Source organism: Phyllobacterium sp. CL33Tsu (assembly GCF_900113985.1).
Lineage (GTDB): Bacteria > Pseudomonadota > Alphaproteobacteria > Rhizobiales > Rhizobiaceae > Phyllobacterium > Phyllobacterium pellucidum.
Genome location: NZ_FORJ01000007.1, coordinates 1 through 57,671, shown reverse-complemented (window position 1 = coordinate 57,671; position 57,671 = coordinate 1). Strand labels below are relative to the sequence as shown.

The 57,671-nt window shown below is 59.2% G+C and carries 51 protein-coding genes, 1 tRNA gene, 1 rRNA gene and 1 riboswitch (1 of these 54 running past the window's edge); of the genes, 12 read left to right on the top strand and 41 right to left on the bottom strand.

The annotated features are described in order from the left end of the window. The 11 genes from repA to efeU all read right to left on the bottom strand — a co-directional run. A protein-coding gene (repA, locus tag BM074_RS19985) for a plasmid partitioning protein RepA (protein ID WP_091924599.1) crosses the window boundary here: on the bottom strand, positions 1-726 show its 5' portion. The gene continues 474 nt to the left of window position 1, outside the view; 726 of the gene's 1,200 nt are visible here — the first part of the coding sequence; it begins with the start codon at positions 724-726; the stop codon falls past the left edge of the window. 267 nt (positions 727-993) lie between these two features. Then, positions 994-1,119, bottom strand: a complete 126-nt coding sequence (cydX, locus tag BM074_RS19980; RefSeq protein ID WP_091924596.1) for a cytochrome bd-I oxidase subunit CydX — start codon at positions 1,117-1,119, stop codon at positions 994-996. A 16-nt stretch (positions 1,120-1,135) separates the two neighbouring features. Next, positions 1,136-2,290 (bottom strand): cytochrome d ubiquinol oxidase subunit II, encoded by a 1,155-nt coding sequence (cydB, locus tag BM074_RS19975; RefSeq protein WP_091924593.1) that lies wholly within the window; start codon positions 2,288-2,290, stop codon positions 1,136-1,138. A 6-nt stretch (positions 2,291-2,296) separates the two neighbouring features. After that, positions 2,297-3,874 carry a cytochrome ubiquinol oxidase subunit I gene (locus BM074_RS19970; protein ID WP_091924589.1) on the bottom strand — a complete coding sequence of 526 codons (1,578 nt, stop codon included), beginning with the start codon at positions 3,872-3,874 and terminating at the stop codon, positions 2,297-2,299. A gap of 79 nt (positions 3,875-3,953) precedes the next feature. After that, complete coding sequence (gene cydC, locus BM074_RS19965; RefSeq protein ID WP_091924587.1) at positions 3,954-5,642, bottom strand: thiol reductant ABC exporter subunit CydC; 1,689 nt, start codon at positions 5,640-5,642, stop codon at positions 3,954-3,956. After that, positions 5,642-7,402 carry a thiol reductant ABC exporter subunit CydD gene (cydD, locus tag BM074_RS19960; protein ID WP_091924584.1) on the bottom strand — a complete coding sequence of 587 codons (1,761 nt, stop codon included), beginning with the start codon at positions 7,400-7,402 and terminating at the stop codon, positions 5,642-5,644. Before cydD ends, cydC begins: the two co-directional genes overlap by 1 nt. 4 nt (positions 7,403-7,406) lie before the next feature. Further along, positions 7,407-7,979 carry a GbsR/MarR family transcriptional regulator gene (locus tag BM074_RS19955; protein ID WP_027232955.1) on the bottom strand — a complete coding sequence of 191 codons (573 nt, stop codon included), beginning with the start codon at positions 7,977-7,979 and terminating at the stop codon, positions 7,407-7,409. Positions 7,980-8,154: 175 nt separating this feature from the next. Beyond that, positions 8,155-8,982, bottom strand: coding sequence for an iron uptake system protein EfeO (efeO, locus tag BM074_RS19950; protein ID WP_091924581.1), 828 nt, complete (start codon positions 8,980-8,982; stop codon positions 8,155-8,157). Positions 8,983-8,993: 11 nt separating this feature from the next. After that, positions 8,994-10,301, bottom strand: a complete 1,308-nt coding sequence (gene efeB, locus BM074_RS19945) for an iron uptake transporter deferrochelatase/peroxidase subunit (protein WP_091924577.1) — start codon at positions 10,299-10,301, stop codon at positions 8,994-8,996. A 5-nt stretch (positions 10,302-10,306) separates the two neighbouring features. Then, complete coding sequence (gene efeO / locus BM074_RS19940; protein WP_091924575.1) at positions 10,307-11,497, bottom strand: iron uptake system protein EfeO; 1,191 nt, start codon at positions 11,495-11,497, stop codon at positions 10,307-10,309. A 14-nt stretch (positions 11,498-11,511) separates the two neighbouring features. After that, on the bottom strand, positions 11,512-12,354 hold the full coding sequence (gene efeU / locus BM074_RS19935; protein WP_091924573.1) for an iron uptake transporter permease EfeU: 843 nt from the start codon (positions 12,352-12,354) through the stop codon (positions 11,512-11,514). 324 nt (positions 12,355-12,678) lie between these two features. Here efeU and BM074_RS19930 point away from each other — a divergent pair, with 324 nt between their 5' ends. The 5 genes from BM074_RS19930 to BM074_RS19910 are packed head-to-tail and all read left to right on the top strand — an operon-like array spanning position 12,679 to position 16,505. After that, on the top strand, positions 12,679-13,350 hold the full coding sequence (locus BM074_RS19930) for an amino acid ABC transporter permease (protein ID WP_091924570.1): 672 nt from the start codon (positions 12,679-12,681) through the stop codon (positions 13,348-13,350). Then, on the top strand, positions 13,350-14,021 hold the full coding sequence (locus tag BM074_RS19925; protein ID WP_091924567.1) for an amino acid ABC transporter permease: 672 nt from the start codon (positions 13,350-13,352) through the stop codon (positions 14,019-14,021). The genes BM074_RS19930 and BM074_RS19925 overlap by 1 nt, the downstream gene beginning before the upstream one ends. A 1-nt stretch (position 14,022) precedes the next feature. Beyond that, on the top strand, positions 14,023-14,757 hold the full coding sequence (locus tag BM074_RS19920) for an amino acid ABC transporter ATP-binding protein (protein WP_091924565.1): 735 nt from the start codon (positions 14,023-14,025) through the stop codon (positions 14,755-14,757). A gap of 3 nt (positions 14,758-14,760) precedes the next feature. Then, on the top strand, positions 14,761-15,711 hold the full coding sequence (locus BM074_RS19915) for an isoaspartyl peptidase/L-asparaginase (RefSeq protein WP_091924562.1): 951 nt from the start codon (positions 14,761-14,763) through the stop codon (positions 15,709-15,711). Further along, positions 15,708-16,505 (top strand): transporter substrate-binding domain-containing protein, encoded by a 798-nt coding sequence (locus tag BM074_RS19910; protein WP_091924559.1) that lies wholly within the window; start codon positions 15,708-15,710, stop codon positions 16,503-16,505. The genes BM074_RS19915 and BM074_RS19910 overlap by 4 nt, the downstream gene beginning before the upstream one ends. A gap of 40 nt (positions 16,506-16,545) precedes the next feature. Here the strand turns inward: BM074_RS19910 and BM074_RS19905 are convergent, their stop codons facing one another. The 13 genes from BM074_RS19905 to BM074_RS19845 form a co-directional block, all read right to left on the bottom strand. Next, positions 16,546-17,544: a LacI family DNA-binding transcriptional regulator gene (locus BM074_RS19905; RefSeq protein WP_027232964.1), complete on the bottom strand. Its 999-nt coding sequence runs from the start codon at positions 17,542-17,544 to the stop codon at positions 16,546-16,548. Between the two features lie 150 nt (positions 17,545-17,694). Continuing rightward, the gene (gene galE, locus BM074_RS19900) at positions 17,695-18,714 is read right to left on the bottom strand and encodes a UDP-glucose 4-epimerase GalE (RefSeq protein ID WP_091924556.1); all 1,020 of its coding nucleotides are present in this window, start codon (positions 18,712-18,714) and stop codon (positions 17,695-17,697) included. 57 nt (positions 18,715-18,771) lie between these two features. Then, entirely contained in the window at positions 18,772-19,989 is a 1,218-nt protein-coding gene (locus BM074_RS19895) for a hypothetical protein (RefSeq protein WP_091924553.1), read from the bottom strand. Beyond that, on the bottom strand, positions 19,989-21,176 hold the full coding sequence (locus tag BM074_RS19890; protein ID WP_091924550.1) for a polysaccharide pyruvyl transferase family protein: 1,188 nt from the start codon (positions 21,174-21,176) through the stop codon (positions 19,989-19,991). The genes BM074_RS19895 and BM074_RS19890 overlap by 1 nt, the downstream gene beginning before the upstream one ends. A gap of 45 nt (positions 21,177-21,221) precedes the next feature. Then, entirely contained in the window at positions 21,222-22,550 is a 1,329-nt protein-coding gene (locus tag BM074_RS19885) for a glycosyltransferase family 4 protein (RefSeq protein WP_091924546.1), read from the bottom strand. Beyond that, complete coding sequence (locus BM074_RS19880) at positions 22,551-24,788, bottom strand: glycosyltransferase family 2 protein (RefSeq protein WP_091924543.1); 2,238 nt, start codon at positions 24,786-24,788, stop codon at positions 22,551-22,553. It lies immediately after the preceding gene. 16 nt (positions 24,789-24,804) lie between these two features. Further along, positions 24,805-25,581 (bottom strand): hypothetical protein, encoded by a 777-nt coding sequence (locus BM074_RS19875; protein ID WP_027232969.1) that lies wholly within the window; start codon positions 25,579-25,581, stop codon positions 24,805-24,807. A gap of 11 nt (positions 25,582-25,592) precedes the next feature. Further along, positions 25,593-26,849 carry a glycosyltransferase family 4 protein gene (locus tag BM074_RS19870; RefSeq protein WP_036815049.1) on the bottom strand — a complete coding sequence of 419 codons (1,257 nt, stop codon included), beginning with the start codon at positions 26,847-26,849 and terminating at the stop codon, positions 25,593-25,595. Further along, entirely contained in the window at positions 26,846-27,616 is a 771-nt protein-coding gene (locus tag BM074_RS19865; protein ID WP_244533010.1) for a class I SAM-dependent methyltransferase, read from the bottom strand. The genes BM074_RS19870 and BM074_RS19865 overlap by 4 nt, the downstream gene beginning before the upstream one ends. A gap of 71 nt (positions 27,617-27,687) precedes the next feature. Further along, a complete protein-coding gene (locus tag BM074_RS19860) occupies positions 27,688-29,949 on the bottom strand; it encodes a glycosyltransferase family 2 protein (protein ID WP_091924540.1) in 2,262 nt (753 codons plus the stop codon). A 72-nt stretch (positions 29,950-30,021) separates the two neighbouring features. Continuing rightward, a complete protein-coding gene (locus BM074_RS19855; RefSeq protein ID WP_027232973.1) occupies positions 30,022-30,681 on the bottom strand; it encodes a calcium-binding protein in 660 nt (219 codons plus the stop codon). Positions 30,682-30,973: 292 nt separating this feature from the next. Beyond that, positions 30,974-32,389, bottom strand: coding sequence for an HlyD family type I secretion periplasmic adaptor subunit (locus BM074_RS19850; protein WP_027232974.1), 1,416 nt, complete (start codon positions 32,387-32,389; stop codon positions 30,974-30,976). Beyond that, positions 32,389-34,158: a type I secretion system permease/ATPase gene (locus BM074_RS19845; RefSeq protein WP_091924537.1), complete on the bottom strand. Its 1,770-nt coding sequence runs from the start codon at positions 34,156-34,158 to the stop codon at positions 32,389-32,391. Before BM074_RS19845 ends, BM074_RS19850 begins: the two co-directional genes overlap by 1 nt. Before the next feature lie 198 nt (positions 34,159-34,356). Between BM074_RS19845 and BM074_RS19840 the strand changes: the two genes are divergently transcribed. Together BM074_RS19840 and BM074_RS19835 are read left to right on the top strand one after the other, a co-directional pair. After that, positions 34,357-34,926 (top strand): MarR family transcriptional regulator, encoded by a 570-nt coding sequence (locus tag BM074_RS19840; protein ID WP_162737162.1) that lies wholly within the window; start codon positions 34,357-34,359, stop codon positions 34,924-34,926. Between the two features lie 71 nt (positions 34,927-34,997). Then, positions 34,998-36,218 carry a glycosyltransferase family 4 protein gene (locus tag BM074_RS19835; protein ID WP_091924531.1) on the top strand — a complete coding sequence of 407 codons (1,221 nt, stop codon included), beginning with the start codon at positions 34,998-35,000 and terminating at the stop codon, positions 36,216-36,218. Positions 36,219-36,223: 5 nt separating this feature from the next. On the opposite strand, the gene BM074_RS19830 is transcribed toward BM074_RS19835, so the two are convergent. The 9 genes from BM074_RS19830 to BM074_RS19790 form a co-directional block, all read right to left on the bottom strand. Beyond that, the gene (locus tag BM074_RS19830; protein WP_091924528.1) at positions 36,224-37,387 is read right to left on the bottom strand and encodes a TrbL/VirB6 family protein; all 1,164 of its coding nucleotides are present in this window, start codon (positions 37,385-37,387) and stop codon (positions 36,224-36,226) included. A 198-nt stretch (positions 37,388-37,585) separates the two neighbouring features. Next, positions 37,586-40,012 (bottom strand): VirB4 family type IV secretion/conjugal transfer ATPase, encoded by a 2,427-nt coding sequence (locus BM074_RS19825; RefSeq protein ID WP_175499084.1) that lies wholly within the window; start codon positions 40,010-40,012, stop codon positions 37,586-37,588. Continuing rightward, positions 40,012-40,311, bottom strand: a complete 300-nt coding sequence (locus BM074_RS19820) for a VirB3 family type IV secretion system protein (protein WP_027232980.1) — start codon at positions 40,309-40,311, stop codon at positions 40,012-40,014. The genes BM074_RS19825 and BM074_RS19820 overlap by 1 nt, the downstream gene beginning before the upstream one ends. A gap of 149 nt (positions 40,312-40,460) precedes the next feature. Then, complete coding sequence (locus BM074_RS19815) at positions 40,461-40,760, bottom strand: TrbC/VirB2 family type IV secretion system protein (protein ID WP_027232981.1); 300 nt, start codon at positions 40,758-40,760, stop codon at positions 40,461-40,463. A 5-nt stretch (positions 40,761-40,765) separates the two neighbouring features. Further along, entirely contained in the window at positions 40,766-41,437 is a 672-nt protein-coding gene (locus tag BM074_RS19810) for a lytic transglycosylase domain-containing protein (RefSeq protein WP_091924522.1), read from the bottom strand. Further along, positions 41,434-42,531 (bottom strand): P-type DNA transfer ATPase VirB11, encoded by a 1,098-nt coding sequence (virB11, locus tag BM074_RS19805; RefSeq protein WP_091924519.1) that lies wholly within the window; start codon positions 42,529-42,531, stop codon positions 41,434-41,436. Before virB11 ends, BM074_RS19810 begins: the two co-directional genes overlap by 4 nt. A 33-nt stretch (positions 42,532-42,564) precedes the next feature. Continuing rightward, positions 42,565-43,899, bottom strand: a complete 1,335-nt coding sequence (locus tag BM074_RS19800; RefSeq protein ID WP_091924517.1) for a TrbI/VirB10 family protein — start codon at positions 43,897-43,899, stop codon at positions 42,565-42,567. A gap of 4 nt (positions 43,900-43,903) precedes the next feature. Beyond that, positions 43,904-44,710: a P-type conjugative transfer protein VirB9 gene (virB9, locus tag BM074_RS19795; RefSeq protein ID WP_091924514.1), complete on the bottom strand. Its 807-nt coding sequence runs from the start codon at positions 44,708-44,710 to the stop codon at positions 43,904-43,906. Beyond that, complete coding sequence (locus BM074_RS19790; RefSeq protein ID WP_091924512.1) at positions 44,710-45,432, bottom strand: VirB8 family type IV secretion system protein; 723 nt, start codon at positions 45,430-45,432, stop codon at positions 44,710-44,712. The genes virB9 and BM074_RS19790 overlap by 1 nt, the downstream gene beginning before the upstream one ends. 440 nt (positions 45,433-45,872) lie before the next feature. Between BM074_RS19790 and BM074_RS19785 the strand changes: the two genes are divergently transcribed. The 3 genes from BM074_RS19785 to BM074_RS19770 all read left to right on the top strand — a co-directional run bounded on the left by BM074_RS19785 (position 45,873) and on the right by BM074_RS19770 (position 48,268). Beyond that, positions 45,873-47,108, top strand: coding sequence for an adenylate/guanylate cyclase domain-containing protein (locus tag BM074_RS19785; protein ID WP_091924879.1), 1,236 nt, complete (start codon positions 45,873-45,875; stop codon positions 47,106-47,108). A gap of 44 nt (positions 47,109-47,152) precedes the next feature. Next, positions 47,153-47,470 (top strand): barstar family protein, encoded by a 318-nt coding sequence (locus BM074_RS19780; RefSeq protein ID WP_091924510.1) that lies wholly within the window; start codon positions 47,153-47,155, stop codon positions 47,468-47,470. Positions 47,471-47,965: 495 nt separating this feature from the next. After that, positions 47,966-48,268: a hypothetical protein gene (locus BM074_RS19770; RefSeq protein ID WP_091924481.1), complete on the top strand. Its 303-nt coding sequence runs from the start codon at positions 47,966-47,968 to the stop codon at positions 48,266-48,268. Positions 48,269-48,366: 98 nt separating this feature from the next. Here the strand turns inward: BM074_RS19770 and BM074_RS23520 are convergent, their stop codons facing one another. Beyond that, positions 48,367-48,516 carry a hypothetical protein gene (locus BM074_RS23520; protein ID WP_175499079.1) on the bottom strand — a complete coding sequence of 50 codons (150 nt, stop codon included), beginning with the start codon at positions 48,514-48,516 and terminating at the stop codon, positions 48,367-48,369. A gap of 72 nt (positions 48,517-48,588) precedes the next feature. Next, positions 48,589-48,744 carry a helix-turn-helix domain-containing protein gene (locus BM074_RS23515; RefSeq protein WP_175499078.1) on the bottom strand — a complete coding sequence of 52 codons (156 nt, stop codon included), beginning with the start codon at positions 48,742-48,744 and terminating at the stop codon, positions 48,589-48,591. A 416-nt stretch (positions 48,745-49,160) separates the two neighbouring features. On the opposite strand from BM074_RS23515, the gene BM074_RS19760 reads away from it, so the two are divergent. Beyond that, positions 49,161-50,216: a GSU2403 family nucleotidyltransferase fold protein gene (locus BM074_RS19760; protein ID WP_091924479.1), complete on the top strand. Its 1,056-nt coding sequence runs from the start codon at positions 49,161-49,163 to the stop codon at positions 50,214-50,216. A gap of 53 nt (positions 50,217-50,269) precedes the next feature. Here the strand turns inward: BM074_RS19760 and gcvP are convergent, their stop codons facing one another. The 4 genes from gcvP to BM074_RS19740 form a co-directional block, all read right to left on the bottom strand. Then, complete coding sequence (gcvP, locus tag BM074_RS19755; protein WP_091924478.1) at positions 50,270-53,071, bottom strand: aminomethyl-transferring glycine dehydrogenase; 2,802 nt, start codon at positions 53,069-53,071, stop codon at positions 50,270-50,272. Between the two features lie 5 nt (positions 53,072-53,076). After that, positions 53,077-53,445, bottom strand: a complete 369-nt coding sequence (gene gcvH, locus BM074_RS19750) for a glycine cleavage system protein GcvH (protein ID WP_027232989.1) — start codon at positions 53,443-53,445, stop codon at positions 53,077-53,079. A 5-nt stretch (positions 53,446-53,450) separates the two neighbouring features. Continuing rightward, the gene (gene gcvT, locus BM074_RS19745; RefSeq protein ID WP_091924476.1) at positions 53,451-54,569 is read right to left on the bottom strand and encodes a glycine cleavage system aminomethyltransferase GcvT; all 1,119 of its coding nucleotides are present in this window, start codon (positions 54,567-54,569) and stop codon (positions 53,451-53,453) included. A 154-nt stretch (positions 54,570-54,723) separates the two neighbouring features. Further along, positions 54,724-54,821: riboswitch (glycine riboswitch) on the bottom strand. Between the two features lie 396 nt (positions 54,822-55,217). Continuing rightward, positions 55,218-56,264 (bottom strand): adenylate/guanylate cyclase domain-containing protein, encoded by a 1,047-nt coding sequence (locus tag BM074_RS19740; protein WP_175499077.1) that lies wholly within the window; start codon positions 56,262-56,264, stop codon positions 55,218-55,220. Positions 56,265-56,357: 93 nt separating this feature from the next. Here BM074_RS19740 and BM074_RS19735 point away from each other — a divergent pair, with 93 nt between their 5' ends. Continuing rightward, entirely contained in the window at positions 56,358-57,296 is a 939-nt protein-coding gene (locus tag BM074_RS19735) for a threonine/serine dehydratase (RefSeq protein WP_091924474.1), read from the top strand. Between the two features lie 69 nt (positions 57,297-57,365). Here the strand turns inward: BM074_RS19735 and BM074_RS19730 are convergent. Both BM074_RS19730 and rrf read right to left on the bottom strand, forming a co-directional pair. After that, positions 57,366-57,442: transfer RNA gene (locus BM074_RS19730), tRNA-Met, on the bottom strand. 137 nt (positions 57,443-57,579) lie between these two features. After that, positions 57,580-57,671, bottom strand: a 5S ribosomal RNA gene (rrf, locus tag BM074_RS19725); the annotation flags it as partial.

Sequence of the window (57,671 nt, the reverse complement as noted above, 5' to 3'; positions counted from 1 at the left end):
TTCTTCGAGGGCCTTGCCGATCCGAGTGAAGAACTGACGACCTTCAAACGAGGAGCGATCCTGCATAGCCAGCGGGGTGTCGTATTCATATTCCTGCAGTTCGAGATTTGCCGGGATTATGTCGAGCCCGGGAAAGTTGGTCGGCAGGATGACCTCGGAGATCGGCTTGCGCTCATCGTCGTAACGAATGGATTCGTAGAGCGACAAATTGCGGTCGAGTTCGGGTTGAAAGCCGTGCAGAGCCGACAATGAGGCTTGCGGATCAAGATCGATCGCAAGAACGCGGTGTCCGGTCAGGGCGAGGTATTGGGCAAGATGCGCAGCCGTCGTCGTCTTGCCGGATCCGCCCTTGAAATTGACAACGGCTATAACTTGCAGCTTGTCGCCCGGTTTGCGGTGCGGCACGTACTTCTTCACTTCGGTGCGGCCGTTGCGATCGAGATAGTGCCGCAATTCCATCATCTGCTCGGCCGTATAGGAACGGCGACCGGACGCTGCCTGTGCGGGTACGGGGCCCTTGCCTTCGAGGTGCAGGCGCTTCAGATTGTTCTGGGTGACGCCGAGATAATGGGCGACCTCGGCCATTGAAAAGGAGCGCAATGTCTTCTTCGCATTCGGAGGAAACTTTTCCATCCGAAGTTGGTCCAGCCGGCGGGAGATCTCCGCCCCTTGATCGAGAATCTTGTCGTCGAACTCGAACTTGGGCAGAGGCATTGCGATATTCATCTGAATCGAAACCTCTAATAGCGCTTTTTCAAAGCAAACGCTTTACGAAGCGCCATTAAGCTCCGATTCGTCTGATCCGGCAAGAATTTTTGGGTTAACAAAAGGTTAACAGGATTTCGCCTGTGGAAGAGCCGGCAAATCCGTGAAGGCGTCAGCCGCTTTAAACGACATTTGCCATCACATGGATGCCGGCTCTAGGTGATTGATTCAACGCAAGAAATCAATCCAGTTTACCGCAGTAAACTCACGTGTAGAACAAAGCTGTGATCATTTGCGCTGATCGGTGCCGTCCTTGCGTGTCGCATCGTCCTCTACGAGTTCGTACCACATCGCATTAAGGACGGCGAAGGCCGCGGCGAATGGTAATCCGAGAAGCCAGGAGAAATACCACATGATTCTATCCTTTCAATCAGTAGGCGTGGCCGCTTTTGTCATCGACTGAATTGGCATCTACCTTGCCCCAGAGCACGTGATAGACCCAGCTTGTGTAGGCGACGATCAGCGGGATGAAGATCGCGGTCACGACCAGCATGATGAACAGTGTGAGATGGCTCGAAGATGCATCCCAAACCGTCAGGCTCGACCGTGGATCCAGCGAGGAGGGGAGGATGAACGGGAACATCGACACGCCGACGCTTGCGATCATTCCGAAGATCGACAGAGCGCTCACGAGAAGCGTCGCTATTTCCGCCCTCGCGCGAAAGCCGTAAAAGGCCAGGGCAGCGCCGGCAAGTCCCAGTATCGGGGCGATGAGCAGCACGGGATAGGCGCCATAGTTGCTAAACCAGCCAGCCGGCGCCTCCGCCACCGTTTTCATGAGTGGGTTTGACGGGCCGTGAGGATCTATCGCGCTCGTGATGACGTAGCCATCAATGCCCAGCCAAAGAATGATACCGGCAAGAGCGTAAAGTACGAGCGTCACGAGTGCCGCGAGCGCGCCATAGCTGCGGGCGCGTTCGGCGATCGGGCCTTCGGTCTTCAGCATCAGATAGGCGCTCCCATGCATGATGAGCATCACGACCGAAAGCACGCCGCACAGCAAGGCGAACGGATTGAGCAGGCCGAAGAACGTACCCTCGTAAAAGACGCGAAGGTCGTTGTTGAAGCGGAACGGAACGCCCTGGAGGACATTGCCCACCGCAACACCGAAGATAAGCGACGGCACAAACCCGCCGATGAAAAGAGCAATATCCCAGCCGCTGCGCCAGCGGTCGCTATCGCGCTTCGAACGGTATTTGAAGGCAACCGGCCGCAAGATCAATGCCGCGAGGATTGCGAACATCGCGAGATAGAAGCCCGAGAAGGAAACCGCGTAAAGCGGCGGCCATGCGGCGAAGATAGCGCCGCCGCCAAGAATGAGCCAGACCTGGTTGCCTTCCCAGGTGGGGCCGATGACATTTATCGCAATGCGCCGCTCTGTCTCGGTCTTGGTGACGAAGGGCAGGAGCGTGCCAATCCCGAGGTCGAAGCCGTCGGTAATGGCGAAGCCGATGAGAAGAACACCCAGCAGGACCCACCAGATAAGGCGCAGGAGCTCATAGTCGATGAATTGGTGCAGTATCATGTTTGCTTACTCCGCTGGCACGATGTGCGGGGAAATGAGTTCGGCTTCCGGCTCGGTGTCAGGGTCGGGGCCTTTTTGGATAGCGCGCAGCATCAGGCCCATCTCGATGAAGATCAGAACCGTATAGATCAGCACGAAACCGCAAATGGTGAGGAGCACCGTCGATGCACCGAGGCTGGAGACCGCCGCGGCTGTCGGAAGAACGCCTTCGATGATCCAGGGCTGACGACCGGATTCGGCGACCACCCAGCCGAGTTCGGCGGCGATCCAGGGGAGGGGGATCGCAAACACGGCGACCCGCAACAGCCAGGGATAGGCGTCGATCTTGCGGCGAACGGACAGAATGAAGAAGGTCGTCGTCAGGATAATGAAGAAGATACCGAGCCCAACCATGATGCGGAACGACCAGAACAGTCTCGGGACGTTCGGAACCGTATCCCAGGCCGCCTTGTCGATCTGCTCGGGTGTGGCGAGGCGCGGATCATCCACATAGCGCTTCAGCAGCAGGGCGTAGCCGAGATCGGCGCCATTCGCCTCGAAAGCATCGCGCACCTCGGCGGAAACAGCCGTCGTGCTGCCGACCTCTCTTATTTTCTGCAAGGCGTCATAGGCGATGATGCCTTCCTTAATACGCAAACGGGCGTGTTCGACAAGTTCCTCAATGCCGGGGATTGGCGTCGTCAGCGACCTCGTACCGATCAATCCCATAACCCACGGGACGCGCACTGCAAAATGCGTTTCCCGCGATTCCTGATCGGGGAAGCCGAAAACGGTGAAAGCGGCGGGGGCAGGTTCCGTCTCCCACATCGCTTCGATCGAGGCGAGTTTCATCTTCTGGTGCTCAGTCGACAGATATCCGCTCTCGTCACCGAGAACGACGACCGATAAGGCGGATGCGAGGCCGAACGAGGCGGCGACGGTCATCGAACGCTTGGCGAGCGCAATGTGACGCCCCTTCAACGCATACCACGCCGACACGCCGAGAACGAAAAGCGATGCAGTGACATAGCCAGCCGAAACGGTGTGAACGAACTTCGCCTGCGCGACAGGATTGAACAAAACTGCATAGAAATCAGATACTTCCATGCGCATTGTCTGCGGATTGAAGGTCGCGCCTACGGGATTCTGCATCCATCCATTGGCGATGAGTATCCAGAGCGCCGAAAAGTTGGAACCGGCGGCAACACACCAGGTCGCGACGAGGTGGCCGACCTTCGACAGCTTGTCCCATCCGAAGAAGAACAGGCCGACGAATGTCGCTTCGAGGAAGAATGCCATCAGCCCCTCGATCGCGAGCGGCGCGCCGAAAATATCGCCGACATAGTGGCTGTAATAACTCCAGTTCATACCGAACTGGAATTCCATCACGATGCCGGTCGCGACGCCGATGGCGAAATTGATACCGAATAGGGTACCCCAGAATTTGGTCATCTGGCGCCATATGACGCGGCCGGTCATGACGTAGACCGTTTCCATGATCGCCAGGAGTATTGAAAGCCCCAGCGTCAGCGGGACGAAGAGAAAGTGATATAACGCCGTTATCGCAAATTGCAGGCGCGAAAGCGCCACGATATCGAGTTCCATTGCATCTAGTCGGGCCTACCCCGACCCCCCCTGTTGACCGGCAGCACATTTGCGTGCCGCCGAATGAAGTTGCTGGCCCTCAGTCCGGCCGTAGCGCGGCGAGGGCGGTATCGAAAACCTTCTCCCCACGGCGCGGCGCAGCGACGATCCGCCCGTGTTCGAGAATGATGATCCTGTCAGCGAGTTCGGCCTCGCGGCGAATATGCGTCGCGATCACGACCGCATGGCCCGGCATGGCACTGCGGAGCTGTTGCAGCACGTCACGGGCGGTGGCGCCGTCGAGGCCTTCGGTCGGCTCGTCAAGCAGCCAGAGCGGCGCATCGCGCAAAAGCAGTCGCGCAAGAGCAAGGCGCCGCGATTGTCCGCCGGAGAGGCCGAGCCCGCCTTCGCCAAGATTGGTGCCGAGACCCATCGGAAGCGATGCAACAAGCTCGTTGAGCCCCGCCTGATCAAGCGCGCGATGCAGTTGCGCGTCATCCGCCTCCGGCGCTGCCAGCCGCAGATTGTCACGCAGCGTGTCCTGAAAAAGTTCGGTGCTCTGCGTCAGCAGAGCAGATTTTGCGGTTGCGACTTCGCCGCGATCGGCGCCAAGTTCACCGGCAATGAGCGCCAGCAGGGTCGACTTGCCGGCACCGCTCGGCCCGATCAGTGCAACACGCTCGCCGTCGGCAACTGTGAAGTTTAATGCGTGGAGGGCGGGGAGGGGGGCGCCGTCATGGGTGACCCTAGCATTCGCAGTACGAACCGCTTCGCCGTTCAGCGCCGCTGTTCGTGGCACGGGAGGGGAGGGGGGTGCAAGGCTTGGTCCAATTCTCCGTGCGGCGAGTAAGGTGCGGCCAAGCTCCACGGCGCCCCGGCGCAATGCTGCAAAGGGTTCGAGCGCTGCGAGGGCCACAAGAACGCCAAGCGCCGCAACGGGACCATTGATCGCGCCCGCGCTGGCAAGGGCCGCCATGGCCATGAGCGTCCCGCCAAGCAGGAGCGCCGAGGCGACCCCAAGCCCTGCGCCGGCGAAAACCTCGATCCAGTTCAGACGGCTATCGGCGGCAGCCGCCCGGCGGTCGGCGGCCGCCACCCCTTCAACTTGCGCCGCAAGCCGACCGGTCATCAATAGATCTGTCTGTCCGGCAACGAGATCGATGCTGCGGGAGCGGAGCGCCTCAAGCGCGTGAGCGCGGCGTATCGACGAGGCACCCGCGAACCTTGCGGCGATGAGCGGCACGCCAAGCCCTATGAGAAGCAGGAATGTCCCTGCGCCAAGACCGACAAGCGGATGCATCATCCCAAGAGTTACGGCAACGGCGAGCGCTGTCACGATCGCAACTGCTGCCGGTACGAGCACGCGCAGATATAGCGAATCGAGCGCGTCGATATCGGCGGTAAGACGGAACAGCAGGCGCGACGGCCGCTGAACGAGCAACCTTGCGGATTGCGGGCGTGACCAGTAGCGAAACAATTGTTCGCGCAAACCAGCGAGCACGCCGAGCGTTGCATCATGCGTTGTCAGGCGCTCGCCATAACGCGCTGCCGTTCGCGCGAGAGCCAGAAATCGGATGGCAGCCGCCGGTGCGAATACGTCGAATGCAAATGCTGTTGCAGATGAGAGTCCGGCAATGGCCGTCGCGGTGATGAACCAGCCTGAGAGGCCAAGCAGCATGATGCCGGTAAGAACCGTGGCCGCTGCGAGCAATGCACCAGCAAGGAGCATGCTGCGGCGCTCCCTGTAAAATAGCGCAATGATCGGCCGGAAAGTCTGGAGGATGCCCATCACGCAGCCTCCTGCGCGATCTGAGGCGATAGCCTGACGATGCGATCCATGCGGGCGGCGAGTATGGGATCGTGCGTTGCAACGATCAGCGTCTTGCCCCTGGCGATTTCGAGGAGGCCTTCGGTGATTTCGCGAGCGGTGATCGTGTCCAGATGCGCCGTCGGCTCATCGGCGAGGATAAGGCTCTTTCCTGAGCCAGCAGCAGCACGCGCGAGCGCCAACCTCAGTATCTCGCCGCCCGAAAGGCCGGAACCGCCCTCACCCAATTGAAAACTGCCGTGGGCTTCGGCGACGTGTTCGAGGGCGGCAACAGCCAGTGCACTGTCCGCGCGTGCCTTGTCTACATCCGGACGCCCGAGCGCGATATTCTCATATAGTGAGCCGGCAAATATATGCGGCCTTTGGCCGATCCAAATCATTCGATTGCGCAACTGATCTGCAGTCGCGCTTGTAAGATGCGTGCCGCCGATGACGATCCTGCCATTTTCAAGGGGAGCCAGTCCTGCGATCAGCGCAAGCAGGGTAGACTTGCCCGACCCACTCGGGCCCAGTATCGCGACACGCTCGCCGGGCTTTACCTCAAGGTCGAAGTCTTCCAGTACATCGCGATCACGCGCCGCGTGAGAATAGCCAAGCGCTTCGATCGAGACTGATGCGGCCTTATCATCGTCGTCCTGATCATTGCCGCCAAACCCGCCCACAATGGCGATGCCCTGATCGCTGAGCTCGGCAAGTGCGGCCAGCGCCGCTTCACCGGCAGCACGGTCGTGCCATACGGATGAAAGTTCCCGCAGCGGTTCGAAGAAGGCCGGCGCAAGCAGGAGGATGAACAAGCCCTCGCTCAGATCGAGCCGCCCACCCCAGGCACCGAATGGCAACTGTCCAAGATAGTGGAAACCGATATAGACGGCGACCATGGCTACGCCGAGGGCGGCAAAGAGTTCGAGAACGGCCGAAGAGAGAAAGGCAACCCGCAGTACGGCCATCGTACGCGAGCGCAGGGATTCGGCGTTGGCGCGCAACCGGTCGGCCGTCAGGTCAACTGCATCGAAAACGCGTATGGTCGTCATTCCACGCAGGCGATCAAGAAGAAAGCCGTTCATGCTGCCCATCTCGACCAGTTGCTTCTCACTGGCAGCCTTGGCGCGCCAGCCAATCAGCGCCATGAATAGCGGTATCAACGGCGCCGCCATGAGCAGCACCAGAGCCGGCACCCAGGAGAACGGGACAATAGAGGCAAGGATGGCAAGGGGAACATATGTCGCCTTGAGCCGCGCCGGTTGGAAGCGGGCCAGATAGGGCAGGATAGCCTCGGTCTGCTCGGTTATCGCGCTTGCTGCAAGCCCGGAGGCGGGACGCGTCATGTCGAGAGGCGAGCGCCGCGCCAGGGAGGCGATAGCGGTTTGGCGCAGTTCGGAAAGTGACTTGCGGGCGGAAAGGAACGCAACCCGCGTACCCGCCGCGTCAAGAGCAGACCGCAGGACGCCGAGGGCGACAACCCCAACGGCGAGCCAGACAATATTGCGCCAATCGGTGCCCGCGATAATCTGGCCAACCGCCATTGCCAGCAACCATGCCTGCGGAAGCCAGAGGAGGGCCGCCGCTAGTTGCAACCACGCTGCCGCCTTGGCGCGAGCGGGCTTTTGCTTGTCAATCGGCAGACTGGAAGACGGCTTATGAGTCGATTCCCGCACAGTGCATGCATCTGCCGGGCTCACCTCTGAGCGAAGCGCCAATGATGCATCTGCTGCGGGTTTCATGCCATCAACCCTTTTCAGTAGTGCGCTTCGATCTGCCGAGCGAGACGATCTTATCCTTCGCCTCCAGCAGTTTCGTGACTTTGGCGCCCAGCGTCAACAGGGTTGCCAGCCGGTCGGTCTCAAGTTGCTTGACATCCTCATACCAGGTCGTCAGCCGCTCGATGAGCCCATGCATTTCACTCATCCGCTCCTGCGCATGCCGTTCCGCCTCGCTCGCAGGCTGCTGCATCAGAATCTCTCGCAGGACCGACAGTGTAGGATCGACTTCACGCTTCTTGCGCTCTTCTGCGAGCGTCCGCAGGATCTGCCAGACGTCGTCGGGCGTCGTGAAGAAATCGCGACGATCATCGGGCAGGTGTTTCAAAAGAACCAGATTCCAGGCCTGCAATTCGCGTAAGCTCATGGAAACGTTCGAGCGCGAGATGCCGAGAGCATCAACGATCTGATCCGCGTTAAGCGGATCCGGCGAGACATAGAGCAGCGCATAGATCTGGCCAACCGTCCGGTTGATGCCCCAGCGGCTTCCCATTTCGCCAAAATGCAAAACGAAGGACTGTACGAGCGGCGGGAGATTCATGGTGCTCTTTCGCTTTATCTGTTATTTCAGAAATTACTGAAATGACAGTAGCAAAGAAAGCGAGCGGGTCAAGAATGGGTACGGAGCGGGGCGAAAATGCCGCATGCCGAGCGGGCAAACAAAAAGGCCCGGTCGCGATGACCGGGCCTCTTGCACCTCTCGATTCTCAGGCTTGTCAGTTCAGGCCGAGCTTTCCGCGCAAGGTCGAAAGGTCTTCGGCGAGCGTGTTGACGGCAGCGGCAAGGACCTTGCGGTCGTCTTCGCTCAGCTTGTCGTATAGCTCGTAGCCATCGGCGGTCTTGTACTTCGCCAGGGTCGTATCGACCGCGTCGAAATTGGCCGAAACCTTGGTCACGAAGGCGGCCTCATCCTTTTCGATCAGGGGACGAACAAGATCGAAGATCTTGCGCGAACCATCGAAGTTGGCCTTGAAGTCCCAAAGGTCGGTATGGCTGTAGCGATCTTCCTCGCCGGAGATCTTTGTGGCAGCCACTTCTTCCATCAGAACGGCAGCGCCGCCGACGACCTTCTCCGGCGGCAGGGTGAGGTCGGTAATGCGCTTGTTGAGCTCGGTTACGTCAGCCATGAGCTGGTCGGCAACCGGACCAAGACCCTCGGTGCTGTTCTGAGCGAAAAGGCCATACTCAATCCGATGGAAGCCCGTGAACCCAGGGTCCTTTTCAGCAAGCTCATGATCGTCGGCACGCGAGTCGATCGAGCCGTCAAGATCGCTGAAGAGTTCTGCGATCGGTTCGATCGCCTCATAGCTCATGCGGGTCGCGCCAAAGAGCGACTTCGCCTTTTCGACATCACCGGCCTTGATGGCGTCAGTGAATGCCTTGGTATCAGCCACGAGCTTCTCGGAGTTTTCCGACACATAAATCTTGTAGTCGGCGATCGGCTGCACGAGATCGAGTGGCGATACCTCGGCCACCGCCACACCAGGAAGGATGGCCGAGGAAAGGGCGAACAGGCTGGCAGAGAGTGTAAGTTTAAGCTTCATCGATTATCCCCTTAAGATCTGACGCGAGTCACGGCGTGACCCGCTGCTTCGAGTAGTGTCCGGCCCAGGAAGTCGGTTTCATCAAGTGGGCCGGGTAGTGTGAAGAAGAAGCCGCCGCCGATCGGCTTGATGTATTCTTCCAGCGGTTCACCATCCAGCTGGCGCTGCACAGTGATGAACCCTTTTTCAAGATCGGCCTGGTAACAGATGAACAGCAGTCCCTGTTCGAGCTGACCGGACTTGCTGACACCATTCGAATAGTTGAACGGACGGCGCAGGATGAGATTGGCCTCGGATTCCGGCGTGCGCAGATTGGCGAGCCTGATATGGGCATCGAGCGGCGTCACCTTGCCCTCTGGATCCTTCGCATAATCCGGTAGGTCATGTTCGGTTTCGCCAGAAAACGGAGCGCCGGTTGCTTTCTTGCGCCCGATGATGCGCTCCTGTTCGCCAAGCGGCGTCCGGTCCCAGCGTTCGACGAAGTTGCGGATGATGCGCACCACCTGGTAGGAGCCCCGACGCGCCCATTCGGGCTCATCGCTGTTCTCCGTCAGCCAGACAATGCGGTCCATCAGTTCGGTATTATTGGCGTCCGGATTGGCCGAGCCATCGCGGAAGCCGAGGAAGTTGCGCGCGCTCTCATGACTACCGTCTGGCTTTGGTGGCAACACAGGGACAGAGCCCTCCTGCTTCCAGCGCAAAACCAGAAGGTCCGGCATGGTCTTGATGATATCGCGCAGCGCGTGAATGTTGGTATCGGGCGTGTTGGACGATATCTGCAACGCCAGATCGCCGTGGCAAAGGTCGCCATCAAGCGCGTCATTGCGAAACGCCTTCATTCGCGACAACCGCTTCGGCTTGTGTGCCCCGAGCCAATCGCGCTTGGCAAAGAACGACGAGCCGAGCGAGACCGTCATGGTCAAATTATCTGGTGGGACGACGGGCCCGAGAATGCCCGAATCCGACGGCGGCAATCTGTCGTCGAAAACAGGGGGCTTGCCGCCCTGCATCAGAAAAGCGATGCGTTCCGACAAGGTGCGGAACAGCCGCTCGACGTCTTCAGGGGTCGAGGCGAGAACGTCAAAGGCTGCGATCATTCCGGCAGCCGGGCGGGGCGTGATGATACCGGCCTGATGCACGCCGTAGAAGGGCTGGCGCTCCTGCGTCTTGTCACTGACGGGAGCGTCGGTGACCTGTTCCTCCTGCTTCGCGGCCGCGCTTGCGCTGCCAAGCCCTGTGGCGAGGACACCGCCAGCCGCGCCGACGCCAAACAGTAAATTTCGGCGCGTGGTGACGAGGCCCTTGTCGTTCGCCGCCATCGTCGTTACTCCAATCCCACAGCGGCGTTGAGCTTGCCGATCGCATCCGCCAGCGCCTGCATCTTCTGCGAAAGGACCTTCCGGGTATCGGCATTGACGCCGTCATAGGAAGGATAGCCATCCGGCCCGCGAAGGGCTTTCAGCTCGGTGCTCACATCAGTCAAACGCAACTCAATATCCCCGACAACCTGCGGGGCTGCGGTCACCGCGACGGGCTTCAGCAGCGCCATCATCCGCGATACGCCCGCGACGTTTGCCTCGAAGTCGGAAAGATCGGTCTGCGCGTAGTGGTCGACACCCGCAGCCACCTTCGTCTCTGCCGTGGACGCCATGAGGCGCTGCGCACCCTTGGCGATCTGCTCTGGGGAAATTCGCAAACCGCGAATGCGGTCTTTCAGTGCTGTCACGTCGGCCAGCAATTTGGTCGAATAGTTTTCGAGCCCCGCCGTGCTTTTCTGTGTGTAGAGGCCGTATTCGATGCGATGGAAGCCGGTGAACGCCGGATCCTGCTCACGCTTCTCGAGATAATCGGCGACAGGATCGATGGCATTGTGAAGGTCCGCGAATTGATCTGCCATCGGCTCGATCTGCTTGTAGGGAACGCGCGCGCTTTGGTAGGCTGCCTTGGCCTTTTCGAGATCGCCCGCCTTGATGGCGGCATCGAGGGACTGGCTCGCCTTGACGAGGCTGTTTCCCTGGGTAACGAGAAACACCTGGAATTCGGCGAGCGGCCCAAGATAGGCGCGAAGTGCCGGCCGCGCCGCCTCGGCGTCGGATACGGCGGACGGTGTCACATGCAAAGTTCCGCGCGGATTGTTGAGGAGCCCACAGGTGATCTCATAGTCGCCGGGCTTCAATTTCGCCTGCAGCGTCTGGCTGATTCCCGGCGCGATATTCTCCCGCTCCTCGATCACCATGACGCCGTCGAGAATTTCCCACTCGAGCGCGCGATCCGATTGGTTGACGATCGTAAATGTAGAGGGACCGGCGGCCACGGTAATCGCATTGGGATCGCAGGCGCCGTTCTTGATTGTTACCGTGATGGCATCGCCCGCTGCCGCTGGCTTTACATTCTTCGATGCATAATAGAACGCGGCGCCGCCGGCGACGACGAGGGCCGCCGCCCCGACGACGGCCAATTGCATCAATTTCTGTGATGCGGGGCGAGGGGAGGCGGAGCCGGTGGATTGCGACATGAAGAATCGTCCGATCAGTTCGAGGGCTTGGTCGCTGGCGCGTTTGCGGCAGCCGAAACGTAAGGTCGCAAGAAAAAGTAGAGGCTGATCGCAAGGAACGAGAAGTAGACGATGACTTCGCCCAGCGTCGGCATATCCTGATAGCCGAACATGCCCGACAAGATGGTCCCGAGCGGGCTGCTTACCGGCAGGATTCCGCTCAAATCGACGACCACTGTCTGCAGGCTGTTCCAGACACCTGCCTCGTGGAAATGGCGCAGCGTGCCCGCCAGAATGCCGGCGGCAACAACGAGAATGAACAGGCCCGTCCAGAAGAAGAACCGGCGGAGATTCATCCTCACACCGCCGAAATAGATGCCGTAACCGAGCGCAATCGAAACCAGAATGCCAAGGACGGCCCCAAGTGGTGCTTCGCTCGATGGGCTCTGCTGGAAGATGGCGAGCAGAAAGAACACCGATTCAAGCCCTTCGCGCGCCACTGCGAAGAACACCATGGCGATCAGTGCCGTTGCTTGCCCGGACGTATGGGCGAGGGCCTCGTCGATATGGGTATGCAACTCTGATTTGATCGAGCGCGCGGCCTTGCGCATCCAGAAAACCATGGACGAAAGCACGATGACCGCTATCAGGCCGACGATCGCCTCGAAGAACTCCTGTGCCTTCTGCGGAAACTGGGCGCTGACCAGTTGCAGTGCAGCGCCGACAAAGAGCGACAAGGCGACTGCAAGGAGAACGCCCACCCATACGGCAGGCATCCATTCACCGCGTCCCGTCTGCTTGAGATAGCTCGCGACGATACCCACGATAAGTGCTGCCTCGATACCCTCGCGCAGCATTATCAGAAACGGAACAAGCATGAATTCGAACCCCAGCGCAGGCTTTACCGTGCGAATGACACGGCCTATACGCGGGCCAAGTCATAAACTTTCGCTAAAAACGAAGCAATAACAATATATTAGAAGTGTTCTAATCTATATCTGGACTGAATTCCTCAATTATTTCCGTATCTTGAGTACGCTTGTCCACTATAGCGCTTATCCGCTCTAAGCGCCGAGATGAAGAGCTGCCGCATTATTGCCACAATTCTGAACGGCGCTTGATGGAACCTTGTCTATCCGACTTGACACTCGGTCTGCGTTCGGCAAATGTGAAACCGGTTTCACTCGCTTCGGGATAGCCGTTTGAAATTTGACCTGATGATACTGGCGCCGCACGTGCCATTCTTGCTGAAGGGCGCGCTTCTGACGGCCGAGGCCTGCGCACTGGCTTTGTTCGGCAGCCTTGTCATCGGACTTCTCGTCGCGGCCCTGCGCACGTCATCTTCGCCGCTCCTGTCGCGCGCCGCTTTCATATATGTGGATCTGTTCCGCAATATCCCGTTCATCGTGCAACTGTTCTTCTTTTTCTACGGGCTTCCGGAAATCGGCATTTATATCGATGCCTTCACGACCGGGGTTCTCGCGCTTTCGATTGCGGGAGGTGCGTTCAGTTCCGACGTCATTCGCTCGGGAATTCTCGCCATCGATACAGGCATCCTTGAGGCTGCCGAGGTAAGCGGGCTGTCGAAACCGACTATATTTCGCAAGATCGTGATGCCGATTGCCCTGCGCACATCGATAAGGCCGCTCGGTTCAGTCTTCATCAATCTGGTGCTGACCTCGTCGATCCTTTCGACCATCACCCTCAATGAATTGACCGGTTCGGCGAAAATCGTGGCCTCCGATACGTTTCGCCCGTTCGAGGTCTATGCTGTGCTCCTGATCGTCTATGCAAGCTTGACCTATCTTATCTCGCTCGCGATAGGGGCGCTGCATCGGCGCCTCAATCGCGACCGCATGCCGGACGTCGCCTGATGCGGTATACGAGCTTCACCTCCTATGACCTGATATTGCTGGCGCAGGGTCTCGGCGTATCGGTGGCGCTCTTTCTTGTAACGACGCTCATCGGATTCCTGATCGGCACGATATGGGCGGTCATACGCTTTTATCGCGTTCCTCTGCTTACGCCGCTCATTACCTTTCTCGCGGAGCTTCTTAAAAACTCGCCGGTTCTGGTCCAGCTGTTTCTTGTATTTTTCGGCCTGCCGGCACTGTTGAAGATCAACGTTACGCCAGTCGAGGCCGCTGTCATCACGCTATCGGGCAACACGGCCGCGTTCATTTACGTGATAGCCGTTGCGGCGATCGAATCTATCGGCCGCGACCAGATCGAATCCGCGCGGGTTTTCGGCCTGTCGCGCTGGCAAATATTGCGCCACGTCGTTGCGCCGCAGGCGATGGCCTTTGCCATCGGGCCCCTGACGGGACTCCTCGTGAACCAGCTCCAGGTGACATCGTTGATCTCCGTCATCGGCGTCGTCGATCTCACCAAGATCGGCAACATTCTCAATCTGCGTACATTGAAGCCATTCATCGTCTGGACCGTTGTCGGCGGTCTCTACTACATCGCCGCCAAGCTCATCGCTCTTGGGGGCGCAGGGTTGGAGCGGCGCCTGCGCGCGCACACTGCATGGAAAGGTCTGTGAGATGATCCGCGCCCGCGGCGTACAAAAATCCTTCGGCTCCGCCGTGGTCCTCGACGGAATCGATCTTGACGTCAACGTTGGCGAGGTCGTCTCTATTCTCGGCTCCAGCGGGTCGGGAAAGTCCACGCTGATCCGCTGCATGAACGGGCTCGAACGGCTGGACGGCGGGCTCATCACCATCGACGATTTCGATGTTTCGAACCCGAAAGACCTTGCCGAGGCGCGCAAGCGCTCGGCAACCGTGTTCCAGCTCCTCAACCTTTACCCGCATATGACCGCGGTCGAAAACGTCACGCTTGCCCCGATCCAGGTGCTCAGGATTCCTCGCGCGCAGGCCGAGTCCGAGGCCCGCGCCTTGCTTGATTCTGTTGGCCTTGGGGCACGCGCTGACGCCTATCCGGCCCAGCTTTCTGGGGGGCAGCGACAGCGTGTCGGAATTTGTCGCGCTCTGGCGATGAAGCCTCGCTACCTGCTGCTGGACGAAATCACCAGTGCGCTCGACCCCGAGATGACCGCCGAGGTGCTCAATATTCTCGCGCAGCTTGCGCGTACGGGCACGACAATGGTGTTCGTCACCCACGAGATCGAATTCGCGCGGACGATTTCCTCGCGCATCGTCTTTCTCGACAAGGGCCGCCTCGTGGTCGACCTGCCGACCGACCGTTTTTTTGCCGGCGATGGCGGGATGGCCAATTCTCGCATCGCCCAGTTCCTCTCCAAAATGCGCAAAGAATAGAACATGATCCTCATCGCAAATTCCGAGGCCTGGCCCGGTTTCGAAAAATCTGTCGAGCTCTTGCAGCAGAATGCCCACGGCATCGATGCAATGGTCACCGGCATCACCGAGGTGGAGCGCGAGGTCAAGGTGCGCAGCGTTGGCTATGGCGGCTGGCCGAACATGCTCGGCAAGATGGAGCTTGACGCAGGCGTCATGGACGGAACGACGCGCGATGTCGGCGCGGTAGGTGCCGTGCCGGATACATTGGCCGTGGCCGCGCTCGCCCGCGAAGTCATGCGGCGGCTGCCGCACGTGATGCTGACCGGCGACGGCGCCCGACGCTTTGCAACCGAGATCGGATTTCCGCTCGACGACGTTCTTTTCGACGACAGCAAGCGTGTCTGGTGGCAAAGGCTCGAAAAGGAGCTCTCCTCAGAACAGTTGTCGGCGTTCCCCGACATAGCGCTCGCCCCCCTCAGCCGCGCCATCACCGACCCCGAACGGGTGCGCGACACCACTGTGTTCCTGTCGAAGGATATGGCGGGTGGCATCCATGCCGCCACCTCGACTTCGGGTTGGGCCTGGAAATATCCGGGCCGCCTCGGCGATTCGCCAATTGCCGGCGCAGGGTTCTATGCCGATAGCCGCTATGGCGCGGCCGCCTGCACCCACACGGGCGAAATGACGATACGCTGCGGCACTGCGCGCAGCATCGTGCTTGCCCTTCGCTTCGGCTACTCATTGCGAGAAGCGGTCGATATGGCGATCGACGATCTTGCCGAACTTGGCACCGGTTTTCTGGCCGGGGTCGTCGTTCATGCAATCGATGCGGCGGGCAATCATGACGTCGCAAGTTTCCGCTGCCCGGGAGAGATCAAATATTGGTTCTGGGAGCCACAATTATCGAAACCTGAGCTGCGGATTGCGAGGCAATACGATCCACGGCCCACAACACAAAGGGGAAATGCATGAAAACCATGATTGCAAGGATTGCCGCCGTTGCTATGACCGCGGCAGTGGCATTTACCGGCGCCGCGCAGGCCAGCAAGCTCGAAGAGATTCGCGACCGCGGCACGGTGCGCATCGGCGTTTCGCTCGGCGGCGAGCCGATCGGCTTCCGCGACGACAAGAACAATCCAGTCGGATATGACGTCGATGTTGCGACGCAACTCGCGGCCAAGCTTGGCGTGCCGGTCGAATTCACCGACGTCTCCGGCGATGCGCGCATTTCCATGCTCGTGTCCGGTCAGCTCGACATCGTTGTCGCCAATACGTCCGCGACGCTTGAGCGGGCAAAGACGGTCAACTTTTCCATTCCCTATAACCGCGCCGGCCTGCGCGTGATCGTCCAGAAGGATGCTGGCATTGCTTCGCTTAAGGACCTTGCCGGAAAGAAGGTCGTCGTCGGCCGCGGAACGACCGGCGAAAGCTTCCTGAAAAAAGCGGTTCCGGATGCTGAGCTGGTCTATACTGATAATTTCTCGCCGGATGGCGTCCTTCTGCTCCAGCAGAAGCGTGCCGATGCAGCGATTGAGGATTCTTCGCTCCTCGATTACCTCGCGACCAAAAACGACAACCTCATTACCCTTCCGGGCCTCTTTTCCAACGACCCGATCGGCATTGCCGTCGCCAAGGGCGACCCGGAATTTGTACGCTGGCTCGACATGTTCGTTTCGGACTACATCCAGTCCGGCGCATATGAGGCCAACTACAAGAAATGGTGGGGCGAAAAGGCCAATCCGCCGACGCTGAATCCGCTCTGGTAAATACAGGTATGGGCCGGCTTGCCGGCCCAATTCTTTTCGTTCAGGAACTGTCGCGCGCAACGAAATAGGTCGGAACCCGCACCAGAGTTCCGCCCGACCGAAACTCCTTCGGGTGCGTGAGGAACCGCAGAATCTCCTTGATATAGATCGACTTGTCATAGCCTATGGATGAAATCGGATAGGCCTCATACTCGGCCAAAGTCACGTCGTCGAAGCCATAGAGCCGAAAGGCTTTGGGACGCGTCTGCAGGACCCCGTCTCTGTGAACATCGAGCACGCCCATGGCCATAGCATCCGAAGTGCAGAATACCGCGTCCACCTCCTTCCAGTCGGGTGACACCGCAAGGCGTCGGCCGCTCTGGTAGGAATAGTCCCCGCGCAACTCGCCGGCGAGCGCGATGTCATTGCGTTGAAGTTCCGACCTGTAGTGTGCGACCCGTGCCTGCTCGACGGCCGATGCCGCACGCCCTGTCACGAGAAGAGCGGTGCGAACACCTTTGCCGGCAGCATCCGCAACTGCGGCCGTGATTCCGGTCAATTCGTCGGGAATAATGGCGGGCGCGGCGGCGTCGCGCATGCCGTTCAGCATCAGCACGCTGTCATTGCGAAACATCTTGCGCACGGTGGCGGCGTCGGCAAAGTCGGAGAAAACCAGCGCAGCGTCGACGTGATAGGCAATCCCGTTGCGCAGGAACTCCTCGATCCCTTGCGAGGACCCGACTCGAACGAAGATCACCTGCTTGCCGATGGACTGAATCTCGCTGATCAGGAGATCGAACAGGTCGAGATCCGAAAGGTCGTGGATATGATTGACCACCACGGCAACGAGATTGACCGTCTTCGTCGTCAGGCTTCGTGCGAGGAGGTTCGGCTTGTAGCCGAGCGTCTGGGCCGCCTTCAGCACACGTTCGCGCTTGTCGGCCGAGACCGGCCTCGGCTCGCTCGAAAGCGCGCGCGATGCGATTGCACGCGAAACGCCTGCGAGTTCGGCGACGTCGGCAATCGTCGGCTGTCCAGTCCCCTTGCGCGGCTCAATCATGCAACACAGCCCCCCTTTACGGTCCGGCTGCTCCCCATGGCGATCGGTGCGGGGTGGCGTCAGACCACCCTCCTGCTTAACCGGTTCGCCGCATGGGGTTCAATGATAAAAGCGTGATCGTCAGCCGCCCAGGCCTCGATGGACACTCGTCTAGACGTTGGCGAGGGTCTTTTCACGCTGTTTGGCTTCCCGCGCCTGCAGTTGCCGTTCCCATGCAAGCGCGTCGCCGACGATCAAATCGAGATCGTCGCGTTTTGGGGCGAAGCCGAGCAGGCTGCGCATCCGCTCGTTGCCCGCCACCAGGATTGCCGGATCGCCCGCTCGGCGCGCCGCGAGTTTGACCGCAAAATCCACGCCGGAAACGCGCTTCACCGCATCGATGATCTCGAGCACTGAGTAGCCATAGCCGTAACCGCAATTGGCGGCCGTGCTGCGCCCGCCATCCTCGAGATAGTTGAGGGCGCATAGATGAGCCTGTGCGAGATCGCTGACATGGATATAGTCGCGTACACAAGTCCCATCCGGGGTCGGATAATCCGTTCCGTAGACTTCCATATGCGAGCGTTCGCCCGTTGCGGCCTGGCTCGCGATTTTGATGAGGTGCGTGGCCCGCGGAAACGATTGACCGGACCGCAATTGCGGATCAGCCCCGGCAACATTGAAATAGCGCAGGGCGACATAGTTGAAATCAGGATAAGCGGCCGCCGCATCGCGCAACATCCATTCGGTCATCAGCTTGGACGTGCCATAGGGCGAGATCGGCTGGTGCGGCATATCTTCCGTAATCGGCGTCGTCTCGGGCTCGCCATATACCGCAGCTGTGGAAGAGAAGATGAAGTTCTTGATCCCTTCACCTATGGCGGTCTCGATCAGGTTTCGGGACTGGACCGTGTTGTTGCGATAGTAGAAGAGCGGATCACGCACCGAATCGGGCACGACGATCGACCCGGCAAAATGCAGGATCGCTGTGATTCCATAGCTGCGAATGACATCGCGGACCAGTGCCTGATCGCCGATATCGCCGCGCACCAGCGGTACGTCGCTTGGCACGAGCCATGGAAAACCGCAGCTGAGATCGTCGAGAACCACAACAGAACGGCCGGCATCCTTGAGCGCCAGCGTCATGTGGCTGCCGATGTAGCCTGCGCCACCGGTAACAAGAACAGTCATGGGAAGTACTCCTGAAGGATTGAGAAAGGTTTGGGGATAGACACGTCTGCCAATCGATTACTGCGCCGTTCCTCCTCCCTGTCCCTTCGCTGTTCCTCCCATTGAAATCGTGACCGGCACGCGCACGAGGTCCCTGTCCCAGGTGACTTTGCATCCGGTCAACCGATAGCGTGTGAAATAGATGAAGGCATTGTCCCCGGTATCCTGGAAAGACGATGCGTTTGCGTTGGGGTCGAGCAAGGCAGGGTAGAACACCCTGCCATCGGCCCCGCAACTCTTCTCCCACAGCAGCGGCGCTTCAAAAATGAGCCTTGGCTCCGACCAGTTCACCAGATCCTTTGAGGTCGATGCATAGATTCCGGAGGCGGTCTTGCCGTCCTCGGTGCGCCGGTCGCCGAAGACGGCAATGACTTCACCGCTGCCGCGATGTTCGGATATCGAGCCGATCATGCGGCCGATTTTATTTGTAGATACAGGCGCACAGACATGATCCTTCGCGTTTGCCGTCTGCTGGCGGAACGGATCGATGAATTGAACCGAGAATTCCTTGCCGTCCCAGGCGCGCCAAGAAGACGGATCGCCAAGGTCGCGCGTGCGCAACACGCAGTTGCCGCGCTTCTGGTCGCGATAGCCATCCGCGAAGACCATGGCGTAATACCAGCCGTCGCGCTGCATTATATTCGTCGGATTGGCATAGCCGACGCGTGCGTTGCGATCGTTCGGGAAAGGGTAGGGGAGGTTCGCAACCATCGGGCCGGCACCTGAGCCAGTTTCCGGTGCAAAGTTCTTGCCGCCATCGCGCGACACCAGGGCGGTGACCGTATTCAACAGGCAGGAACTATAGGATTTGTTGCTGCAAAGACCAGGGGCGCGATTGCCGCGCAGTTCCATATGGGCCAGCGCATAGACGGTCTTGCCATCGCCGGTCCACACACCGCTGATCCAGCCCATATCGTCATACTGGCCGAGGACATTGGATTTCTTCGCCTGGTAGATGACCGCACATTCGGGCTGCAAGTGATTGAGATCTGGGCCGCTGAAGCGGCGATTGTCATTGTGGCTGGCGATCAGGTGGACGTTGCCGTCAGAGTCGCGAAAGGCACGTGCCGGCGCATCGGGCACGTGCGACTTGACGCAGGCCTGCTTTGCCCAATCGAATACCATTTCCTCCGGGCCGGAAACGGCGAGCGTGGCGCTCGGCGTCTCCTGGCCAAGAGCAGGCCCAGCCACCGCCAGCACGAGTGCGGCGGCAGCTATGGCGAAGCAATTGCGCATCAGGCAACCTTGCGGACAGGTTCTTTAATGCGCTTGCTCGTGTCGGTCATCTTGTGGTCGACACCGTTTTCGGTGAGGAAGCGATGCATTTCACCATAGGTCTGGTACCAGGCGCGATTGTACTTGTCGAAGAGCGACTGATCCCAATAGTCCTCGAGCTTGAATTCCTTGTTGCTGAAGACGTCGAAGCTTGGAATCTGGTACGTCTCGGCGAACTCAACCGTACGGCTGTCATAGGTGAAGTAGATCGACGGGGTGCCGTTCGACAAGGCCATCAGGTTGCCGTGCAGGCGGTAGCCAAGGACGAGATCCTTCGACTGAACGAGATCCTCGTAGTCGGCAACAACGTCCGAATAGAACATGCGCTCGCGATAGAGCTTCTCGACAGTCTCGTCGAGGAACCAGTCAGAGACCCACTTGTTGGCCTTCAACGCTGCGATGGCTTCCTCTTTCTGCTCTTCCGTGCCGAAGACGAGCTTCTTTTCCTCGACTTCGCCTTGCGACATCAGCACGGCGTCGAAGCGTCCGGCAAGTTCTTTGACGAGGTCGCGATGGAACGTCAGGTAGCGCTTGATATCCTGCGCATAGGTCGGCGAGACTTCGCGTCGCATGGTGATGCCGATGTTCTGGACATCATCGAGCGCCGGCAACTTGATGCGCATTTCGGGATCGTTGCGGCGGAACGCCGTCGGGCAGCCGACGATGCGCACATTGCGGATACCGATGTCCCAGAGCACCTGCGCCGAATAGGCGCCGCGCACGCCGATAGACGCGGTTGAATCGGCCATCATGTGGAGGACGGTCTTGGTTTCCTCGGAAAGCTCGAGCTTGCCCTTGACCGGAGCCTGCGCGCCGATGCCGAAGGCAATGACCGGCAGGCCGAGACGCTTCAGAACCGGGATGGTCTGGCTCCAGCCCATCGACTGATGAACGTAGTTGGAGCCGCGCAGGAAGACGTAGTCATATTCCTCCCGAAGGCGGTCGATGTCTTCCATCTTGGGCTCAGCAATCGGCAGTACGCCGAGCTTGTCGTAATTCATCAGCTTAAGCGACGAGTCGAATACGAAAGCATCGCCAATATTGTGATAGTGGTTGATGCTGCGCTGAACATCCTTGTAGTTATACCAGCGAACACTGTCGTGATCGTACACTTCGCCTGAGGGGATCATTACGAGTACGCGTGCCATAGAAATTACCTCCGTTTGGCTTTCGGACTTTACGGTGTTTCAGCGTCAACTCGCTTGCGAGAGAACGATGTCCGCATTTGTCGTGACATTTATCGGTTGGTTGCGTGTCGATTTCAGTAGTCGTTCATAGAGTTCCAGGTGCGCCTCGGCACACTCGATGTGGTTGGTCGGTTGGCGGATAGTTTGGTGCAGGCGCTCCCAGATCGTCTGGTCGCTGAGAACCTCGGTGAAGCGGTCGGCAAGGTCTTCGGCGCTGCGGACGCGGAAATGCAGACCATCCTCGCCGTCGCGGACCTTTTCGGCCATGCCGCCGATATTGGAGCAGATAATCGGCCGCCGATGATGGAGCGCCTCCTGAATGACGATGGGGGAATTTTCCCACCACACGGAAGGCATGACCACCCAGTCGACCGACTGCATCAGGCGCGGCATTTCTGAATTCTGGTAGGCACCGTAGAAACGCACGCGCGATCCAGCGTCCTCGATGAGCTTTTCCATGCGATCCTGGAAATCGCGCGGCTGCTTTTCAAGATTGCCGCCGAAAATCATCAGGCGCGAATCCTCGCCCCAGACATCTTCGGGAACACGCGAGACCGCGTCGATCAGCACGTCGACGCCCTTGAATGGCGTCATCTGGCCGAAATAGGCAAAGCGGCCGCGTCGCGGCTTCGGTCCGGTCAGTTCGCGTGGCGGCGTCACACCATCAATGAAGATGCCGTTTTCGATCACGCTGAGTTTTTCGGGATCAAGGCCCCATTCGGCATATTTGCGCGCAAGGAACATGCTTGGGGAAACGAACCCGTCGGCGAGTTCGAGCATGCCGCGGACGAAGCGCTCACGCTTGAGGAAGCGCGCCGGCGGAATGTCGGGGAAGCAGCCGTGGCAATCAATGGGGGAGGCCTCGTTGCAAAGCTTGGCCGATCCCGCCTTCACCATCTGCCCGTGATTGTGGCAGATCGACAGGAACTCATGGAACGTGACGAGGATCGCCGTATCGGGCAGCGCCTCGCGAATTGCGTAAAGCGCCTCAAGTCCAAGACCAAGGACATGGTGGAAGTGCACCACATGGGGATTGAGGTCACCAACGAAGCGCAGGAGATCGCGGCGGATCTCGTCTGTATTGTTGTTGGAGAGATAGAAGTGATCGTATTCATCGGCGTGAAACAGGATCTCGTCGCTGCTGCGCCTAAGGCTCATCAAGGCCGTCGTTCCATGGCGCGGGATCGGATGGCCGGCGCGCGCGAGATAGACGGACTGGACGCCCGGAAGCGTATTCAGACCCTTGTGAAGATTATAGGAGGCGATTTCTGCGCCGCCCAGGGAAATGCTCGGGTGGGCGTGAGAGACCACGAGTACCCGAAGTTGTTCAGTCATCTATTTGACCTCCGATGGCATGCCATCTTTCGTTAAAATCTTAGCCCAGCGGGAATCGAATACCTGGCGGTCGATGCGCTCGATCAAGGCAATCGTCGAAGCCTTGTCGGAGACCGATATGTCGTCCGTTCCGAGCATCTGCGCCGAAGGCAGCCAATAGGACCTGAGGCCGGACTGCTTGAGTTTGAGGCCGAGATCGAGGCCCTTCTCATGCGTGCCGAGATAGCCGCGGGTGAAGCCACCCACGGAAAAAAGAGCGTCCCTCGGCAGAACGCAGCATTCGAAGGTGGCCGTGGCGACTTCCGTCGTACCCATGCCGGTGACGGCATCGATCGGGTAACCGGCATAGCGGCTGATGAGCGCCCGGTCGGACTGAGAGCCGGCAACCCAGGTGCCTGCCCAGCGGATGGAATCATCCTCATAGGCAAGGGTCGGCGACAGTACGCAGGCCTCGCGGTCATGATAGGCCGCAAGCAGCTTGTGGAACCAGCCATTGTTGCGCGGCAACAGCGACGCGGCGAGGAACACCACGGTCTCGGTGGAAACGGCGCGTGCGCCGACTTCGAGCGCATCGTAAAGGTCTTCCGAACCGCTCGCCGACACGAGCCGCAGGCGCAAGCCGTAGAAATTGGCCAGCCGGCGCACATGGACGCCGATACGGTCGATCAGTTCCGCAGCAGCGGCAATGACGATCGGCGCGCGGCGCGTTTCAGGGTCGAGCGCAAGAAGCGTCAGAAGCGGAGCGATTTCCTCAACACGTTCGTCGACGCCGATGACAATGGCCGGTCCTTCGGCTTCCTCGAAGGCGCCAACATCGACGACACCGAAGATCTCGGGCGCCGGGCGGCTGACGACGCGCAGCAGAGGCACGAGCTGCTGGTCGACAATATGGCGCAGCGCCCAAGCATTCGGATCGATAGCGCGGATCTGCCGGACAACCGCATCGCGCGAGGTGATGCGGGTCGGCGTCAGCGGCATGAAGGCACGGCGCGTATCGCTCAAGGTAAGTTCGAGATAGAACGGCGCCGTACTATCGCCCTCGAGCTCCGGTGCAAAAGCAACAAAGCCGTGAGCATGCCGGTTCGGGTTGAGGCCTGCATTGAACGGCGGCTGGTTGTCGAAGCCGCGGGTAACGTCAGGCCTGTCAATGCGCGTCCAGTTGCCGTCGAGCTGCGCTTCGCCGCGATGCCGCCGCAACTTGACGGCTTCGACGTGACTGTCGGGATCAAGCAGCCAGCCCGCGATCAAAAGGCCGCTGCCCTCGACGCGGTAGGCGTTGTCGATGCCCATGCGCACGGGAAATGGCAGGCTCGAAACCGTCTCGGCGCCGTCAAAGCGGTTGGCGGCGGAGCGCATACGCAAGAGGATTTCCGTCGAACTGCGAACACGCGGCAGGATCGCTCGGACGTGGCCGGGCGTCTCGCGGTTGCCGGCGATGACACGGCGGTCATAAACTTCGGTGAAGCGCCATCCGCGACGTCCGCGGAACAGCAACCGCTCGATATCATTCGGCTCGACCGCTTCGCTGGCAAGGAGCAGACCCGCAAATCCCGATGCCTGGTCCTGAAGATCCGGGCGGGCGAAAACACTGATCGAGCATTCGGCGATCGAAGGGGTTTTGCCGCTGATCAGGAGACGGGTCACCGAAGGTGTCAGGTCCTGCGCCCATCCCTGGACGAAGATTTCGCCTTCATCGCTGCCGCCGATAAGTTCGACACAGCCATCCGAGCGCGCGCCTGCCTGCAGCAGCGCGGTGATCGCCGAAAGTTTCTTGCGGCCGATCGGACCGGATATGAGCCCTTCCACAAGGCCGTCGATAACGACGGGCAGATCAGCCCCCGCAAGGTCGGTCACCATGGCGACGAGGTCGCCGATGGCGGCGGCGCGCCCTGCGAAGGCATAGCGTGTCGCCTGCGCCTTGTGCTGGAAGAGCACGGTCTTCAGCGATCGGCGGCGTAGGATATTCGTCGGCACGATGGCGACGAAGCCATGGGTACCGGCAGGCGAGGGCTCCTTCAGGTGCCAGCTGACAAGCGGCACTTTCAGGCTCATCGCCGGATCACCGTTCAGGAATACCGTGACCTGTTCGGAAGTCAGGCCGCCGATGCCGAGAACGAGAATGAGCGTGTCATCAATAGGGCATCCGACCACCATCTCGCCTTCCATCACCATCGGGTGACGTTCGGGCGCTTTGCCGGATCGGGACGCCGGCGTATGTTCTTTTTCGTCGGGAAGCACTTGCTACTCCATGATCTCAAGAAAAGGCAAACATCGCGACGGCGGCGCCGGCCGCGATGCCAACCAGAGTGAACAGCAGCAGAAGCAACGGCTTGGCCTCGCCGCCCGAACGCTTCTGCAGCGATTCGATGCGAGTCTCGAGACCAGCAACCACACCGTCCATACGCATGAGGTGAACGTCGAGTTCGGTTAGGCGCTGGTTGATGTCGCCGCGCAGCGTCTCAATTGAACCGCTGATATCAACGAGATCGACCGTCGGGCTGTTGCCGGCACCGTCGATGACCGTCGTCGCGTGGCGCTGGATCGAGCGCTGATTGACCTGAAGCTGGCGCTGCGACGCCATCAGCACGTCGAGCTTGTCGAGGATCCGCGTCATCGGCGCCGCAATCAACGCCTCAGCAGCCTGTTCATCGGGGCGCGGCACGCGCAGCGGATGCTGCTTGCCGGCAGTCGTAAGGGCGACAACGCTAAGTTCGCCGGCGCGCCGTACCGCAAATTCCGGCAACATCACGTCGAAGGCGTGAAGGCCATCGCCGATGCCGTTGCGCTTCAAGTCCGGCCGGTCGCGGTCGGCGACCGCCTCGGCGATCGGCTTGCCGTCCAAAAGCACGCGGATGGTCAGGCGATTGGCGGGCGTTGCCGGATCGAAGGCCCAGCCAAAGAGCCGGCTGTTGTCGATTGCGTCGACACGGCCCTTGATGCCCTGCTGGCTATTATCCTGTTCAGGCGTGGCGCTTGGAGCGGCTTGAGCTTGCGCTGGAGCCTGCGGCGCCACTTTTGTCACGATGGACATGGTGTACTCCTCTAGGCTGCGACACGCGCAGGACGCAGGCTCTCGATGAGTGCGAGATAGCGCAGTGCTGTCGTGTCGATGGTTTCGGGGTGACGCGCCCCATGGCTCAGGATCTCGCGTAGATCCGGGTCCTCCACGATACGCCGCATGGCTGCGGCCAGCGCCGTCGGGTCATTCGGCGGAACAGTCAGGCCGTTGACGCCGTCCTCGATCATCTCGGCCATGCCGCCAATATTACTGGTAATGACAGGGCAGTTCTGGCCTTGGGCTTCCTGGATGACCAGGGGCGCATTTTCCCACCAGATCGACGGCATGACCATGCAATCCACGGCACGGATCAGGCCAGCAATGTCGTCGCGGCGGTAGGCTCCCCGCCGTTGCACCACCGGCGCGGTTTCGGCGAACAGCTTGTCGATCGACTCGACGAAATTTTCGCTCTGGAAGGGAGCGGCGCCGTGAACCCGCACCTCGAAATCGAGACCTTCGGCAATGAGTTGCTTGGCCGCTTCGAGCAGGACCGTGCCGCCCTTCCATGGGTTCAGATTGCCGAAATATCCAAATACCGGCTTGCGACGTGCAGGCGCGTCAGTCTGCGCCGGAGCCGGGCGTTCGGGCTGGCCGTTCGGAATAAGGCTGATCCTCTCTTCCGGCAGGCCCCACTCGACATAGCGCTGCCTGAGGAAGGCGCTCGGAGCGACGTAGCCATCGACAACGCTCAGGAGAGATTTCAGATGGCGCTCGCGCAGGACGAACTTATCAAGCGGAATATCCTTGAAACAGGCATGGCAACGGTCGGGGCTTGCGCCGTAGCAGAGTTCCTTTTCCTTCGTTCGGACCATCAGACCGTCGTGGTGGCAGATCGGATAGTAGTCATGCAGGGTCATGACGATCCGGCAGTCCGGCAGCGTACGGCGGACGATGTGCGGAAATTCTGCGCCGAGCAGCAACAGGTGATGCAGGTGCACGATATCGGGGCGGAAATCCTGCAAGAGTTCAACAATATCCGGAACGACGCCGTAAAGGTCGATCTGACTCATGAAGAACCGGTCGAAATGGCCGGACCACAACAGGACCTCGTCGCCACTCGAGCCGATGCTCTGGAAGCTCGTGCCCGGGCGCTCCTGACGATGGATCTGGTTGGTGGCGCCGAGAAACAAGGCCTCACAGCCGGCCCTCTGGTAGGCGCGAAAAAGATCGTGTGCAAAGATTTCGGTCCCTCCCGGATGAAGGGCCGGATGGTTGTGGGCAGCAACGAGAACGCGCGTCATCGGCCGTCCTCCCTGTATTCTGCGATGAAGACGTCCTGGTAGTGGTCGGCGGGCACGCCGCGCCAATGACCAAGCGATTTCGTAACGACCGAAAGCCCGGCACGGGTCAATGCGCGATCGAGGAAGCCATCATCGAAGCCAACCGCCGCAAGCGGCGGCATTTCCGGCACGAACCAGCACGGACCTTCGTCATAGCGCTGGAACCCGAGACGCGCGTCACGCTTCTTCGATCTGTTTTCTTGTGCGGACTGATCGACGACGAATGCAGTCATGAAAACGCGCCCGCCAGGAGCAAGCACGCGTTCGACTTCGCGGAGATAGGCGGTGACTTCTTCGTCGGGCAGATGGGTGACAACCGAAGTCATGATGATGAAATCGAACTGGCGGCTGTCGTAAGGCAGCTTCAGTTCGAGACCGTTGATCTCGCCCTTCGGATTATAGAGCGAGTGGGCGATATCCACCTGACGGAACTCGAAGTTCGGGTAGGCGGGACTGACCATGCGCTGGCACCAGTTGATACCCCCGGCAACGGGGTCCATGCCGCAATAGCTTCCACTATCGCCGTCAAGATATTGCGTGAGCGGGACCGCCATGCGCCCGATGCCGCAGCCGATGTCGAGTATGCGGCTTTGCGGCTGCAGGCCGCCCATGCGAATGAAGTGGCCAAGAAATTCGGCGCCCACAGCCTGGAAATCGCCATCGCCGACAAAGATGCTGTCAGGATCAGGGCGCGGCAGGAAGCGGTTGCGCAACACGGCATCCGTCAACCAGCGGACATGATCTTCGTTGAAGGGGAGGTGACGCTCGGCCCGAGCCTGCTTCAGTGCGATTACCTCGTTCAAGCTGCACTCCTTTTCGACTTCTCGGCGACGAAGTCGGTCACGGTTTCGTCCGCAGCCTCGTCCACGTAAGTCGTCATCAATTCGGTGATATCTTTGTTCCAGCGCTTGGTGTGCAGCCAGGAATTGTACTGGCTGGCCAGCCCGCGCATGTAGTCCGGGCTGCGGCGTATCGAGCGCCGCTCGAAATGGTAAAGCGAAACCGCCGGCTGATAGGCAATCTGGAAGCCGATCTGGCGGATCTTCATGCACAGATCGCTGTCTTCGTAGTCACCGATGATATAGTCCTCGGTAAATCCGCCGACGAGATCGTAAATATCCTTGCGGGTGACAAGACAGGCGCCCGTAACCGCCGGGACAGTGCGCGCAATCTGTGCCGGCGCATAATTGCCGGGCATGCCCTTGTGGAAATGATGGTTGAGCCAGACATTGCGCCGGTCGGGGGCGAAATAGAGCCCGGCGTGCTGCAGCGAACCATCCTCGAAGAGCAGCTTCGGACCGATGGCGCCGAGCTTCTTTTCTTCGAGCAAGGGCTCGACCAGCGGCCCGAGCCAGCCTGCTTCGGTTGGCACGACGTCGGAATTCAGCATGACGAGCACGGTGCCGCTTGCGAGGCTAGCGCCGGCATTGCAGGCGCGGGCATATCCGCCATTCCGGTTCATGATCGCAAGCTTCATCGGCAGGCCGTGGAGCAGATGCAGGCCGCCGAGAAGGTGCTCCGTATCCTCCTGGATTTCGGGCGAATCGAGAACGTAGATGAGTTCCGCATTGGCAACGAGCCACGGATCGGTCGCCATCGCGGAAAGCTGGAAACGCAGGAAGTCGAGGTTACGGTAGAGCGGTACAACGATCGAAACGAGGGGGGCAGCCGGCATCACGCCGAACTCTTTCGTATCGGCGATGCGAACCGTCTTGCCGAGCTTGCGCTCGACCTCGGTGAGGGCAGGCGCCAGGATATTCTCGAAGACTTCACTGCGCGCATGCTGCGGCGGAACGGCGCGCAGGATCCGGTTGCGCTGCGCTGCGGGCTCGAATGGCTGCAGCGGCGGAATAAGCGGTGCAGTCGCCCCGGAAGTCAGCCGCATCTGGAATCGCGGCTGCAGCACCGGACCCGCAGAGGAGGTTTGCGGCACCCAGGCGACAAACCCGGTGACATCCGCGCCCAACCCGTCTTCGCGCGCCTCGGTCTTGCCTGCGAACTTGTAGAAATTAGGCTTGAGCGGAAGGATGCGGCCTTCTTCGGTCAGATATTCGATACCTGCAAGCATGGAGGAAGGATCATGCGTCCAGCCGCCAACGAGCAAGCCGCCATTGAGCGCAAGGGCAAGGTCGATCTCAGCGGCGGGATGAGTCTGCGACTTGGCGATCTGCTTGGCTGTCAGCGGCATGCGCATCTGCATGTCGATCGCCGTTGCAATGCCTGCAGCGGGAATTTGGGCAAGCTGGCGCACGAGGAACTCGCGGAGCTCGGGATGTGCCTGGTTCTTGCTCCACCACTTCTGGAAATCGCCGGGGGCAGCCTCCCGATCCGTCAACTCGCGAATGGCGACGCCGTTCTTGCCGGTGAGAATGATATGGAAGGATTGCGGAAGTGTTTTCGCCGACTCAACGAGCAAGTGGCATGGTTGCCAGCCCTTGCGGACGCGGGAGCCGATGACAAACTTCGAAGGCAAAGCTGAAACTGAATTGGAGCCGATCGCATAGATCGAGGTAACGTCGCCAAGTTCGGGATCGATTGCCGTCTCAAGCAGATGCTGGCCCTCGAGCGGTTGCGCACAAACGCGAACCTTGCGCGGCTCGGGGGCGAGCGCTAGCGCGACTTCACGCACCACGCTGGCAAAGACCTGATTCTGCGAGAGCCGGAACATGCTGCGCCAGGTGCTAAGGAGATTTGTGAGCAGCTTGATATGGCCCGCTGCCGAAAGGTTGTTAACCGCCCGATCGACGTCGAGATGCGGCAGCTCGGCCGCCGGATAAAGCAGCGTCTGTTCTGTCGGCCCAAGCGAACCCGCGGAAAGCGTCAGGCCAATCGGTTCGTCCTTGGTGCGCATGGCCCAAAGGACGCGGTGCCCGCCGGTTTCAAGAGGAATATTGAGGCTGACCAGAGGAACAGGCTGTTCCTTCGATTCAAGCACGCATTTGGTTGACGCCCGCATTGCGCCGGGCAGATCCCAGATCAGGACAGCAATGTCCGTGCAGAGCCGGGAGACATAAATACTCTCAGTATCGCCTTCAATGTCCGTCGAATGGTCGAGGTTCAATACACGGCCCTTTCATTCATAGCGGAAGGAACGCGCCCCGCATGGAGCGGAGCGCGCAATTTGATTTCACGATCAATGAACGGTGAAATAGTTGTCCGGATGAGCCTGCACGTCTTCCGAGCTGGTGTTGACCAGCGTGACGGAATCGCCATGACCGAGGTCCACGACAACATTGTTGCCGACCTGGGTAACGCGCGACGCGAGGTCGTCTGCGGAATGGATGTCCTGGCCGTTGATACCGCTGGAGATCTGGAGGATGTCTTCCCCAGGGGTAAAATCGAGCACGACATCGTTGCCGCCACCACCGGTGAACTGGAACACGTCGTTACCGGCACCACCGATAAGGACGTCATCGCCAGCGCCACCTGCAATGAAGTCATTTCCGGCGCCGCCGAGAAGAACGTCGCTCCCCGCACCACCAAACAGCGTATCGTTGCCTGCTCCACCCTGGAGGACATCGTCGCCCTTGTCGCCGAAGAGAACGTCATCGCCGTTGCCGCCGCTCAGAACGTCATCACCATTTCCACCGAACAGAACGTCCGTTCCCTCGCCGCCGAACAGAGCATCATCGCCCTTGTCGCCGAACAGGAGATCGTCCCCCTCATCACCAAAAATCGTGTCATGACCATTTCCGCCAAAGACAACATCATCACCGCCATGGGCGCGGATGAAGTCGTCGAAACGCGAGCCAAACAAAACGTCGTCGTAGGCGCCGCCTTCTAAAGTGGCCATCTGCTTCTCCTTCTGTCCTGCTTTGAGTTTACAAAATGCCGGAGCTGTTCCGACGTTTATGCTTTAACGATTGTGCACTGCACCAAATCGAAATGCAACCTAGTCATGGAATATAAATGTGGCAACACATAGTAACAATTTATTACACGGATGTATTATGATATGTAATAATTCGTGAAAGTAATTTATATTTTCCGAGATACTACTTTGGATCTGGATATTAATTGGAACTACTTTATTTCTAAATTTGAAGTAATCTAGAAACATAGGGAAATAAGGGGCAAATCGCCCCTTAGTCCTCGCGGAACGCCCTATTAAAGCTGTCGGCAATCGGAGAGGTTATGTACTCGATGGCCTTACGCGACTTGTGGACGATGACGACCTCGGCGGGCATGCCGGGATAGAGCTTCACCTGCGGATTGGCCGCAAGCGATTGCGGCGTGATTTCGGCGCGCGCGACAAAGTAGGCAGCGTCCGTCTTTTCGTCGACGAGCTGGTCGGCGGCAAGATAGGTGATTTTTCCGTCCAGTGGAGCCTGGGCACGCTGGTTGTAGGCCGTGAGCCGAACTTGAGCCGGAGAGCCGACCGTCACGCTATCGATATCGCGCGGGCCGATCTTCATCTCGACGACGAGCGGCTCGTTTTCCGGCACGATATCAAGGAGCGGCTCGCCGGCAGCGACGACGCCGCCAGGCGTGCGCAATCGGATATTGGCAACGATACCTGCCTGAGGCGACTTGATCTCTACGCGGCGCATTACATCCTTCGCCGCAACGATGCGTTCTTCGACATCAGCGAGTTCGACCTGGCTCGTGGTTATTTCGCCGGCGATCTCCGCCTGCATGTCGCTTTCTATGCCGGTGAGCGCAAATTCTGCGCCGGCCTTGGCCTGTTCCGCCTTGGCCTTGTCACCCGCATACTCGCCGCGATCCCCCGCAAGCTCGCTGAGACGCGTGTCGATCTCGATGAGTTTCGAGCGCTGGGCAAATCCCTTGGCGACCAGACTTGCAATGGCCTTGCGCTGTTCGTCGATCAGTTCGATCTGCCGATCGGTCGCCCTGGTCTGGACGTCGAGCGCCTTTGCCTGTTCCGTATATTGCTCGATCGTCTTCTTCTGAATATCGATCTTGCTCTCTTTTTGCGTCTGGCGCTTGGTGAAGAAGACCTGCTCGGCCTTCTTTGCACTGTCGGCGGAAATATCGCCCACCTCGCCGAAATTGGCAGGGAACGTAATTTCGGTGTTGCCGGCTTGTTCGGCGCGCAGGCGTGCAAGCTTGGCGATAAGACCGACGCGGCGGCTCTGCAGCGACTGCAGATCCGAGCGTGCGCGCGTATCATCGAGCCTGATCAGCGGCTGGCCGACTTTTACCTCATCGCCTTCCTGCACAAGAACGCGGTCCAGTATGCCACCCTCGAGGTGGCTCACCGTCTTGCGCTTCGAATCGACGATGACGCTGCCAATGGCCACCGCGGCACTGCCGAGTTCGGCCGAATAGGCCCAGCCGAAGAAGCCGCCGAAGGCTATGGTAATGGTCAGGACCCCTGCGATAATCAGCCGTCGCAGCGGCGGGTGGTCGGAATCATGTTCGAGTTCCGTATACCAGACAGGTCTGGCGATCGGCCGGTGCGCCGCGAGTTGACTGCCGACCGTTTTCATCGGAAGCGAAGCGTCGGCGCGAGCCGGCAAATTCTTCTTGATCTTGTCAATCATGCTCCGGCAGCCCCCATCTTCGAATTGACCGGCGTAATCGATGCGACCACATCCGTACGCGGCCCGAACTGGGTGATCCGGCCGTTTTCAAGAACCAGAAGTTTGTCGGCCACCTGCATGATTGTCGGTCGATGCGCGATCATGATGACGATGGCGCCATCGTCACGCGCTTGTTCGATCGCCCGCATTAGCGCTCGCTCGCCGACCGAATCGAGATTGGCGTTTGGTTCATCGAGAACGATCAGCCTCGGGTTGTTATAAAGGCAACGGGCAAGGCCGATGCGCTGCCGCTGTCCGCCCGAAAGCGTCAGGCGGCCATCGCCGACCGGCGTGTCATAGCCGAGCGGCAGACGCCCGATCATCTCATGCACGTCAGCAAGGCGAGCCGCCTCAAGCACGCGCTGCGGCTCGCTGTCGGTCATGCGGGCGATGTTGTCGCGAATCGTTCCTTCAAGGAGCGCGACAGATTGCGGTAGATAACCGGCGATCTCGCCAAAGGAGCCGCGCTCCCAGAGATAAACATTGTTGCCGTCGAGGAAGACGCCGCCGGCAGTCGGCCGCACGATACCGATGAGCAAGCGCGCCAGAGTGGACTTGCCGGCCGCCGAAGGTCCGACAATGCCGAGCACTTCGCCCGGGGAAAGCGAGAAGGAAATGCCCTTGATGATCGGCACGTCGACACCCGGCGCGGCATAGACGAGCTTGTCGATGACAAGATCACCGTGGGGGCGCGGGGTCGGCATCGTCTGCCGCACCGCAAGATTCTGCGACAGCAGCGACTGAATGCGTTGCCAGTTGCCGACGGCCTGCACCCAAAGGCGCCAGTTATCGACGACATGATCGAAGGGGAGCAGCAACCGTCCGACGAGAATACTGGCGGCGATCATCGCACCCGGCGTAATCTGGCGATCCATTGCGAGGAGCGTACCTGCGGCGAGCACGGCGATCTGGACCATGAAGCGCATGGTGCGGGCGATTGTCGCCATGGCACGGCTGCGGCTGCCGCCGAGATCGAGCAGGCCGATCGCATTCATCTGCAGCGAACGCCAGCGGCGGGCGAGGGCGGGCAACATGCCCATGGCCTCAATTACTTCGGCATGGCGGAGCGTGGAGCCGATCTTTGAAATGGCTTCGATATTGGCCTGGTTTGCATCCTTGACGAGGCTGCGCGTCATAAGATCGGTGATGACGCCGCAGCAGACGAGGACAATCACAGCGATGACGCCGATGATGCCGTAGACCGGGTGCATAAGGAAAAGGGCAGCGAGGAAAATCGGCGACCAGGCCGCATCAAGCGGCGCACTGACCGCCGAAGAGGTCAAAAAGCTGCGCAATTCTGTCAGATCACGGAGTGATTGCGTCGCCTTCGGCAGGCCCTGGTCGATCGAAGCCTCGACCGCAGCCGATAGAACCGGAAGGTTCAGCCGGCGCACAAGCGCGCTGCCCATCGCCTGGAAGGACATGGCGCGAATGAACTCAAGAACACCGAAAACGATAAGAGCGCTCACCGCCAGGATGGTGAGCATGACGAGCGTGTCCTTGCTCTGGCTGTTCAGGACCCTGTCATGCACCTGTAGCATGTACAAGGGTACTGTAAGTTGCAAAAGGCTGATGCAGGCACTGAGCAGAGCGGCATAAAGCAGGCCCGCCATGAATATCCTACGGGCCCGTAAAACCAGCGCTTTTGGCTCGGCGTTCGCCGCCGAAAGCGCTTTTTTACGAGCATGGCTCTTGCCATTTGGATTGATTTGACGAGTATCTGTCATATGTGATCTGCCTTGGAAATGACACAGCCTTTGGTTAGCCCTGGGGCGTCAGTCTAATGCAATAGACTTATAGAGTATTACTGCAGAGAATGTGACAGAAAAAAGTTCTTTTGGTGGGGAAATCAACGAGGGAGACCCGAAAACATACTTGTAACTTACTTCAAAATTTGAAGTAAAATTGACTAGGAGAGAAGGATGATACAAAAACTTCTACACGAAGGAGTGGAAGTCGAAACATCTATCGACGGCTTCGCGGCCGCCGATTTCCCTGAAATATCAGCCGACAACAAGAAGGCGAAGCCCGCAAACCATGCGGTTGTCGTCACACATTTCGAACTGGCGCGCATGATAGAACGCGTCAATCGTCGCTTCGCTGGCGTGCTGCGCAATGAGATGACGAAACTCGGAATCGAAGACGTGGGGCCGGCTCAGGCGATGGTTCTTTTGGCGATAGGGGATGTCGAACTTTCGGTTGGAGAACTCCTGGATCGCGGCCACTATGTCGGTTCCAATATCTCATACTATTTGAAGCAGCTGGCTGACGGGGGCTATATCGACAGGGTTGCTTCGCAGCGGGACAAGCGCTCGGCGCGTATCAGACTGACTGAAAAGGGTGAGCAATTATGTGCCGATCTGCGCAACGCAGGCGGAACCTACAACCGATTGCTCGCACGGGACGCAGAAGACCTCCGCAACCTGGAAATCGCCTTCCAAACCTTGCATCGACTCGAACTGGTTTGGGGCAATGCCACGCGTTACGGACTATGATTTGCCCTTGAGCGATCCCAACCAAACGTCAGGCAACCATCGCTGTTCCTCTTCGGGCCGATTCTGACGTCATGCATGTGGCATTCGTTCATCGACGTGGATTCGGGCAGTTTGCGGCATTGGCCTCCCACCTTGCCGAAACTGGGCACGATGTCAGCCTGATCAGTGAATCTGTCGACCGGCGTATTCCATCGGTCCGCGTCATTCGGCATCGTGTCGAACCCGGTCCCCGGGCCGACAGCCAGATGGCGCGGCACCTCGGCATCCCGGATCACCATGTCCGCATCGGCCATCGCGTCGCGGAAACCCTCGACGCGATGGTTCGCCACGGCGAGCGGCCGGATATCGTCATCGGTCACATCGGCTGGGGTAGCATGATGTTCGTCAAGGATGTTATGCCGCAGGTTCCGGCCATCGGCTATTGCGAATTCTTCTATCGCTCTGAAGGCGCTGACGTCGGGTTTGCGCCTGACGAGGTTCCCGATCTCGATACCCGAAAGCGCTTGCGGCTGCGCAATGTGGCGCAGCTTCTCACGCTTGAGGCGATCGATGGCGGGGTGAGTCCGACCCGCTGGCAAAAGAGCCTTTATCCGGCGCCGACCCAACGGCGGATAGCCGTGTGCCATGAAGGCGTCGACACGCAGCGATTTCGTCCCGACCGCAATGCGACGCTGAAGTTTCCGGATGGGCGCGTGCTAAAACCCGGCGATCCGCCCATCGTCACATTCGTTTCGCGCGATCTCGAGCCCTACAGGGGATTTCCTCAGGCGCTCGCCGCGGCGGCAAAAGTCATCCGCAGCAATCCTGAGGCCATTTTCGTCTTTGTCGGTGGTGATGGCGTCAGCTATGGCGCCCCTCCGCCGGGAGGCGGTTCGTGGAAAGAGAAGCTCATGGCCGAGCACGATATCCCGGCGGACCGCATCGTCTTTACCGGCGCCATCTCGCACGATCTTTTGCGCAAGCTCTACCAGGTCTCGGCGGCGCATATCTATCTAACCTACCCCTTCGTCCTTTCCTGGTCGGTTATAGAAGCCATGTCATGCGGCGCGTTGATCATCGGTTCCGACACAGCACCCGTCCAGGAGGTGATCCGCTCGGGACAGAACGGTCTGCTCGTTCCCTTTTACGACACCGACGCACTCGCCGGCACGATCCTCGACGTTCTCAAGGCGCCGGAGAAATTCATGCCCTTGCGCGTCGCAGCGCGGCGCACCATCGAGCGCAATTTTAGGCTGATCGACTGCATCGGTCGGCAAAAGGCCCTGATCAATACGGTCTTGCAGGGCAACTGAGGCTGCTATCTATTCCTGGTCTGCCGGTTGATTGCGGCATTGCGGTCCTGAACGTCACGCAGGCTTGTATCCGCCGAACCACCGGCAATCTGGCCACCGCCCGAGCCATAAGCGCCGCCAGCCGGTCCGGCCATTCCGCCACCGCCGCGCCGGCCACCGCCCACCATGTTGGTAACGATGCGAACGACGCGATCGCTGCCGAAGGCATCGCTGATCCATTCCTGCGTGCTTGTCGCAATGCGCCCCGCAAAGGGCACGATCTGCGCCATGAGAAACACGCCAGCAAAACAGATCAGGACAAGAGGCGCCACGTCCTTGATCATCAGCGGCGTATCGGGATTGCTCACTGCCTTGAACAGCACCATGATGTTGGCGCGGACGCCGAGTATATAGAAGCTCAGGAAAGTGCTGAGGAATATCGGGACCAGCATGGCCTGGAGCGTCCCCGTCAGCCAGCCCGAGAAGAAACGCGACGGTATCTTGAACATCAGCAGGATGATGAAGATCGGTGCCAGCGCCAGCATGACCCATAGCGCCATTTTGGCGAACAGCATTAGGAACATCGCATAGCCGACGAAGAGCGCGGCGGAAATCCAGACAATTGCCGACTGCAATGAGGTCGTCAGCACTGTCTCGAGCGGGTTCGTCGGCGGCTTGCGCGCCGGCGTGGCAGGTTGGGCTCCCGGGACGGGCTTGCCGTCTGGCCCTAAAACTTCCGGAGCGGCGGCTTGCGACGCCGTCGCTTCCCGTTCGATCTTCACCGATTCCCGGACAGCAATCGAATAGATCGTCGAAATATCGGTTGCGACCGTGCCGACTGTCATCGCCTTGCCGGTATCCGGATTGACGATGTTGTTGAGCATCACATTGTTGCTGACAAAAAGCGGCGCCATGGTCACAACCTGATAGACCGCAACCTGGAACGGCCCCCAGCTGGTGGCAAGAAAGAAGATCACCGCGAGCCGAAGCATGCGGAAGGCAGCAGTAACGACATTCGTGTCGCCGCGCCCCTGCCAGAACTGAAAGCCCCAGAACACGAGGTAGAGTACCATCAGCCCGCTGAGCACCGGCGTCATATAGGCGGCGAGAACGCCGTAGGTGGTTGCCGTGAAACTCTTGCCGAGCGCATCAATGTTGGATGACAGGGCAGCAATGAAATTTGGCTCCATGCGGCCCGTCCTATAGTGGCTGCTGGACGATGATATTCGTCAGCGCTTCGTTGACCGGCAGCAGCGGCCCGCAGTCATCGACCGGTCCGAACGACAGCGCGGATGCGGGCAAATCACACGGAGTCTTCAATTTCTGCCGGCTCGCACAGCCTAAAGCAAGCAATGTGGCAAGCAGAATTACGCATACACAAGTTACTCTCACACCTTTACTCCTTGCCCGCAAAAGGCGGGCAACCATTGCTTGGGATCGTCGCCGAGCTTCTCCCTGAGGGCATTCAGTTCCAGTATTGTCTCCGCCCGTCCCGAAAGAACCTTGAGGAGGTCGTCCATTTCCGTCAGCCGCAGGCGGGCGATGACCGATTCCTGTCCGTGCTTGATCAGAAAGCAGCGGCTTGCCGGATCCGTCGACTTGATCCACTGCATTTCGCGCGCCGAGAGGCCGAGCCCACCGGCATGACTTTCGAGGTCGGCGCGTGGATTCGGGAAGAAAATATGCGTCGCACTCTGCTCGATCAGCGTATGGGCAATGTTCGAATTGACTATGTCCGACGTGCTTTGCGTGCCGAAGCCGATGATCCCGTTGAACTTTCGAATCGTCTTCATCTTGTCCCTGATGAAGGCCGCAAACACCGGGTCCTCCAAAAGCCGCCAGCCTTCATCGAGGAAGATCTGGATCGGCGTCCCGTCAAGGAGTTCGTCGAGCCGGTGGAAGATGTACATCAACGCTGCGCTGCGGGTCAGCGGATCGTCGAGGATCTTGGTCATGTCGAAGCCCGCGACGTCAGACCAGGTGAAGCGATCGACGGGATTGTTGAACAGCCAGCCGACCTGGTCCGGCCGCAGCCATTTTTCGAAGCGCGCCAGCAGATCGTTCTCGCCGGCGCGAATACGTCCTCGCAGCAGGGTGGCAAAGGCCGGCAATGATCTTCCCTCAGGGGTCGTCGTAAGAATCTGGGCGATTGCCGAGCGGATGACGCTTTCTTCGCTCGCGGGCAAGGGCTGTCCGTCGGGCCGGCGCAGCATCAGCGAAAACAGCTGGAACAGGAATTCACGATTGGGACCGGTATCGCTGAGCTGAAGGGGATTGAACCCGGTCGGCTCGCCCGGCTGCAGTATCTCGTAAGTGCCGCCAAGCGCACGGATGAAGATTTCGCCGCCGCGGTCCTTGTCGAAGAAGATGCAGCGGGGTGTCGGCTTGATGCGCTGCGACTGTGCCATCAGGAAAGAGAGGGCAACGGTCTTGCCCGATCCCGACGGACCGACCATGGTGAAATTGCCGAGGTCACGCACGTGGAAATTGAAGAAATAGGCGCTCTGGCTGGTTGTCTCCAGAAGCGAGATAGCGCTGCCCCAATGGTTGCCGTCGCGCTTGCCGCCGGGGAAATTATGCAAGGAAAGGAACCCGGCAAAATTCTTCGACGAGATCATCGCCGAGCGCGCCTGATAGGAGAAGTTCCCCGGAAGCTGCGCCCAGAATGCCGCCTCGCAGTTCAGATCTTCCCGCAACCAGATGATGGACTGGTCCGTGAGCGTCGCGCCGACCGAACGAATGCAGCGGTCGAGTTCGGCCTTGTCGTTGCCGAGGCACATAATCGACAGATGGTGCTCGCCATAGATGGAACGCGAGCTCAAAAGTTCGTCTCGCGCGCCGACAAGCTGGTTACCGATGATGGAGCCGGCTTCGTCAGCCATGGCAATCTGGCGTGAAACGCGCTCGATCTGGTTCTGCGCCACCGGCTTGTCGATGATGGAAAAACTTTGGCTGACGATGAATTCGTGCGGCACCTTCAACAGGCCATCAAGGAGGAGGGGGCCCGTATAGGAAGGATATTCGCGCACCGACAGCATGGCGCCGAGGCGGGAATCGGCAGGCGGCGTCGCGCCGACGAACTCGACGGCATTGCGGCCGAAATGCAGGCGCTTCATCGCCAGCGCGCCGTCGAGCGGCATGCGCGGCAGACGCATCTTGACCGGCTCGATCCCGTTCAAAATCTGGACGAGGAATTCGAGCGGCTCGGAATAGAAAACGCCGGGTTCCGTCTCGCGGATGCCGAGGAGCTTGACCTGATAATCCTGCAGGACCTCGCGCACACCGAGGACGGCATCGCGCAGTTCACGCAGTTCCTCTGCCTCTCCCTGCCGCGCGCCCTTGGGTTGGCCTTTGCCGCCGCGCGCAAAAATGCCCTTGGCAATCGTTTCAATCATGCCGACCTGGCCGCGCAGCGGCCGCCGGACGATGGTGATGTACATCTCGTTGACGAACATGCGCCGCTGCTCGAGCTGCGCCATATAGCGGCGGTTCAATTCGTCGGCAAAGGGGTTGGTGAACTCGCCATCGAGCTTCGGTTCGAGCCGCCGGCGGATCATGTGGCCATAGACCGCATACCGGCTGTTGCCGAGCGTGCGCAGGATGGTGTTGCGGCCTTCGAGCTTGCCGTTGATCTGCGCCATATCGGCGGTTTCGAAGCAGAAGCCCTCGACCTTGAGCACGCTCAGGAGCAGGCCGTCCTTCGTGCGCAAGGTGGTATCGTCCACATGGCGCGTATAGGGCACGTGCGCGGCGACGGAGCGTTCGCGCGTCGCCTGGGCGCCGTAGCGCATTTCCTTGCGGACAGCGCGCGACATCATGTCGGATCTCCCGGCGCGTAGCTTTTGACACCCCAGAGGGTGGTGGACTGCGGCGGTGTCTTGGCGGCCTTGACCCGCAAAATGTTGAATATCTGTTCGTCGCGCAGCGTCAGGAAATAGCCGAAACTGTGGATAGGGAGCACGAGGAAGAGCGTGAACAGGCTCTTCGTCGCCAGAAAGATGACCGCCGTCACTACCATATTGAACATGGCATACATATACGGCACGCCGAACAGGGTAGGTGCGCGCGTCAATGCCTTGACCAACGGGATCATGTCCGGCGCTTCCTCAGTCATCTCATACCCTTTCCGGCGAAGCCGGCCGCAATCGCAAATGCAGATCTAGCACGCTGCCGCCTGTCCACACCGAAGATGCGGACCTGCACATCCAACCTTGCTCTCGTCACGTTAAGTCTCCGATCGGACGGGCCGATCCTGCCCCGGTCCTAGTGGCCCAATGCGCCCTGAAAGAACGATACGATCTGTGTCGATCCAAAAACCAGGACGATGCCCATGATGACGGAGCCGGCAATGCCCCAGGTAAACCGGCCGGTCCAGGCAAGGAAGCCGCAGCTTATGACGGCAAGAATGGCCAGCATCGACGCGATCGGCCCCGTCAGAATGTTGATCATGGTCTGCAGAACAGACGATACCGGCTGCAGGCTGGACTGTGCGAAGGCTTCGCCGGCAAAAAATGTAAGTGACAGAGCCAATGCAGCCCCGGAAATGCGCAATCTATTAAACATTCTGACTACTCCACATGTAATACAAATCCTTGAGTCCATTCCTCCGGCTTGGCAGGTTGGCCCTCGTTCTTCTTGCCCGCCGTCCGCTTTTCGCCGTCGGACGCTGGCACTCCAAGCGGCTTCCATCCGTAGAGATCGGTGAGAATGGCCGAGACATAGCGAACGGTTTCGGGATAGAGCGGTATGCCGCGATCTTGGTCGACGGCGCCCTCACCGGCATTATAGGCGGCGAGCACGTAAAGCGGATTCTGATAGCGCTTCTGCAGGAAGCGCAGGTACCGTACCGCGCCGCGGACATTGTCTTCCGGGTCGCAGATATCGACGCTGAAGCGCTTCGCCGTGGCAGGCATCAGCTGCATCAGCCCCACGGCGCCCGCGCTCGAAACGGCATTCATGCGAAAGCCGCTTTCCTGCCTTGCAATGGCGAGGAGGAAGTCGAGGTCAAACGCTTCTTCGTCCGCTATTTTGCGGATGATGATTTCGCCCTGTTTTGCATCCGGCACCTTGCTGAAATCGCAACCGGCAGGTTTCGCGGCAATCGTCGCACTGGGCGGATTGACCGGCGCCGCATCCTCGATGACCGTCACCTTGACAGGCGCATCTTCAGCCGGCGCGGCGCCCACCGAACCGATAGCCATCGCGGCGAAGGACGTCAGCAGGAGACTAATCCGGTTCATTGCTTGCGCCCCAGCGGAACGACGCCGGGCTCCTGCATCTTCGAGAAGTCGTTATAGGCAGCTGGTCTTTGCCGTCCGGAGCGCACGAACGGATCGTAAAAGATTTCGGTAACGACACCCGGCCGCCCATCGCGCCGGCCAAGCTGGACCACGAGCGGAACCGTCGCGCGCAACATCTCGACGATCTCGACCTTCGTAAGGCCAAGCCCGCCGCCGCTGCCCTGGATGACGAGCAATGCGAGGCGCGTATAGGCGGCGCTCGGCGAATTCGCGTGCACGGTCGATAGCGAACCGGGGTGGCCGGTATTAATAGCCTGCAGGAAGTCGATTGCCTCGCCGCCGCGGATTTCGCCGAGCAGCAGCCGATCCGGCCGCATGCGCAGCGATGCTTCAACCAGATGGCGCGGATCGACGCGGGCGACGTTCTGGTTGCCGCGCGTCGCAATAAGGCTGACGTGGTTTTCCTGCGGCGGCGTCAGTTCCGGCGTGTCTTCAATCGTGATCAGGCGTTCGTAATCCGGAATCTCCTGCATCAGCGCGTTAAGAAAGGTAGTCTTGCCCGAACCGGTACCACCCGAAATCAGCATCGATACGCGCCGGCACACGGCTTCGCGCAAGAAAGACTCGATGTTGCCGCGCGCGATCAGGTCGCAAAGCAGCGTTTCATCATCGGTCAATTGATAGGCACTGTCGGTGACAAGGGTCGAGCGAAGTGCCCCTGAGGCCGCATAATCGTCGAGGACGAGCTGGCGTGTCACCTGACGGCGAATGACGATAGCGCCGCCCTTTGGTGCAGCCGGCGGCAGCACCACCTGGACTCGCGCACCATCGGGCAGGGACGCCGAAAGAATCGGCTCTTCCTCGTTGATGAACTGGTGGCTTGCAGCGGCAACCCGCTCAGCCATGAACCGCATCCGCTCCGCTGTCAGCTCGGGCATGACGTAGCGCATCATGCCCGGCTGACCTACCCGTTCGACGAAGGCGATTCCCGGTTCATTGATGCAGATTTCGACGACATCGGGAGACTGCAGAAAGCCGCGCAGCGGTGCGAAGGCGAGATCGATGAGATCGGAGAGCGAGGCAGCGTAACTCATCGCAGACCCCCTCCGAGCCTGACTTGAATACGGTCAGTATTTGCCATCCCAGCCTCGCCCACGTTTGAGTTCCTTGAGCTTCTCCTGAACGGGATCGGGATAAAGTTCGGAAAAATCGAGATCGCGCCGCACAAAGATCGCAACAGGTGTGCCCTGGTTGATGCTGATCGTCGGCTTGATGTTCATCGTGCTTTTGAGAACCTCTTGCCCGACCTGCGCCAGCCCCTGGGCAGCGGCGCCAAGTGCCTTGTTGCCAAGGTCTTGTCCGACATTGTTGTCTGGATAGATGGTGTTGACGGTCGTCTTGCCCGTAATCGGATCGGTAATCTGCGTCGTGATCGGACCGGTGTTGTAGCTGGTGCGCGAACCTGTGTCCGCGAACGCCTGCGCGCCAAGGCTGAGAAAGCTCAATACAAAGGCCGAACCATACTTGGCGAGGTAGTGATTATTGACATCGCCGGCCGAGCCGGAGACGCCAAGTTCATCCGTGCCGATGGAGCCAAGGTTGAGCGACACGCCATCGGCGCGAAGCAGCCGGTTCCACACGATAAAGGCGCGCTTCTGGTTCTGCTCGACCCCCGCATTATATTCGCCGATCATGCGCGAACCCGAGGGGATGAGCACGCGGCGTCCATCGAAGGACCACACATCCTCCGTCGTTACGGCGCGCACCATGCCAGGCAGGTCGGTCTGCACCGCCGTTTCGAGGACACCGCGGATCATCGTGCCTTGCGGCACCAGCGCGTCGATGCGCTTGGTTTGCTCAGCCGTCGCGACTTCCACAGGCTTGGCGGCCAAAGCGGAGAGGAACTGGTTGTTCGGGTTGGTGTCCTGGAAGGTTGCGGCGCTCTTTTCCTTTTCCGCCTGTTCCGGAGTCTTGCCTGCCTGCGCCAAGGGGTCGACCTGGCCTCCGGTCTCGGTCACGACCATGGGCGAACGGTAGCGCTCCCATCTCTTCTGGTCGTTTTCGGATTCGCGTGCCAGCCGTTCGGCCTCGAGTGCCTTGCGCTCTTCGGCGAGGCGGCGCGCCTCTTCCTCGGCAGCCTGCTTTGCCCGCTCGAGTTCGGCGTCCGTCGCCGAGCCCCCCATCGGCTGTGTCGGCGCCGTCGCCGGTGCTTCCGGCTCCGGCGGCGGCACGTTCAGCTGCACTTTTCCGGGAGGTGCGAGGAATTCCTCGTTCTCATTCGATTCCACATTGTCCGGCGCCTTCGGCTGCGCCAACCAGAAGGGCATCGCCAGAAGGGGAATCGAAACCATGCCAAAAAGCACGACGATGGCAGCCTTGCTCAAGCCGCGCTTCGGCTCCGATAGTTGCGATTGCGCGCTTTCCTCGAGTTCGACGCTTTGATGATAATTGGGATCAGGCATGGCGTTACCTCATCCGCTCATTGGAAGAGGTGGTCCTGGCCGCAACGGCCGATCCACCGATCTTCTGCATGTTGAAAAGGCACAGCGCGAGGTCGCCGCGCCGCAGTATCCACTGCCTGGCGATCTTGTCGACGACCAGATAATCGCCTTCGCGGCGGAAGTTGGCCAAAATTTCCCGTTTGCCGCCTTCGACAATGAAGATCGAGGGAATGTCGCCGTCAAACTTGAACCAGGTCTTCACCCCATCGTCGAAGGCGTAGGTCGGCTTCAACTCGCCGTCGCCGCGGAACTGGTAGTTCGTATTGGAATTCTCGAACTGGAAATTGGCGCGGTTGGGTTCGGAGACAAGGCGCTGCGCTTCCGCCAGCAGTCGCGAATCCGCCTCCTCGTCCGGATAGCGGAACTTGACCAGATAGGTCTGGTCGCCTTCAGATTCGGCATGGGCCCGCAGGATGAATGTGTAGACATGCTTGTCGCTGACGACGTTCATGTTCGTCGTCGTCTTGGCCTCGACGGGCTTCAGGAAGATGATGTTGCCACGCTTGTTGGGCTCGATCTTCCAGGACAGGCTGTCACCCACCGCCACCGTTTCGATCTTCTCGGTATCGCCGAGGACGATCATCGTCGAGACGCCGTGGGTTGCATCGACCGAGACGACATTGGCGGGATTGTAGTTGACGGTGCGTACACGCGCATCGGCCTGACCGCGCTTCGGCGCAATTTCGGCGAGGACCGGGCTTGCGGCGAGAACCCCGGCGCAAACGAGCGGCGCAATCAATTGTAATCGGCGAACGGAGAACAGCGTCATCATCAATGCCCCTGTTCCGATGCCGGCACGCTTTCCTGATCGCGCCGGTAGTCCTGGATCTGAAAGCCGAGCGGATTGTCGAACCGCCACTCATTGGTCATCGGTTCGCGCGAATAGCGGAAATGCATGAGCGCCACCCAATGCTCTTCGGGCCCGGTATCCTGACCTATGCGCTGGGTGGAAAAACGCACGATGGCGGTTTTGTTGTTAGGTATCTGGATCGACTTGATGGTCGGAAGCACACGGGTTTGGCGGCCAAACCGATTGACAGGGTTTGTCGGGCTGGAGGGACCGTAGAGGTTGAGAAGATCCCGCTGCGCATCCCCGGTCGAAAGGAGTTGCGCCAGATCGAAATTGTCCTGAACGGAAGCAGGATCATAGGTTTCACGCGCCTTGACGTAGCGAACCACATTCATCCGGGTGATCGCTTCCGACTGCGTCAGGTCGCCCTCGGCGAGCGGCCGTTTGATCTCCATGAAGCCCGTCGTCTTGTCGACCTCGATGACATAAGGCTCGAAGCTTTTCAGCGGCAGGAGCAGGGCAAGGCAGGCCATGGCGAGGCCGGCGAGCAAGGCGCTGAACCCAGCGACGATCCAGGCAACACGCCTTGACCGCTTCACCGTACGAATAACGTCGTTTTCCCAGCGCACCGCTTCGCTGAAATAACGTGAGTCGAGACCTTTGTCCGGCGTCAGGGTCGCCGTGTCGCCGCCACGCTCAACCATTGGAACACAGCAACGCGAAAGAATGAACGCAAAGAGAAAATGCCGAACTCAAAATCAACCCGCCTGAAATAAATTGCAATATATTGCCAACGTTAAATTCGGTTCACTAAAAAGAAAAGCAAAAGTCGTCCATCGCCTTGCTTTTTTGATTCAAGCAAGATTTATCAACACTCGGATTCGTTGTATTCTCTAAATTATGCCACGTTATGCGTGTATTTAGTTGCGGGTCCTGTGTCAATGAGACTTTAGTACTATTCCACATCCATGACATGCTGATAGAAATGATTTTTTCCATGTATTATGAATGACTTGGAGCATTTCGCAACAGTCAGTGGATTTCTCAATCCCAAGCGCCGACGGGCACTTGCCGCTGAGAATTCTTGGTCAAATGTGCACGTCGTGCTACCTCTTTTATCAGTTGCAGCATGGGTGAAGAAACCGTGACCGAAGCCGAAATCGTTGAAATCGAAACCTGGCTCAATGCCCAAGGCATCTGCGGTGCAACCGAAACCGATCTCATGAACGGGTTCTGCGATCGATGCGTTGCATTGGGCATCAAGCTCGAACGCGGCAATACATTCGTCGATACGCTTCATCCGATCTATGAGGGGAGAGTGTTTCTCTGGCGGCGCGAGGGCGAACTGGAGCGCACCGTCATCGAGTATGGCTCGTCGCAAAGCGGCGAGAGCGCCGAGAATTGGCAGGCATCGACTTTCTATCATTTGCTGGAGATCGGCGAGGTCGAAATGCGGCACAGGCTGACAGCCGACGAAGCACCATCGTTTCGCCAACTTGCCTCGATGCGAGACGAGGGCTGCACAGACTATTTTGCAATGATCGTGCCGTTTTCGAAGCAGGGCAGCATCGGCGAAATGGATGGATTCTATTCGTCCTGGGCCTCCGATCACGCCGAGGGTTTCAGCGATCCGGACATCATCGCCCTGCGAAGGCTGGTAAGCAGTCTTGCACTCGCGATGAAATGCGCTTCGCTGACGCGAATCGTCAGGACGCTGGCAGAGGTTTACCTTGGCCACGACGCCGCCAAGCGGGTCCTTGCCGGCCGCATCAATCGTGGCGCCGCCGATCGAATCGAGGCCGTGCTCTGGTATTCGGATCTTCGTGATTACACGCGCATATCCGACGCTGCCGCGCCCGACGCCATCATTCCCATGCTCAACGATTATGCAGAGGCCGTAATATCGTCGATCCAGGAGATGGGCGGCGACGTGCTGAAACTGATCGGTGACGGTACGCTCGCGATCTTTACCGACGGCGATTCCGCCGACGCAGCCACAGCGGCCTTGAAGGCCCAGGCGCTCCTGCGCAAGAAACTGACCGTTCTCAACCGGCAACGGGTCGAAGCCGGACAACCCGCGACCAATGTCTACCTCGGCCTGCATATTGGCGAAGTGTTCTTCGGCAATATCGGCAGTGACACGCGACTTGACTTCACGGTGGTCGGGCCCGCTGTAAACGAGGTCAGCCGTATCGCTTCTATGTGCCGGTCCGTCGACCAGGAGATCCTGATTTCGGAGCGCTATGCTGCGACGCTGCCGGATGCATTCCGCTTGAAACTGGTCTGCGTCGGCCGCTTCGCGTTGCGCGGGGTAGGGCGCGCCCAGGAACTGTTCACGATCGACCCCGCGATCATCCAGAAGGCCATGGCGTCGGTGTAAAGTTTTAAACATCATTTATTTAGACAGTTGGAAAGTATTTTGACATGAACGATTATCAACGTACCGCCCTTATTGATTGCACCGGAATTTACACGATTGAGGAATTCTTCCAACGTTACCTTGATTCGACAAACCCCAGATTCTCGGCAAATTTCGGACGCAACCTTGATGCCTTATGGGACGCGATCGAGGGCGGCGGCCCCGGCTGCCCGGTGGATTTTGATCATCTTCATTTCATCAATCTGCAGCAATTCGTTGATGAATTGGGTGGCCCTGATTCTCCCTGGTACCAAGCGCTTCGGAGGGTCGCCAGAGATGCCACGCACGTTAAGGTGACCCTCAGTCTGGGCGGCACAAGCTGAATTGTGAGTTCTCGCTGAAGCGCCGGTCGTCGAGGTGATTTGAGGGTAGTTGCGTCGAAGCGGCTGATTCAGGGGTGATTTCTTTGGTAGAATAAGCCATTGCAAAGTCGCACTTTAAAATCAGGAACCCCTGAACGTACCCCTGCAGGATAAGCAGAATTTGAACAATGATTTGCTTGCTATCACTGGATGACCAAAACAGCATTTTTCGATCGTGGAAACTGCGTATCGTGCGGGATGTGGCGCTACAACGAGCCGATAAGATGGTTGCTCTAGCTGAAAAATACGGGCCACCATACCGATCATTGTTAGGGATAGAACGCTACAGCCAACGTCGCGCGACTATAAGTGCTGGTTGGATTTGCTCGGTGCTGGGCCATCACCAAGAAAGGCGTCCTAAACCCAAACCTAGGGTCAGCAGAGGACATAGGCTGTTCTCGCTTGCATCATCCCCCGAACGCAATAGAATCGCCTCAGTTCGGCTTGGAACGGGATATGAGTAACCACATTGCAGATGATCATCCAGATAATCAAGCTGCGGCATCGCAATTGCAAACAATCGGCCATTTCAATGATGAAGAGTTTTATGGATATCAATTAGTTGAAGACAACGGCGTCGAGATTGAAAGGGCAGCCCGACTATTCGGATACGTTGGAGGAGAAATTAAGATTATTGGAATTTTCGGGAAATTTCATGGTGCGGTCTGCTTGGCATATGATTCGGATCATCTGTCCTACGAAGATGCGCGCGATGTCCTATTGACCTACATCAGCACAGCACGCGATGATGAAATTTGAGTGTTATCGTGATATTCATTATCTATGTTGATACGACTATAGCCACCAAGTGGCCATTTTGATCAAGCACTGGCTTGACAAGAAGCTTAAGTTCGAGCCTAGCGCCACACGCTCAGAACCGCTTCCTGCTCGAACCATTTCTTCCGAGAGACTTCGACGCCGCCTTCCAGCTTCAGACGGCCGGCAACCTGCTCGGGCGACCAGCCATGGGGAATCCGCTCGATAATCGCCTCGCGCAGTTGCGGCACCCGTGCCAGCTTGCGGCGATTGCCCCCGCCGATCCCTTGTCTTCGTGTTTGCTACCAGAGCGTAATAGCCCGTCAGTCCCGCATCTCGGGATGGTCAAAAGCGTTGCGCTTCAGTTCGCGAAAGATCGTAGAACGATGCCGTCCAAGTTTCTCGACAATAATATCGACACTGATCTTCGCCGAGCGCCAGCGTTCGATCTTACGGCGTTCGTCGGGGGTGATTTGCAAGTAGGTGCGCCGCAGCGGTGATTCATGGTGATTCCTTTGCCCTTGTTATCTCTCGCAAGTCGCACTTCAAATTAGAACCCACTCCCGGCTACACACGATTGCGGCGTAAGATATCTTATGGAACTCCGATGTTCGCCAGATCGATACTTCAAAGTTTTGGAAACCGGAATATCTGTTGATGGCGAACTCTTCAATGTCGTGGCTGTGGGGCGGTCTCCGTTCACCGCCGCTGGGGAGTTATACTTTGCGCGAAGGAACGCCTGTTGGGGGGCCTGCGAGTCAGTTTTCGTTGGATTATCCCTTTTCAACTGCATTTTATATGGCAAAGGGATAATCCTATCTAATATCGCTTTATAACATCGCCAAATCGCGATATTATCCCCAATACGACGCATTTCTCGTTCTCATGGGATAAGATGAATAATTTCAACGAATTATCGCCCGATCAGATTCGCCAGCTTGTGAATACCGAACAGGTTTATGAATCCTATGAGGCGAGTTCGAAGGAATACGAGCAGCGCTTTTCCGGTTCCATGTCGTGGAAGACGAGCACAAACGGCAAGGAATACCTCTACAAGAAATCCGGCGGCATCTGGAAATCACTTGGTCCGCGTTCCACGGAAACCGAAACAACATTCGGCCAGTTTCACGCCGGTCGCGAGAACTCGAAGGAGCGCGTCGGCAGCCTCGCGCAGCGTCTCGATGAACTTGCTCCGGTCAACCGCGCCATGTCGCTCGGACGCGTACCGCAACTGACGGCCCGCATCATCCGCGCACTGGACAAGCTCGGGCTGATCGGCACCGCCATTGACATCGTCGGAACCAACGCCCTCTTCGTCTACGAGCGCCTTGCGGGGGTACATGTCACGAGCGGCCTTCTCTCGACGCAAGACGTTGATCTCCTCATGGACTCGAGATTCAGCCTGCGCTTGATCGGCAGGACCTTTTCGCAGAAAGGCCTGATCGGAATCCTGCAAAAAGTTGACCATTCCTTCGCACCACTGGCGAAGAACAGCTACAGGGCAGCCAACCGCGACGGCTTTCTCGTCGATCTGATCAAGCCGACGCCGAAGAACATCATGTCGGGGGGCGGCAGGTCAGGATTCAGCTCGGACGACGAAGACCTGCGCGCCGTTGAAATCGAAGGGCTTGCCTGGCTCGTCAACAGTCCCAAGGTTTCGGCCGTCGTGATTGACCAACGCGGCTATCCGCTCACCTTTTCCTGTCCGGATCCCCGAGCCTTCGCCCTTCATAAATTGTGGCTGTCGCGTCGTGCGGACCGCGATGCTGCCAAACGCTCGCGTGACGGCATGCAAGCCCGGGTTGTTGCCGAACTCATCCGCACGCGGTTGCCACACCTTCATTTCGGTTCCGAGGACCTTCGGGCCATGCCGGCGGCGCTCCGCCGGCTTGCCGAAGAATTCAACGTTTCAGATAGTGCCGACGAAGGCCGTCTCACGCCCAATTGGTAAGACAACGGCGCAACACGAAGCGCCCCCTCCCCAAGGATAAGGAGGCGCTTGGCTTAGCTATAGGCCTGCATCGGCGGACATGAGCAGACGAGGTTGCGATCTCCCGCCACGTTGTCGATGCGCGAGACCGGTGGCCAATATTTCGGGTTCTCGTCGCTCGGTCCGGCCGGCAGGCTCGCCTCGCTCCGGCTATAGGGATACGCCCAATCGTCGGCCAGAACATCGTCTGCCGGATGCGGTGCGTTGACCAGTGGATTGTCGTCCTTCGGCCAAGCGCCGCTCGCAACCTTTGCCGCTTCACCGGCGATCGCGATCATGGCATCGCAGAACCTGTCGATCTCGCGTTTCGATTCCGATTCCGTCGGCTCAACCATCAGTGTCCCCGGAATTGGCCAGGACATGGTCGGCGCATGGAAGCCGTAGTCGATGAGCCGTTTTGCGATGTCTTCGACGGTCACCCCGGCGCTCTCCTTCAGCACCCTTGTATCAAGGATGCATTCATGCGCGACGCGGCCATTGCGGCCCTTGAACAGCACCGGATAGTGGTTCTCGAGCCGGCCTGCAATATAGTTGGCATTTAGGATTGCCATTTCCGTCGCGCGCTTCAGGCCGTTTGCGCCCATCATCCGGATGTACATCCAGGTGATTGGCAAGATCGATGCGCTGCCGAAGGGCGCGGCTGAAACAGCGTGGCCCGTATCGAGCTGGACATGCCCCGGCAGGAAGGGAGCAAGGTGGCTCTTGACACCAATCGGGCCAACGCCCGGTCCGCCGCCGCCATGGGGAATGCAGAAGGTCTTGTGCAGGTTCATATGGCATACGTCCGCGCCGATATCACCGGGACGCGCCAGCCCGACGAGGGCATTGAGATTGGCGCCGTCGAAATAGACCTGCCCGCCATGTGCATGAATGATGGCGCAGATGTCCTTGACACCCTCCTCGAAGACGCCATGCGTCGAGGGATAGGTGATCATCAGTGCCGCCAGATTGGCACCATGCAGTTCCGCCTTGGCCTTCAGGTCGTCGAGGTCGATGTCGCCCGCTTCCTCGCAGGCGACGACAACGACGCGCATTCCCGCCATATGGGCGCTGGCGGGATTGGTGCCATGTGCCGATTCCGGAATGAGGCATATGTCGCGATGCGCATCGCCGCGATCGAGATGATAACGGCGAATGGCAAGGAGACCGGCATATTCGCCCTGACTGCCAGCATTCGGCTGCAGGGACACCGCATCGAAGCCCGTGATTTCCGCGAGCCATGTTTCGAGGTCATCCGTGAGCGCCTTATAGCCGAGCGCGTGATCGGCCGGGGCAAACGGGTGAACATTGGCGACGCTCTGCCAGCTCACCGGCAGCATCTCGGCCGCCGCATTGAGCTTCATCGTGCAGGAGCCGAGCGGGATCATGGCCCGGTCGAGCGCAAGATCCTTGTCGGCGAGGCGACGCAGGAACCGCATCATTTCCGTCTCGGAACGCTGCTGATGGAACACCTCCTGGGTCATGAACCCCTCTGCGCCGCGTTCGCTCGGCAGGCGTGTGTCCGTATCATCAGGCAAGATCGCGCCGAACAGGGCGGCGAGAGCCTGCAAATCCGCCTCGGTCGTGGTTTCGTCAAGCGTGAGGCCAAGCCGGTCCTGATCGATGATCCGAAGCAGGAGTCCTTCTTTTTCCGCAGTGGCAGCAATCTCCCCTGCCCTGCCCGGCACATCGACGGTAAGCGTGTCGAAGAAGCGCTTGCCGGCAAGCGCGATGCCTGCGGCCTCCATAGCAGCGGCAAGGCGGACCGCCTGGCTATGTACGCGCGAAGCAATCGCCTGCAGCCCCTGTGGTCCATGCCAGATGGCGAAGGAAACTGCCATGTTCGCCAGCAATGCCTGCGCCGTGCAGATGTTCGAAGTCGCCTTGTCGCGGCGGATGTGCTGTTCGCGGGTTTGCAGGGCAAGCCGGTAACCAGGGCGGCCCTTGCTGTCCACGGACTGGCCAACCAGCCTGCCCGGAATAAGACGCGTAAGTGCGTCCGCTACGGCGAGATAGGCGGCGTGCGGACCACCATAACCGACGGGCACGCCGAAGCGTTGCATCGATCCCGCGGCAATATCGGCGCCGAGCGATGCCGGAGGGGCGGTGATCGTCAATGCCAAAGGATCAGCGACCGCTATCACCAGAGCGCCGGATGCCTTTGCGTCCCGAATGGCGGTGGAATGATCCCTGTAGACGCCATATGTATCCGGCCATGGAACGATGATTGCTGCGACTTCAGCGTTGATCGCGCCGCCGTTGACGCTCATCCCGAGTGGCTCGGCGCGGGTGCGAACCACGTCGAGAATCTGGGGATGCACATCACCGGCCAGAACAACGCGGGTACGCTTCTCACGATGATGCCGGTAGGCGATGCCGACCGCCTCTGCCACGGCCGTCGCCTCGTCAAGCAAGGACGCCGACGCGACCGGTAAGCCGGTCAATTCGGTCACGAGGGTCTGGAAATGGAATAGAAGCTCCAGCCTGCCCTGACTTATTTCTGATTGGTACGGCGTATAGGCCGTGTACCAGGCAGGGTTTTCGAAAAGGTTGCGCTGGATAACCGCTGGCACATGCGTCCCGTGATAGCCTTGCCCGATGAAGCTCTTGTGGGTCTTGTTCTGCGCCATCTTAGCCGAAAGTTCAGCGAGCGCTTCGGCCTCATTCACTGCTTCGGGAATGTCGAGGGGACGCTCGAGCCGAATGGACTTCGGTACCGCCTGGGAGATGAGCGTTTCGAGGGAGGGAATGCCAACTGCCGCCAGCATGGCACGCGAGCCCTGAAGGCTTGGCCCGATGTGGCGGTCGGTGAACGGAAAGATGCCCTTGTTCTGCATGATAATCAGCCGATAATTGCTTTGTAGCCGGCTTCGTCGAGAAGGCCGGTCAATTGGTTGGTATCCGCAAGCTTCATTTTCCACAGCCAGCCATCGCCGGCCGCCGAAGAATTGACCAGGGCTGGGTCGCTGGCTGCCGCCTCATTGACCTCTGTCACTTCGCCGTCGACCGGCGCGTAGACGTCCGAAGCGGCCTTGACCGACTCGACGACGACGGCAGCATCGCCCTTTGCAAGCGTTTGCCCGACTTCCGGCAATTGCACGAAAACGAGATCGCCCAACTGGTCCTGCGCATGGTCGGTAATGCCGACTGTCGCAATCCCGTCTTCAACGCGCAGCCATTCATGATCTTCAGTGAAATAAGTGACAGCCATTTCAATTATCCTTTGTGGTAACGATGGGTAACGAAGGGAAGCGGGTGGACATGCAGCGCGATGCGGCTGCCGCGTATCTCAGCAAATACCTGTGAGTCAGTCGTTGCGAGTGCCTTCTCGACATAGCCGATGGCAACCGGGTGGCCCGCCGACGGACCATATCCACCCGAGGTAACGATGCCGACAGGGTTGCCGCCGGCATCGACAAGTGTCGCGCCGGATCTGACAGGTTGGCGCCCCTCGGGCTTCAGGCCGACGCGCTTGCGCCCTGACCCGGCGGCGAGCTTGGCCTGTAGCGCTTCAGATCCGATAAAGCCGCCCTGACCCCGGACTTGCTTCGATATGGCCCAGGTAAGCCCCGCATCGACCGGATCGATTTCCGGCGTAATGTCCTGGCCATGCAGGCATAGGCCGGCCTCGAGCCGCAGGCTGTCGCGCGCGGCGAGCCCAATCCATGTCACGCGGTCGTCCGCGAGAAGCTTGGCGACGAGTGCGCGGGCGTCCGCTTCCGGAAGGCCGATCTCAAAACCATCTTCGCCCGTATAACCCGAGCGGCTCATGAACCAGCCAGGCTGAGGCTCGTACCCGTGCATGAACTCAAGATCGGTGCCAGCAATGCTTGCCTTCTGCAAAACATCTGCGGCCTGCGGGCCCTGAATTGCCAGAAACACGCGGTCAAGGGCATTGATGCTGGCTTTGAAATCCTTGGCGAGGTCGCGCAGATGCGCCTCATCCACGGCGGCATTGCCGGCATTGGCGGCAACCACGAAGCGTTCGTCGCCGAGCCGCGTGACGATCAGGTCGTCGATAATCCCAGCCTGTTCATTGAGAAAGAAAGTATATTTTGACTGACCGGTCGCGAGCGAGCCCGCGTAGAGCGGACAGGCACGGGACAGGAGCGCCGCGGCACCCTTCCCGGCGATCTCGAAAAGCTGCATATGCGAGATATCGAACAAGCCCGCCTTTTCGCGCGTATGCAGATGTTCCTTCATTACGCCGAGCGGATAGGTGATCGGCATCGACCAGCCGGCAAAGCCGCCGAAGCGCGCATTTGCCGCTTCGTGCAGGTCGCCAAGTGGCAGCGATTTCAGTTCGTCGGTTTCAGGATTGACTTCAGCGCCCATTTTTACTCCAGAGACATGCAAAGACCTCCGCCACAGCGACGGAATGATGCTTTACCCCTCTGTCGGAAGCCTGAGAGACTCGCTCGCGGCGCCTTGGCACCGGCTGAACTTACACCTTCGGCGCGGGGTTTCCCCCGACTTTCCAGAGTTGCCTTATCGGCTTGCGGTTCCTGGTACCTGAGAGATTTCGGGCGATTTCCCCTTCGGTGGACCGGCGCATTCGCACACTGGCCACTCTCCCGCAAGCTGACAGGGCCTTGCCTTCTTGCAAATCACAAGGCCCTCGACGTTCCGAACATATCGCACCGCACATGGCCTGTCATCGCCCTAAAAGCAGATTTGACGCTTTACGGACAGAATTTGTCTATATGAGAACATTCAGCTTGGCCATGGCTTGACCAAGCTAGCCTCCCCGACTCTTTTACCGCTCAGGAAATAAAGGCCAGGATTCGAAGAAGGCCGCCGCTGAAGTGGCTTTGATTGTCGATGCATACATGGCCCCTTCCTAGGTACGAGCGTACGAGCAGAATGCCGAGGCCAACAGAGTGCTGCGCCAGCTGAGGGCGCACTGGCGATCAATCAAAACATGCCCTTGCAACGCTGGGTAGGCGCCTTGCAACTGCGGCCCGTGCGGAAAATATCGAGGTTCTAGGCCCGCTGCGCCACGAGTTTTGACTGCTTACCGCGCGGGCGCACAAGGGCCATGACGCCGAGGCTTTGGCCCTTTCCCCGAACCGCATGAGTACCGAGATTGTTGCTGCGAATACCGTCGGGCAGCGTCAGCCGCGCGGCAAGATCGCTTGAGATCAGCACCGGCGTGTTCAAACTGCGGCAAAGCTGTTCGAGCCGTGCCGTCGTGTTTACCGTATCGCCGAAATAGGTGATCTTGTGATGGTCCACCCCGATCTCGGCAGTAACCACCGGCCCACCATGCAAGGCGGCGCGCAGACGCGGCACGCGGCCGAATTCACTCAGCCACTTTTCCGAGTTTGCCTCGATTACATCGATGATGTCGAAGATACATGCGACGCAGTCGGCATTGCGCAGGCCCCGCTGCATCGGCCAGGTAATGATCGCAGCATCGCCAACATAGTCGTCGATGGTCCCGTTGTGCCGCCGGACGGGTCCTGCAAACGCGGCAAAGAGCGCGCCGAGGAACTGCTGCGCCCGCAGATCGCCGAACTCTTCGGCAAAGGTCGTCGAACCGACCAGATCGACGAAGAGAAAGATGCGCTCCTCCTCGATCGGTTTGCGATAGCGCCCGATCAGGAGGTTGGCAAAGATGTCGCGCCCGAGAAGCTCGCGTACACGCGAAACAAAGCTCAGGACCGCCAGAATGACAAGCGTGTAAATCCATATGCTTGTCGGCAGGATTGCCTCCTGCCACCAGGCACCGGGTATAAAGCCGAGGGCCCAGAGCAGGGTGCCGCAAACGAAGTAGCCCATACCGATGAGCAGGTAATTGGCAAGGAGCGAGCAAAAAATATAGCTCGGGGTCGGCAGCGCGTTCATCCGGTCGAAAAGTCGAGGGAACAGGTTTCCCCGTTCGAAGAGCAGCGGCGGAATGCAAAGGAACAGGGCGAAGACCGCGCCAATCGCCGATATTTTTCCGTTGTAGAAGTAGCCGTAGAACACGCCGCTGGCTGCTGCGGCCAGAAGACTGAAGATCCAAAAAACGATCGAATTTCTGTTCATTGCTCTTTCCATGGCCAAGATCATCATCGATAGGCCGTTGTCGTCGCTCGATCGATCTTGCTTTTGTGCCTAGCCGCGAAATATGGTGCGATCATGCCCATCGATATCACGCCTGAACGTATCACTGCTGTCGAAGAAATCATCCGGCCGCATATCCGGCACACGCCCGTGCTCAATGTGGATCTTGACGATTTCGGCATGGCCGCTTTCCCCATCGCGCTCAAACTCGAATGTTTGCAGCACTCGGGGTCATTCAAAGCGCGCGGGGCATTTACCAATCTTTTGACACGGCCGGTTCCCGCGGCCGGTGTCGTTGCCGCCTCCGGCGGCAATCATGGCGCGGCTGTCGCCTATGCCGCCATGCGGCTCGGCGTGCCGGCCACTATCTTCGTGCCAAGTGTCACCTCGCCGGCGAAGGCCGCGAAGATTCGCAGCTATGGTGCAAAGCTCGTGATCGGCGGCGAGCGCTACGCCAATGCCCTCGAGGCGAGCGAACGATTCGTTGCCGAGACCGATGCACTCGCCGTGCACGCCTATGATCAGGTCGAGACGCTGCTCGGCCAGGCGACGCTCGGGCGTGAAATCGAAGCGGACCTTCCGGAAACAACCACACTGCTGGTAGCCGTCGGAGGCGGTGGTCTCATTGGCGGTATCGCCTCATGGCTGCGCGGCCGCATCAAGATTGTTGCGGTCGAGCCTGAAAGCGCTCCAACCCTCAACCATGCGCTCGCGGCCGGTAAGCCCGTCGATGCTCCCGCCGGCGGGATCGCTGCCGATTCGCTGGCGCCGCGCCGCGTCGGCAATCTCATGTTTCCAATCGCGCAAGCCTTTGTCGGCACATCAGTGCTGGTAGCGGATGACGAGATCCGCAAGGCGCAGCAGGCGCTGTGGGACACTGTCCGGATCGTTGCCGAACCTGGCGGAGCTGCAGCGATGGCCGCCCTACTCTCGGGCCGCTATGTCCCTGAAAAAGATGAGCGTGTCGTCGTCCTCGTTTGTGGCTCCAACACGGCCGCTGTTGGCTTCGATTGAATTTGCCGCTTGAACGCACGCAAGCCCGGGGGATGCCGGGCTTTTGTGTGGGTTGTTGTTTTGTGATGTTGGTTGCGGGGACAGGATTTGAACCTGTGACCTTCAGGTTATGAGCCTGACGAGCTACCGGGCTGCTCCACCCCGCGTCAATTGTGTGTGCGGTATGCGCTTGCGCTTTCCTTTGTTGCGCGGGCTTGCGCTTGCATGGAAAGGGCCGTTTGGTGCGGCGCTTGTGTTTGTTGTTGTGTGTTTGTCGAGAAGCTTTGTTTGTTGCGTTTGGCAGACCTGGCAGCGACCTACTCTCCCGCGTCTTGAGACGAAGTACCATTGGCGCAGGGGCGTTTCACGGCCGAGTTCGGAATGGGATCGGGTGCG

Bases quoted from the DNA above. Each gene is read 5' to 3' on its own strand.
- cydX (WP_091924596.1), bottom strand. From the start codon at position 1,119: ATGTGGTATTTCTCCTGGCTTCTCGGATTACCATTCGCCGCGGCCTTC.
- cydB (WP_091924593.1), bottom strand. From the start codon at position 2,290: ATGATACTGCACCAATTCATCGACTATGAGCTCCTGCGCCTTATCTGG.
- BM074_RS19970 (WP_091924589.1), bottom strand. From the start codon at position 3,874: ATGGAACTCGATATCGTGGCGCTTTCGCGCCTGCAATTTGCGATAACG.
- cydC (WP_091924587.1), bottom strand. From the start codon at position 5,642: ATGGGCATCCTCCAGACTTTCCGGCCGATCATTGCGCTATTTTACAGG.
- cydD (WP_091924584.1), bottom strand. From the start codon at position 7,402: ATGAAACCCGCAGCAGATGCATCATTGGCGCTTCGCTCAGAGGTGAGC.
- BM074_RS19955 (WP_027232955.1), bottom strand. From the start codon at position 7,979: ATGAATCTCCCGCCGCTCGTACAGTCCTTCGTTTTGCATTTTGGCGAA.
- efeO (WP_091924581.1), bottom strand. From the start codon at position 8,982: ATGAAGCTTAAACTTACACTCTCTGCCAGCCTGTTCGCCCTTTCCTCG.
- efeB (WP_091924577.1), bottom strand. From the start codon at position 10,301: ATGGCGGCGAACGACAAGGGCCTCGTCACCACGCGCCGAAATTTACTG.
- efeO (WP_091924575.1), bottom strand. From the start codon at position 11,497: ATGTCGCAATCCACCGGCTCCGCCTCCCCTCGCCCCGCATCACAGAAA.
- efeU (WP_091924573.1), bottom strand. From the start codon at position 12,354: ATGCTTGTTCCGTTTCTGATAATGCTGCGCGAGGGTATCGAGGCAGCA.
- BM074_RS19925 (WP_091924567.1), top strand. From the start codon at position 13,350: ATGCGGTATACGAGCTTCACCTCCTATGACCTGATATTGCTGGCGCAG.
- BM074_RS19920 (WP_091924565.1), top strand. From the start codon at position 14,023: ATGATCCGCGCCCGCGGCGTACAAAAATCCTTCGGCTCCGCCGTGGTC.
- BM074_RS19915 (WP_091924562.1), top strand. From the start codon at position 14,761: ATGATCCTCATCGCAAATTCCGAGGCCTGGCCCGGTTTCGAAAAATCT.
- BM074_RS19910 (WP_091924559.1), top strand. From the start codon at position 15,708: ATGAAAACCATGATTGCAAGGATTGCCGCCGTTGCTATGACCGCGGCA.
- BM074_RS19905 (WP_027232964.1), bottom strand. From the start codon at position 17,544: ATGATTGAGCCGCGCAAGGGGACTGGACAGCCGACGATTGCCGACGTC.
- galE (WP_091924556.1), bottom strand. From the start codon at position 18,714: ATGACTGTTCTTGTTACCGGTGGCGCAGGCTACATCGGCAGCCACATG.
- BM074_RS19895 (WP_091924553.1), bottom strand. From the start codon at position 19,989: ATGCGCAATTGCTTCGCCATAGCTGCCGCCGCACTCGTGCTGGCGGTG.
- BM074_RS19890 (WP_091924550.1), bottom strand. From the start codon at position 21,176: ATGGCACGCGTACTCGTAATGATCCCCTCAGGCGAAGTGTACGATCAC.
- BM074_RS19885 (WP_091924546.1), bottom strand. From the start codon at position 22,550: ATGACTGAACAACTTCGGGTACTCGTGGTCTCTCACGCCCACCCGAGC.
- BM074_RS19875 (WP_027232969.1), bottom strand. From the start codon at position 25,581: ATGTCCATCGTGACAAAAGTGGCGCCGCAGGCTCCAGCGCAAGCTCAA.
- BM074_RS19870 (WP_036815049.1), bottom strand. From the start codon at position 26,849: ATGACGCGCGTTCTCGTTGCTGCCCACAACCATCCGGCCCTTCATCCG.
- BM074_RS19855 (WP_027232973.1), bottom strand. From the start codon at position 30,681: ATGGCCACTTTAGAAGGCGGCGCCTACGACGACGTTTTGTTTGGCTCG.
- BM074_RS19845 (WP_091924537.1), bottom strand. From the start codon at position 34,158: ATGACAGATACTCGTCAAATCAATCCAAATGGCAAGAGCCATGCTCGT.
- BM074_RS19835 (WP_091924531.1), top strand. From the start codon at position 34,998: ATGCATGTGGCATTCGTTCATCGACGTGGATTCGGGCAGTTTGCGGCA.
- BM074_RS19830 (WP_091924528.1), bottom strand. From the start codon at position 37,387: ATGGAGCCAAATTTCATTGCTGCCCTGTCATCCAACATTGATGCGCTC.
- BM074_RS19825 (WP_175499084.1), bottom strand. From the start codon at position 40,012: ATGTCGCGCGCTGTCCGCAAGGAAATGCGCTACGGCGCCCAGGCGACG.
- BM074_RS19820 (WP_027232980.1), bottom strand. From the start codon at position 40,311: ATGACTGAGGAAGCGCCGGACATGATCCCGTTGGTCAAGGCATTGACG.
- BM074_RS19815 (WP_027232981.1), bottom strand. From the start codon at position 40,760: ATGTTTAATAGATTGCGCATTTCCGGGGCTGCATTGGCTCTGTCACTT.
- BM074_RS19810 (WP_091924522.1), bottom strand. From the start codon at position 41,437: ATGAACCGGATTAGTCTCCTGCTGACGTCCTTCGCCGCGATGGCTATC.
- virB11 (WP_091924519.1), bottom strand. From the start codon at position 42,531: ATGAGTTACGCTGCCTCGCTCTCCGATCTCATCGATCTCGCCTTCGCA.
- BM074_RS19800 (WP_091924517.1), bottom strand. From the start codon at position 43,899: ATGCCTGATCCCAATTATCATCAAAGCGTCGAACTCGAGGAAAGCGCG.
- virB9 (WP_091924514.1), bottom strand. From the start codon at position 44,710: ATGATGACGCTGTTCTCCGTTCGCCGATTACAATTGATTGCGCCGCTC.
- BM074_RS19790 (WP_091924512.1), bottom strand. From the start codon at position 45,432: ATGGTTGAGCGTGGCGGCGACACGGCGACCCTGACGCCGGACAAAGGT.
- BM074_RS19780 (WP_091924510.1), top strand. From the start codon at position 47,153: ATGAACGATTATCAACGTACCGCCCTTATTGATTGCACCGGAATTTAC.
- BM074_RS19770 (WP_091924481.1), top strand. From the start codon at position 47,966: ATGAGTAACCACATTGCAGATGATCATCCAGATAATCAAGCTGCGGCA.
- BM074_RS19760 (WP_091924479.1), top strand. From the start codon at position 49,161: ATGAATAATTTCAACGAATTATCGCCCGATCAGATTCGCCAGCTTGTG.
- gcvP (WP_091924478.1), bottom strand. From the start codon at position 53,071: ATGCAGAACAAGGGCATCTTTCCGTTCACCGACCGCCACATCGGGCCA.
- gcvH (WP_027232989.1), bottom strand. From the start codon at position 53,445: ATGGCTGTCACTTATTTCACTGAAGATCATGAATGGCTGCGCGTTGAA.
- gcvT (WP_091924476.1), bottom strand. From the start codon at position 54,569: ATGGGCGCTGAAGTCAATCCTGAAACCGACGAACTGAAATCGCTGCCA.
- BM074_RS19740 (WP_175499077.1), bottom strand. From the start codon at position 56,264: ATGAACAGAAATTCGATCGTTTTTTGGATCTTCAGTCTTCTGGCCGCA.
- BM074_RS19735 (WP_091924474.1), top strand. From the start codon at position 56,358: ATGCCCATCGATATCACGCCTGAACGTATCACTGCTGTCGAAGAAATC.